The sequence below is a fragment of the Actinokineospora sp. NPDC051303 genome, assembly GCF_055586285.1.
In genome coordinates this window covers 95,933-143,989 of record NZ_JBVJIN010000015.1, presented here as the reverse complement: position 1 = coordinate 143,989, position 48,057 = coordinate 95,933, and the positions used below count along the sequence as shown (strand labels likewise).

Annotated in this window: 44 protein-coding genes and 1 pseudogene; 13 read left to right on the top strand and 32 right to left on the bottom strand. The window is 70.6% G+C overall.

Annotated elements, in window-relative coordinates:
- Nucleotides 1-335: 335 nt before the first annotated feature.
- The 3 genes from ACZ6SD_RS14570 to ACZ6SD_RS14560 all read right to left on the bottom strand — a co-directional run bounded on the left by ACZ6SD_RS14570 (nucleotide 336) and on the right by ACZ6SD_RS14560 (nucleotide 2,238).
- Complete coding sequence (locus tag ACZ6SD_RS14570; RefSeq protein ID WP_465317428.1) at nucleotides 336-1,511, bottom strand: saccharopine dehydrogenase family protein; 1,176 nt, start codon at nucleotides 1,509-1,511, stop codon at nucleotides 336-338.
- A 153-nt stretch (nucleotides 1,512-1,664) separates the two neighbouring features.
- On the bottom strand, nucleotides 1,665-2,006 hold the full coding sequence (locus ACZ6SD_RS14565) for a hypothetical protein (RefSeq protein WP_465317427.1): 342 nt from the start codon (nucleotides 2,004-2,006) through the stop codon (nucleotides 1,665-1,667).
- Between the two features lies 1 nt (nucleotide 2,007).
- Complete coding sequence (locus ACZ6SD_RS14560; RefSeq protein WP_465317426.1) at nucleotides 2,008-2,238, bottom strand: SCO4848 family membrane protein; 231 nt, start codon at nucleotides 2,236-2,238, stop codon at nucleotides 2,008-2,010.
- Nucleotides 2,239-2,328: 90 nt separating this feature from the next.
- Here ACZ6SD_RS14560 and ACZ6SD_RS14555 point away from each other — a divergent pair, with 90 nt between their 5' ends.
- Nucleotides 2,329-3,642 (top strand): D-alanyl-D-alanine carboxypeptidase family protein, encoded by a 1,314-nt coding sequence (locus tag ACZ6SD_RS14555; RefSeq protein WP_465317425.1) that lies wholly within the window; start codon nucleotides 2,329-2,331, stop codon nucleotides 3,640-3,642.
- Between the two features lie 4 nt (nucleotides 3,643-3,646).
- On the opposite strand, the gene yhjD is transcribed toward ACZ6SD_RS14555, so the two are convergent.
- Complete coding sequence (yhjD, locus tag ACZ6SD_RS14550) at nucleotides 3,647-4,663, bottom strand: inner membrane protein YhjD (RefSeq protein ID WP_465317424.1); 1,017 nt, start codon at nucleotides 4,661-4,663, stop codon at nucleotides 3,647-3,649.
- Between the two features lie 191 nt (nucleotides 4,664-4,854).
- Nucleotides 4,855-5,877: a tryptophan--tRNA ligase gene (gene trpS, locus ACZ6SD_RS14545; RefSeq protein WP_465317423.1), complete on the bottom strand. Its 1,023-nt coding sequence runs from the start codon at nucleotides 5,875-5,877 to the stop codon at nucleotides 4,855-4,857.
- Between the two features lie 177 nt (nucleotides 5,878-6,054).
- Here trpS and ACZ6SD_RS14540 point away from each other — a divergent pair, with 177 nt between their 5' ends.
- The gene (locus ACZ6SD_RS14540; RefSeq protein WP_465317422.1) at nucleotides 6,055-7,551 is read left to right on the top strand and encodes a S8 family peptidase; all 1,497 of its coding nucleotides are present in this window, start codon (nucleotides 6,055-6,057) and stop codon (nucleotides 7,549-7,551) included.
- On the opposite strand, the gene ACZ6SD_RS14535 is transcribed toward ACZ6SD_RS14540, so the two are convergent.
- The 6 genes from ACZ6SD_RS14535 to ACZ6SD_RS14510 form a co-directional block, all read right to left on the bottom strand.
- Nucleotides 7,548-7,844 (bottom strand): hypothetical protein, encoded by a 297-nt coding sequence (locus tag ACZ6SD_RS14535; RefSeq protein ID WP_465317421.1) that lies wholly within the window; start codon nucleotides 7,842-7,844, stop codon nucleotides 7,548-7,550. The genes ACZ6SD_RS14540 and ACZ6SD_RS14535 overlap by 4 nt on opposite strands.
- A gap of 270 nt (nucleotides 7,845-8,114) precedes the next feature.
- Nucleotides 8,115-8,942 (bottom strand): exodeoxyribonuclease III, encoded by an 828-nt coding sequence (locus ACZ6SD_RS14530; protein WP_465317420.1) that lies wholly within the window; start codon nucleotides 8,940-8,942, stop codon nucleotides 8,115-8,117.
- Between the two features lie 307 nt (nucleotides 8,943-9,249).
- Nucleotides 9,250-9,564 (bottom strand): SH3 domain-containing protein, encoded by a 315-nt coding sequence (locus tag ACZ6SD_RS14525; protein WP_465317419.1) that lies wholly within the window; start codon nucleotides 9,562-9,564, stop codon nucleotides 9,250-9,252.
- 174 nt (nucleotides 9,565-9,738) lie between these two features.
- On the bottom strand, nucleotides 9,739-10,959 hold the full coding sequence (locus ACZ6SD_RS14520; RefSeq protein WP_465317418.1) for an NADP-dependent isocitrate dehydrogenase: 1,221 nt from the start codon (nucleotides 10,957-10,959) through the stop codon (nucleotides 9,739-9,741).
- Between the two features lie 128 nt (nucleotides 10,960-11,087).
- The gene (locus tag ACZ6SD_RS14515; protein ID WP_465317417.1) at nucleotides 11,088-12,230 is read right to left on the bottom strand and encodes a serine hydrolase domain-containing protein; all 1,143 of its coding nucleotides are present in this window, start codon (nucleotides 12,228-12,230) and stop codon (nucleotides 11,088-11,090) included.
- A 93-nt stretch (nucleotides 12,231-12,323) separates the two neighbouring features.
- Nucleotides 12,324-12,803, bottom strand: coding sequence for a hypothetical protein (locus tag ACZ6SD_RS14510; RefSeq protein ID WP_465317416.1), 480 nt, complete (start codon nucleotides 12,801-12,803; stop codon nucleotides 12,324-12,326).
- 139 nt (nucleotides 12,804-12,942) lie between these two features.
- Here ACZ6SD_RS14510 and ACZ6SD_RS14505 point away from each other — a divergent pair, with 139 nt between their 5' ends.
- The gene (locus tag ACZ6SD_RS14505; protein WP_465317415.1) at nucleotides 12,943-13,347 is read left to right on the top strand and encodes a hypothetical protein; all 405 of its coding nucleotides are present in this window, start codon (nucleotides 12,943-12,945) and stop codon (nucleotides 13,345-13,347) included.
- 6 nt (nucleotides 13,348-13,353) lie between these two features.
- On the opposite strand, the gene ACZ6SD_RS14500 is transcribed toward ACZ6SD_RS14505, so the two are convergent.
- Complete coding sequence (locus ACZ6SD_RS14500) at nucleotides 13,354-13,920, bottom strand: GNAT family N-acetyltransferase (protein ID WP_465317414.1); 567 nt, start codon at nucleotides 13,918-13,920, stop codon at nucleotides 13,354-13,356.
- A 59-nt stretch (nucleotides 13,921-13,979) separates the two neighbouring features.
- On the opposite strand from ACZ6SD_RS14500, the gene ACZ6SD_RS14495 reads away from it, so the two are divergent.
- Nucleotides 13,980-14,798 carry a metal-dependent hydrolase gene (locus tag ACZ6SD_RS14495; protein ID WP_465317413.1) on the top strand — a complete coding sequence of 273 codons (819 nt, stop codon included), beginning with the start codon at nucleotides 13,980-13,982 and terminating at the stop codon, nucleotides 14,796-14,798.
- Here ACZ6SD_RS14495 and ACZ6SD_RS14490 read toward each other — a convergent pair.
- Complete coding sequence (locus ACZ6SD_RS14490; protein WP_465317412.1) at nucleotides 14,786-15,046, bottom strand: Prokaryotic metallothionein; 261 nt, start codon at nucleotides 15,044-15,046, stop codon at nucleotides 14,786-14,788. The genes ACZ6SD_RS14495 and ACZ6SD_RS14490 overlap by 13 nt on opposite strands.
- A gap of 239 nt (nucleotides 15,047-15,285) precedes the next feature.
- On the opposite strand from ACZ6SD_RS14490, the gene ACZ6SD_RS14485 reads away from it, so the two are divergent.
- Nucleotides 15,286-16,146: a hypothetical protein gene (locus ACZ6SD_RS14485; RefSeq protein ID WP_465317411.1), complete on the top strand. Its 861-nt coding sequence runs from the start codon at nucleotides 15,286-15,288 to the stop codon at nucleotides 16,144-16,146.
- A 100-nt stretch (nucleotides 16,147-16,246) separates the two neighbouring features.
- Nucleotides 16,247-16,807 (top strand): HhH-GPD-type base excision DNA repair protein, encoded by a 561-nt coding sequence (locus tag ACZ6SD_RS14480; RefSeq protein WP_465317410.1) that lies wholly within the window; start codon nucleotides 16,247-16,249, stop codon nucleotides 16,805-16,807.
- On the opposite strand, the gene ACZ6SD_RS14475 is transcribed toward ACZ6SD_RS14480, so the two are convergent.
- Nucleotides 16,800-17,435, bottom strand: coding sequence for a spermine/spermidine synthase domain-containing protein (locus ACZ6SD_RS14475; protein WP_465317409.1), 636 nt, complete (start codon nucleotides 17,433-17,435; stop codon nucleotides 16,800-16,802). The genes ACZ6SD_RS14480 and ACZ6SD_RS14475 overlap by 8 nt on opposite strands.
- A gap of 186 nt (nucleotides 17,436-17,621) precedes the next feature.
- On the opposite strand from ACZ6SD_RS14475, the gene ACZ6SD_RS14470 reads away from it, so the two are divergent.
- A complete protein-coding gene (locus ACZ6SD_RS14470) occupies nucleotides 17,622-18,002 on the top strand; it encodes a bacteriophage spanin2 family protein (protein ID WP_465317408.1) in 381 nt (126 codons plus the stop codon).
- Between the two features lie 73 nt (nucleotides 18,003-18,075).
- Here the strand turns inward: ACZ6SD_RS14470 and ACZ6SD_RS14465 are convergent, their stop codons facing one another.
- The 3 genes from ACZ6SD_RS14465 to ACZ6SD_RS14455 form a co-directional block, all read right to left on the bottom strand.
- On the bottom strand, nucleotides 18,076-18,480 hold the full coding sequence (locus ACZ6SD_RS14465) for an SsgA family sporulation/cell division regulator (RefSeq protein WP_465317407.1): 405 nt from the start codon (nucleotides 18,478-18,480) through the stop codon (nucleotides 18,076-18,078).
- Between the two features lie 158 nt (nucleotides 18,481-18,638).
- Nucleotides 18,639-19,454 (bottom strand): inositol monophosphatase family protein, encoded by an 816-nt coding sequence (locus tag ACZ6SD_RS14460; protein WP_465317406.1) that lies wholly within the window; start codon nucleotides 19,452-19,454, stop codon nucleotides 18,639-18,641.
- A 354-nt stretch (nucleotides 19,455-19,808) separates the two neighbouring features.
- Complete coding sequence (locus ACZ6SD_RS14455) at nucleotides 19,809-20,792, bottom strand: malate dehydrogenase (RefSeq protein ID WP_465317405.1); 984 nt, start codon at nucleotides 20,790-20,792, stop codon at nucleotides 19,809-19,811.
- Between the two features lie 243 nt (nucleotides 20,793-21,035).
- Here ACZ6SD_RS14455 and ACZ6SD_RS14450 point away from each other — a divergent pair, with 243 nt between their 5' ends.
- Nucleotides 21,036-21,869 carry a helix-turn-helix domain-containing protein gene (locus tag ACZ6SD_RS14450; RefSeq protein WP_465317404.1) on the top strand — a complete coding sequence of 278 codons (834 nt, stop codon included), beginning with the start codon at nucleotides 21,036-21,038 and terminating at the stop codon, nucleotides 21,867-21,869.
- 15 nt (nucleotides 21,870-21,884) lie between these two features.
- Here the strand turns inward: ACZ6SD_RS14450 and ACZ6SD_RS14445 are convergent, their stop codons facing one another.
- From ACZ6SD_RS14445 to ACZ6SD_RS14430, 4 genes are read right to left on the bottom strand one after another with little or no spacing between them, the layout of a single operon-like run.
- Nucleotides 21,885-22,187 (bottom strand): DUF3017 domain-containing protein, encoded by a 303-nt coding sequence (locus tag ACZ6SD_RS14445; RefSeq protein ID WP_228771714.1) that lies wholly within the window; start codon nucleotides 22,185-22,187, stop codon nucleotides 21,885-21,887.
- A complete protein-coding gene (locus ACZ6SD_RS14440) occupies nucleotides 22,184-23,038 on the bottom strand; it encodes a bifunctional methylenetetrahydrofolate dehydrogenase/methenyltetrahydrofolate cyclohydrolase (RefSeq protein WP_465317403.1) in 855 nt (284 codons plus the stop codon). Before ACZ6SD_RS14440 ends, ACZ6SD_RS14445 begins: the two co-directional genes overlap by 4 nt.
- Nucleotides 23,039-23,043: 5 nt before the next feature.
- A complete protein-coding gene (locus ACZ6SD_RS14435; RefSeq protein WP_465317402.1) occupies nucleotides 23,044-23,985 on the bottom strand; it encodes a DMT family transporter in 942 nt (313 codons plus the stop codon).
- Nucleotide 23,986: 1 nt separating this feature from the next.
- Nucleotides 23,987-24,973, bottom strand: coding sequence for a helix-turn-helix transcriptional regulator (locus ACZ6SD_RS14430; protein ID WP_091451760.1), 987 nt, complete (start codon nucleotides 24,971-24,973; stop codon nucleotides 23,987-23,989).
- Between the two features lie 136 nt (nucleotides 24,974-25,109).
- Here ACZ6SD_RS14430 and ACZ6SD_RS14425 point away from each other — a divergent pair, with 136 nt between their 5' ends.
- Complete coding sequence (locus ACZ6SD_RS14425) at nucleotides 25,110-25,412, top strand: TNT domain-containing protein (RefSeq protein WP_465317401.1); 303 nt, start codon at nucleotides 25,110-25,112, stop codon at nucleotides 25,410-25,412.
- Between the two features lie 26 nt (nucleotides 25,413-25,438).
- Entirely contained in the window at nucleotides 25,439-31,159 is a 5,721-nt protein-coding gene (locus ACZ6SD_RS14420) for a TNT domain-containing protein (protein ID WP_465317400.1), read from the top strand.
- A gap of 1 nt (nucleotide 31,160) precedes the next feature.
- Here the strand turns inward: ACZ6SD_RS14420 and ACZ6SD_RS14415 are convergent, their stop codons facing one another.
- The 3 genes from ACZ6SD_RS14415 to ACZ6SD_RS14405 all read right to left on the bottom strand — a co-directional run bounded on the left by ACZ6SD_RS14415 (nucleotide 31,161) and on the right by ACZ6SD_RS14405 (nucleotide 35,855).
- Nucleotides 31,161-31,760 carry a pentapeptide repeat-containing protein gene (locus ACZ6SD_RS14415; RefSeq protein WP_465317399.1) on the bottom strand — a complete coding sequence of 200 codons (600 nt, stop codon included), beginning with the start codon at nucleotides 31,758-31,760 and terminating at the stop codon, nucleotides 31,161-31,163.
- A gap of 12 nt (nucleotides 31,761-31,772) precedes the next feature.
- Nucleotides 31,773-32,207, bottom strand: coding sequence for a universal stress protein (locus tag ACZ6SD_RS14410; protein ID WP_465317398.1), 435 nt, complete (start codon nucleotides 32,205-32,207; stop codon nucleotides 31,773-31,775).
- 114 nt (nucleotides 32,208-32,321) lie between these two features.
- On the bottom strand, nucleotides 32,322-35,855 hold the full coding sequence (locus ACZ6SD_RS14405; RefSeq protein WP_465317397.1) for an error-prone DNA polymerase: 3,534 nt from the start codon (nucleotides 35,853-35,855) through the stop codon (nucleotides 32,322-32,324).
- A 98-nt stretch (nucleotides 35,856-35,953) separates the two neighbouring features.
- Here ACZ6SD_RS14405 and ACZ6SD_RS14400 point away from each other — a divergent pair.
- Nucleotides 35,954-36,740 (top strand): annotated as a pseudogene (locus ACZ6SD_RS14400) (IS5 family transposase); the annotation flags it as partial.
- Nucleotides 36,741-36,877: 137 nt separating this feature from the next.
- On the opposite strand, the gene ACZ6SD_RS14395 reads toward ACZ6SD_RS14400, so the two are convergent.
- Nucleotides 36,878-38,428 (bottom strand): DNA polymerase Y family protein, encoded by a 1,551-nt coding sequence (locus ACZ6SD_RS14395; protein WP_465317396.1) that lies wholly within the window; start codon nucleotides 38,426-38,428, stop codon nucleotides 36,878-36,880.
- 39 nt (nucleotides 38,429-38,467) lie between these two features.
- Nucleotides 38,468-39,331: a hypothetical protein gene (locus ACZ6SD_RS14390; RefSeq protein ID WP_465317395.1), complete on the bottom strand. Its 864-nt coding sequence runs from the start codon at nucleotides 39,329-39,331 to the stop codon at nucleotides 38,468-38,470.
- Between the two features lie 1,081 nt (nucleotides 39,332-40,412).
- Between ACZ6SD_RS14390 and ACZ6SD_RS14385 the strand changes: the two genes are divergently transcribed.
- The gene (locus ACZ6SD_RS14385) at nucleotides 40,413-41,132 is read left to right on the top strand and encodes a hypothetical protein (RefSeq protein WP_465317394.1); all 720 of its coding nucleotides are present in this window, start codon (nucleotides 40,413-40,415) and stop codon (nucleotides 41,130-41,132) included.
- 1 nt (nucleotide 41,133) lies between these two features.
- Here the strand turns inward: ACZ6SD_RS14385 and ACZ6SD_RS14380 are convergent, their stop codons facing one another.
- Together ACZ6SD_RS14380 and ACZ6SD_RS14375 are read right to left on the bottom strand one after the other, a co-directional pair.
- A complete protein-coding gene (locus ACZ6SD_RS14380; protein WP_465317393.1) occupies nucleotides 41,134-41,928 on the bottom strand; it encodes a class I SAM-dependent methyltransferase in 795 nt (264 codons plus the stop codon).
- Between the two features lie 28 nt (nucleotides 41,929-41,956).
- Nucleotides 41,957-42,853, bottom strand: coding sequence for a helix-turn-helix domain-containing protein (locus ACZ6SD_RS14375; protein WP_465317392.1), 897 nt, complete (start codon nucleotides 42,851-42,853; stop codon nucleotides 41,957-41,959).
- Between the two features lie 196 nt (nucleotides 42,854-43,049).
- Here ACZ6SD_RS14375 and ACZ6SD_RS14370 point away from each other — a divergent pair, with 196 nt between their 5' ends.
- A complete protein-coding gene (locus ACZ6SD_RS14370; protein WP_465317391.1) occupies nucleotides 43,050-43,358 on the top strand; it encodes a hypothetical protein in 309 nt (102 codons plus the stop codon).
- A gap of 51 nt (nucleotides 43,359-43,409) precedes the next feature.
- On the opposite strand, the gene purH is transcribed toward ACZ6SD_RS14370, so the two are convergent.
- From purH to ACZ6SD_RS14350, 4 genes are all read right to left on the bottom strand, one after another.
- Nucleotides 43,410-44,981, bottom strand: coding sequence for a bifunctional phosphoribosylaminoimidazolecarboxamide formyltransferase/IMP cyclohydrolase (gene purH / locus ACZ6SD_RS14365; RefSeq protein WP_465317390.1), 1,572 nt, complete (start codon nucleotides 44,979-44,981; stop codon nucleotides 43,410-43,412).
- A complete protein-coding gene (gene purN, locus ACZ6SD_RS14360; RefSeq protein WP_228771713.1) occupies nucleotides 44,978-45,625 on the bottom strand; it encodes a phosphoribosylglycinamide formyltransferase in 648 nt (215 codons plus the stop codon). Before purN ends, purH begins: the two co-directional genes overlap by 4 nt.
- 46 nt (nucleotides 45,626-45,671) lie before the next feature.
- On the bottom strand, nucleotides 45,672-47,012 hold the full coding sequence (locus ACZ6SD_RS14355; RefSeq protein WP_465317389.1) for a cell division protein PerM: 1,341 nt from the start codon (nucleotides 47,010-47,012) through the stop codon (nucleotides 45,672-45,674).
- Between the two features lie 140 nt (nucleotides 47,013-47,152).
- Nucleotides 47,153-47,827 (bottom strand): DUF5336 domain-containing protein, encoded by a 675-nt coding sequence (locus tag ACZ6SD_RS14350; RefSeq protein WP_465317388.1) that lies wholly within the window; start codon nucleotides 47,825-47,827, stop codon nucleotides 47,153-47,155.
- Between the last annotated feature and the right edge of the window lie 230 nt (nucleotides 47,828-48,057).

The window sequence follows — 48,057 nt, the reverse complement described above, 5'->3', positions numbered from 1 at the left end:
GATCCCTAAACTCGCCGTGGTCGTGGGGCCGAAGGCTCCCCACCCGTCTTTCCCACGACGGGATCTTCCTTCGTAGGGGCCCCAAAGAAACCACTTCACCCCATCGAGCAACCCCACACGAGCCAGCCACCCCGAGAACCAAAAACCTCACCGGCAAACCCACGAGAGCCAGCCACCCACGGACCCCGCTCACCCCAGAGAAAACCCCAACCCGAGCGACGGCAAACCCCACCCTCCCCGGGGGGCCGCCCCGCTCCAGTCTATCGCCGCAGGTCAGCTAAGGGAAGATCGACCGCCGCGCCTGTGGATAACTTGCGATCATGAAGGTGCCTGCGTCAGCCCTCGCGGACGCTGAACTTGATGCCCGCCGCTATCAAACGTTCGGTCAGCGCATCGCCCATAGCTACGGCTGTGGTCACCTGCCCCGAAGTGGGCGGCAGGTTGTCGAAGGCGAGGCACATGGCGGCTTCGCCGAGCATCTTGGAGGTCTCGCCGTACCCGGGATCGCCGCCAGATACTTCGGTCACGACCCGCTTGCCGCCGCCCTCGCCGAGGAACACCACCTTGAACCAGGACTTCTCCCGCCGCGCCGCCGATGGGCCGTCGCCCGGCTTTTTCCGGTTCAGCAGCCAGTTTCGGGCGGGTGGCACCTGGGCCAGGGCCAGCAGGGCGGCCACCCCGCCGACGAGGCCGACCGCCACCGGGAGCCGCTTGACCGCGAGGTAGTGCCCGTAGCTGAACTCCGGTCCGTACCTCGGCAGCGCCCTGGCCGAGCGCAGCACGATCTGGGGGTCGATCGTCGCGGCGGGCAGCGCCCAAGCGCTTACCTTCTTGTCGTGCCGGGGCTTGCCCGCCAGCCCGCGCACTTTCCGGCCCTGGGGTTTGCCCTCGACCCGGCGCCGCTCCTTGGCGACCTGGGCGCCGGAGCGCAGCCGGGAGAAGATGGTCAGCGCCGAGTGGAACGTGCCCCCGGAGAACGTCGCGGACGCGCTGACGAACCCCTCCACCTTCAGCGGCGCCCCCTCGGGCAGGTGCTTCACCGTGAAATACACGCCGAGGTCGTACGGGATCGAGTCGAACCCGCAGCAGTGCACCAGCCGCGCCCCGCTGGCCACCGCCGTCTTGTGGTGGCGCAGGTAAGTCTGGTCGACGAACTCCGGCTCACCGGTCAGGTCCACGTAGTCGGTGCCCGCCTGCGCGCACGCGGCCACCAGCGCGTCCCCGTAGGTGATGTACGGCCCGACCGTCGTCACCACGACCCGGGCCGCCTCCGCCACCGCCTTGAGCGACGCCGGGTCCTCCACGTCGGCGACAAGCAGGTCCATCTCCGCCAGCAGCGGGTCGATGGCGGCCAGCCGCAACCGCACCTCGGCCAGCTTCCGCGCGTTCCGCCCCGCCAGCGCCCACCGCATCCGCGCGGGCGCGTGCCGCGCCAGGTACTCCGCGGTCAGCTCCCCGGTGAACCCGGTGGCCCCGAACAGCACGACGTCATACTTCCGGCCGGTAGGCATGTGGCCACATTACCCATCAGTAACCGCGATCAGCGAGTCGAACCCCGTCGGTTTTCATCCCAAAGGAGGGGTGCCCGAAGAAGGATCATGACCGCCGACTCATGCCTGCGGCGAAGAGTGGAGCCCTTCGCCGCAGGCGGGTCGCGAGCGCGATCAGGTCCAGAACACCGCCAGGCCGATGTTGAGCACGAGCAGCCCTCCGAGGGTGGGGTTGAGCCAGGTTGGGGCGGTCTTCTTGGCCGTGAAGGCGAACGCCAGGCCTGCGATGGCGACCGCGACCAGGAGCTTGATCCCCAGCTTCATGTGGTTGTAGTCGGCGTCGGTGAGCGGGGCGAGGCCCATGAGGGCGATGCCGGTGAGCAGTTGCAGGCCCGCGCCGTGCAGCCAGCCCTTGTTCACCACGGCGCGGTCTCGCTGTTGCAGCAGGAACGCGCCCACCAGCGCGCCCATGCCCAGCAGGTGCAGGAAGACCAGTAGCAGTCGGACGAACTCCACGTCAGCTCCTTCTCCGAGCGATCCAGGCCCGCCAGCCGATGACCCCGATGATGGTGCCGAACAGCAGTGACGCCGCGGTCAGCAGGGCATGGACGATGAAGAACCCGGTGGGGGCGCCGTCGGTCCACGATCGGGGGTCAGCCCAGATATTTCTGAGGAAGGTCGGCCAGATCACCCACGACCAGATGCCGAAGGCGAGCAGGAAAAGCGAGGCGCGGCGGGTGAGCGTCACACGGGCAGTATCCAGCGCGGACGCGACATTGCCACGTGTGGGTGACAGGGCGGATCGTGGCCGGATCGTGACAGGCCTTAATCTGCTGGGGTGCGCTTCGCAGCCCGCAGGTCCGTGCCCGCTCTTTTCGTGTCGCTGTGCGCCCTGATCGTCGCGGCTCTGCTCGCGACGCCTGGCGCCAAGGCAGCCCCGGGGGGGCCTGTGAAGGCCCAGCCGACCGAGGGGCAGAACAGTGCCCAGTGCCAGAACCACGACCGTCCGCCGCCGCCGGTGGACACCTCCGAGGAGCCGAAGCCGGGTGAGGTCAGCCCGCAGCCGCTCCCGGTGCCCGACGAGCCGGTCGGCGGGACCCGGATGGGCGAGTGCGGCCTGGTCCAGCCCGCTGGGGCGGACGCGGTCATGCCCGGGGACGTGACGTCGGCGTCCTGGGTGATCGCCGACATCGACTCCGGTGACGTGCTGGCCGCGAAGGACCCGCACGCCCGGGAGCGGCCCGCGTCGCTGATCAAGACCCTGCTGGCGATTGTCGTGGTGCGCGAGTTGCGCCTGGACGAGGTGGTCGAGGGCACCCAGGAGGACGCCAACCAGGAGGGCACCAAGGTCGGTGTCGGCCCTGGCGGCAGCTACACGGTCCGCCAGCTGCTGTTCGCGCTGGTCATGCGGTCGGGCAACGACGCGGCGCACGCGCTGGCCCGGCAGCTCGGCGGGCTGCCTTCGGCGCTGGAGAAGATGAACACCCTGGCCAAGGAGCTGGGCGCGCTCGACACCCGCGCGGCCACCCCGTCGGGCCTGGACGGGCCGGGCATGAGCACGTCGGCCTACGACCTGAGCCTGATCTTCCGCGCGGCGATGAAGCACAAGGAGTTCGCCGAGGCCATCTCGACCCGGTCGATCGACTTCCCCGGCTACGGCAGCAGGCCCGGCTACAAGGTCACCAACGACAACCGCCTGCTCGGCCGCTACCCGGGCTTCCTCGGCGGCAAGACCGGTTTCACCGACGACGCCCGCCACACCTACCTGGGCGCGGCGAAGAAGGGCCAGCGGCGGATCTCGGTGGTCCTGCTGCGCGGCGAGTCGAACCCGGCCCCGTTGGCCGAGCAGGCGGGCAAGCTGCTCGACTACGGTTTCGCGCTGGCCGACGAGCGCGCCAAGCCGGTCGGCAAGCTGGTCGACCACGCGCCGGAGGCGCAGCCCAAGCAGCAGGACACCGCTTTGGGCAGCGCGGCGGCTTCGGAAGACCAGCAGTCGGGCGAGCATCAGGTGGCCGACGCGCAGCGTTCGGCGTTCGGCACCTACGGCGCGCCGCTGGTGGTCCTGGCGGGCGTCGCGGTCCTGATCTCGTTCGCCCTGTGGATTCGCCGCAAGCGCGCCAAGGCCGCCCGCGCGGCCCGGATGGCGGGCTGAGCGCTCAGGGTTTGCGTCGGGGCCGCAGCGCCCACGCCAGGACGGCCCCGACGCCGACCAGCCCGATCGCCTCGCTGGTCCGCGGTGTTCCCGAGACGGTCACCACCGGACGGATCACCGCGGGCGGCGGCGCGGGCGGGGGCTCTTCGACGATGTTCTCCTTGGCCGTCGCCGTCCACGCGGTGATGAACAGCAGGAACCGCGACACCAGGTTCGCGAACACCAGCAGACCCACGATCGGCCCCACCAGCGCGCCGAGCGGGCCGCCGAGGACGCTGTTGAGGTAGATCGTCCCGATGCCCTTGAGGATCTCGAACCCGATCGCGGCGGCCAGCGCGCCGCGCATGGCGCTGCGGGCGCTGACCCGAGTGCGGGGCAGCCGGGAGATCACCCAGAGGAACACCAGCCAGTTCGCGCCGAGGGACAGCGCGGTCGCGACGAGGAACAGCAGGACCTTGGCCCAGCCGTAGCCGTCGAGGCCGACCAGTCGCAGCAGCAGGTCGGCCAGGCCGCTGCCCGCGGCGCTGAGGCCGAAGGAGACGACCATCGCCGAGCCGAGGCCGAACAGGGCGAGCAGGTCGACCGCGGCGCCGCGCAGGAACGACTGCTGCACCGGTTTCTGGCCCCACTGCGCGGTCAGCGCGTCGCGGAGGTTGCTCATCCAGCCCAGGCCGGTGTAGGCGGCGGAGAGCAGGCCGATGACGCCGACGGCGCCGCGCTGCTCGATCGCGGTGTTCACCAGGTCGGTGAGCAGGCCGCTCAGGTTGCCCGGCGCGGACTCGGTGATGCTCTTCCGGAAGGACTCCAGGGTGTCCGGCTGGCCCGCCAGGACGAAGCCCAGGACGGCGAATCCGATGAGCAGCAACGGAAACAGCGACAGGACGCTGAAGTAGGTGATCGACGCGGCGAAGTGGTTGCCGTACCGCTCGGTGAACGCCTCGTAGGCTCTGATCAGGTGGTCGATTCCCGGCCTGCGCGCGCGTAGTCGGGCTATTTTTGACTCGTTTGGGGTCCCCGTCACGAGTGAAAGCTAAAGGCCGAAGCGACGCTCCGCAACGCGAATCCACTTCGGCTTTTCGGACACCTTCGAGTGACAACGCTTCCGCTGCCGAAAACCCGGGTTAACGTGGGATTCCAGCCCGTTTTCTCCAGTCATTCCGCTGTGGAAGGGATAGCGATGTCACGGCTGTTCCGGCGGCGCAGAGCGCCACCTCAGCGGAGGAAACCGACCTTGTCGTAGACCCGGGACAGGGTGGCCGCGGCGACCTCGCGCGCCCGTTCCGCGCCGCGGCGCAGGATCTTGTCCAGCTCGGCCGGATCGTCCAAAAAGGACTTGACCTGCGCGCGCACCGGCGTGACGAACTCGGCGACGACCTCGGCGAGATCCTTCTTGAGGTCGCCGTATCCCTTGCCGTCGTAGGCGTTCTGCAGGTCCGCGACGCCGCGGTCGGTCAACGCGGAGTAGATGCCGAGCAGGTTGCTCACCCCCGGCTTGTTCTCCGGGTCGAACACGACCTCGCGGCCCGCGTCGGTCACCGCGGAGCGGATCTTCTTGGCCGACACCTTCGGGTCGTCCAGCAGCTCGACGATCCCGCCCGGACTCGACGCCGACTTGCTCATCTTCGCCGACGGGTCCTGCAGATCGTAGATCTTGGCGGTGTCCTTGAGGATGAACGGCTCCGGCGGCAGGAACGTCTTGCCGAACCGGGTGTTGAACCGCTGCGCGAGGTCGCGGGTCAGTTCAAGATGCTGGCGCTGGTCTTCTCCTACCGGCACATACTGCGGTCGGTAGAGCAAGATGTCCGCCGCCTGCAAGACCGGGTAGGTGAACAGGCCGACGGAAACCATGGCCTGCTTGGCCGACTTGTCCTTGAACTGCGTCATCCTGCTGGCCTCGCCGAAGCCGGTGAGGCACTGCATCACCCAGCCCAGCTCCGCGTGCTCGTGCACCTGGCTCTGGGCGAACAGCGTGGCCCGCTCCGGGTCGAGGCCAAGCGCGAGCAGCTGCGCCGCCGAGGCCCGGGTGCGCTTGCGCAGCAGCTTCGGGTCGTGCTCGACGGTGATCGCGTGCAGGTCCGCGAGGAAGTAGAACGCGTCGTGGGTCTCCTGCAGCGCGACCCACTGCCGCACGGCGCCGAGGTAGTTGCCGAGGTGGAACGAGTCGGCGGTGGGCTGGATGCCGGACAGGACGCGCGGCTTGCGCTCCGGCGGGGTGCTGGCTGGCTCGGTCGACACGCGTCGATTGTCCCAGTCGGCCCGGACCGGGCCCTGGTCGGGTGAGCCAGGCAAGCCGCTGCCCCATCCGGCGGATTGCCGAGTGAAGTCCGCGAATGACAGGTTCTGCGCACCAGATCGCCCCAGACGCCTGACCGGCACGCGATCCGGTGACTCAGTCACATCTGGAGGTTTTCCGTGCAGAGACGATCCCGACTCCGCCTGTGCAGCGTCGCGGCGGCGATCGCGACAGCGGCGGGGCTCGCCGCGGCGACCGGCCATCCGGCCGTCGCGGAGCCCGAGGCCGGTGCGGCGCACTTCGTCGTCCTCGGCCCGCCGATCGGCGACGTGAGCAAGCTCGACCAGGCGGTGCGCGCCTCGGGCGGGGCGGTGGTGCAGAGTTGGCCGCAGATCGGCGTCGTGGTCGCCGAGTCGGCCAATCCCGACTTCGCGGCCGTCGTCCGCGGCAAGCCGGGTGTGCAGAGCGCTGGCGCGACCCGGAACCTCGCCGAGCTGGCCGACCCCGCCCTCACACTGTCGGCCGCCGCCCAAGACCAGGACATCGAGGCCACCGAGGCCGTGATCGCGGCCGACGCCCCGCAGCAGCAGATCGCCGGGGGCGACCCGCTCAGCGTCAACCAGTGGAACCTGGCGGCGATCAAGGCCGACCGGGCGCACGCCGTCTCCGGCGGCAGCCCGAACCTGGTCGTCGGCGTGCTCGACTCCGGCATCGAGGCGACCCACCCCGACCTGGCCCCGAACGTCGACGCGGCCCGCTCGGTCGGCTGCGTGAACCGGGGTGTCCCGGACACCTCGCCCGCCGCGTGGGCGCCCACCACCAGCGACCACGGCACGCACGTCGCGGGCATCATCGCCGCGGCGAAGAACGGCGTCGGGATCGTCGGCGTCGCCCCGAAGGTGAAGGTCGCCTCGGTCAAGGTCGTGGACGACGACGGGTTCATCTACCCCGAGTACGCGATCTGCGGGTTCATCTGGGCCGCCGAGCACGGCATCAAGATCACGAACAACTCCTACTTCGTGGACCCGTGGTACCTGTGGTGCAAGACCGACCCGGACCAGCGCGCCGTGGCGACCGCGGTCACCCGCGCGATCGACTACTCGGCCAACCGCGGCGTGGTCAACGTCGCCGCGCTGGGCAACAGCAACTGGGACCTCTCGCACGACATCATCGATGAGGGCAGCCCGAACAACGGCACCCCGGTGACCCGCGAGACCGGCAACGAGTGCGTCAAACTGCCCGCCGAGGTCCGCGGCGTGGTCGGCGTGTCTTCAACCGGGGCGCGCAACCTCAAGTCGTACTTCTCCAACTACGGCGTCACCGAGACCGAGGTGGCCGCCCCCGGCGGCGACCGCATGCAGATCCCGAACACCCCCGACCGCAACGGCCGGGTCCTGTCCACGATCGTCAACGGCGCCTGGGGCTACAAGCAGGGCACGTCAATGGCTTCCCCGCACGCGGCGGGCGTGGTGGCCCTGATCCGCTCGACCCACCCGGACTGGTCGGCGGCGCGGGTGATCTCCGAATTGCAGCGGGACGCCGACCGCCTCCCCTGCCCACCCGGCGTCTACGACCCCGACGGCACCGGCGTGTGGGCGGCGACCTGCGAGGGCGGCATCACCGGCCGCGGCTTCTACGGTGCGGGCCTAGTCGACGCCCTAGACGCGGTCAGCTAGGAACGGGTTTCCTGAAGGCCACCTTCGCCACGCCCCGCGTAGTGGAGGTGGCCTTCCCCGCGCACGGGGACGGTCAGCGGCAACGACACCACAACCGGCTCGTCAAGTTTTTCAGCGGCGGCAGCGGCCGCGGCGATCCGACGGCGGCGCACCAGCCCCAGCACCAGCCCGCCCACACCCACGATGACCGCCCCGATCCCCAGCGGCCCGCCAAAGGGAAACTGCGCGGTGCTCTCCGCCGACGCCGACGACACCGCCGCTGCCGACTCCGACAAGCCCACCAGCAGAGCCATCGAGACACTCACCGGCACCCCCACGCGACCCCCCAGGTCACGCACCGCCTGCGCTTTCACGAACTGACACCGCCTGACACCCGTAGCACCGTCCCTCAACCGGACTAAGCACGCCGACGTGGACCCTGAAAAAGCTACCGAGCGTGTCAACAATCCACACCCAGAACCGCACGATCGGCTAGCTCGTCCCCGAGCGTATCCCCCTGCCGGGTGGCCAATGTCGCGGGGTAGTCGATCAAGCACACACCGCTTGATCACGGGCAGGCGATCTCAGGAAGCCCCTTGGCCCCCACTCGCAGGCCAGTCGTACGTCGCGGTGAACGGCGCGTGATCCGACCAACGGTCGTCGTAGCTGTCAGCCCGTTCCACCACAGCCTTGACCGCGCGAGTCGCCAACCCCGGAGTGGCAACCTGGTAGTCGATCCGCCACCCACTGTCGTTGTCATACGCCTTGCCGCGATAAGACCACCACGTGTACGGCCCAGGCCCTTCCGGATGCAACACCCGCAAGACGTCCCGGTACCCAGCCTCATCGAAGACGCGCCCCATCCACGCCCGCTCCCCCGGGGTAAACCCGGAGTTCTTCCGGTTGGCCTTCCACGCCTTCAGGTCAATCTCCTGGTGCGCGATATTCCAGTCCCCACAGACCACGACCTCACACCCACTAGCCGCCGCCTTGTCCCGCAGTTCGACCAGGTAGGGCAGGAAGGTCGCCATGAACCGCTCCTTCTGCTCCTGCCGCAACGTCCCAACCTCCCCACTGGGCAAGTACAAACTGCCGACGACCACCCCCGGATACCACGCCTCGACATAACGCCCACTGGCCTCAAACTCCGTAACCCCATACCCCACCCGCGTAGCGGACGGCTGAGCCCGGGAGTAGATCGCCACCCCACTACGCCCCTTGAGCACCCGAGAATCGGCATGGACCGTGTGCCACCCAGCAGGCGCGGCCAACTCCACAGGCAGATCATCAGCAGCGGCACGAACCTCCTGCAAACACACGATGTCCGCATCAGTGGCCGCCAACCACTCGACAAAGCCCTTCTTAGCGGCGGCACGCAACCCATTGACATTCACAGTGGAAATGGTCAGCACAACCCAACCCTAGAGCCGCCCCTCACCTCACCCCACAAGGGGACAGCGAACCCACCCTCCTACCACCGGAACCCACGTTCCTGCCGGGCAGCACCAGCGCTGCCAGGTGCTCGATGGGGTGGAGTGGTTTCTTCGGGGGAGAAGGAAGATCGCTAAGCTGGCTCCGCACGTGTGAGGCCGAAGGCATCCCACCCGTCTTTCACACGGCGATCTTCCTTCGTAGGGGCCCCGAAGAAACCACTCCACCCCATCGAGCAACCCCCACGAAGTCCGGGCCCCATCGAGCGAACAGCCCCAAGCCAAGCAGCTACCCGCAAGCCCGCCCAGGCAACGGCTTCAAGAACTCAGCAGCAGCCCACCGGTTCTCCCCAAGCATCCGAAACCCGTTCTGCACGATCACCTCAGCGTCAGCCTCGGCCCCCTGCTTGAACTTGCCCACCACGTCAGCCTTGCCATCCGGCGCTGCCCGGACGTTGAGCACGTCGGCGGTCACCTCGACCCGGCACTTGGACTCGCTGCTGGCGGGTGCCGAGCCGTCGCGTCCGGGCGGCTCGACTCCCATCGAGTAGACGACGACCAAGCCCACCAGGGCCGCGCCCACGAGCATCGTTCGCTTCGGCACCAACACCAGGCACGCTCCCTCAAGCACGAACACCGTCGTGACAACGATTCCCGACTTTAGTGCGTACGCGCCAGGGTCAGATCAAGGAACCACCCACTGGAGCCAACGCCCGTACGCTCGGTGACGAGACAGGGCCTCCGGCACGTGCGCCGGAGGCCCTGGTCAGCGGAGGTCTCAGCCCGCCATCTTCTTCTGCAGGTTCTCGTCGAGGGTGTTCAGGAACTCCTCGGTGGTCTGCCATTCCTGGTCCGGGCCGACGAGCAGGGCCAGGTCCTTGGTCATCCGGCCGCTCTCGACGGTCTCCACGACGACCTGCTCCAGCTTCTCAGCGAACTCGATCACCTCGGGGGTGTTGTCGAGCTTGCCGCGGTGCATGAGGCCGCGGGTCCAGGCGAAGATCGAGGCGATCGGGTTGGTGGAGGTCGGCTTGCCAGCCTGGTGCTGGCGGTAGTGCCGGGTGACGGTGCCGTGCGCGGCCTCGGCCTCGACGGTCTTGCCGTCTGGGGTCATCAGCACCGACGTCATCAGGCCCAGCGAGCCGAAGCCCTGCGCGACGGTGTCGGACTGGACGTCGCCGTCGTAGTTCTTGCAGGCCCAGACGTAGCCGCCCTCCCACTTCATGGCCGCGGCGACCATGTCGTCAATGAGGCGGTGCTCGTAGGTGAGGCCCTTGGCGTCGAACTCGGCCTTGAACTCTTCCTCGAAGACGCGCTGGAAGATGTCCTTGAACGCGCCGTCGTAGGCCTTGAGGATGGTGTTCTTGGTCGACATGTAGACCGGGTAGTTGCGCTGCAGGCCGTAGGAGAACGAGGCCCGGGCGAAGTCCTCGATGGACTTGTTGAAGTTGTACATGCCCATGACGACGCCGCCGTCCTCGGGCATTTCGACCACGGTGTGCTCGATGGGCTCGGCGCCGTCGGTCGGGGTGAAGGTGATGGTCACCTTGCCCGGGCCGGGCACCTTGAAGTTGGTCGACTTGTACTGGTCGCCGTGGGCGTGGCGGCCGATGATGATCGGCTTGGTCCAGCCGGGGACCAGTCGCGGGATGTTGGAGATGATGATCGGCTCGCGGAAGACCACGCCGCCGAGGATGTTGCGGATCGTGCCGTTGGGCGAGATCCACATCTTCTTGAGGCCGAACTCCTCGACGCGCGCCTCGTCCGGGGTGATGGTGGCGCACTTGACCCCGACGCCGTGCTTCTTGATGGCGTTGGCGGCGTCGATGGTCACCTGGTCGTCGGTGGCGTCCCGGTGCTCGATGCCGAGGTCGTAGTACTCCAGGGTGACGTCCAGGTACGGGTGGATCAGCTTGTCCTTGATGAACTGCCAGATGATGCGGGTCATCTCGTCGCCGTCGAGTTCGACGACCGTTCCCTGGACCTTGATCTTGGCCATGAGCCGCGGTGCTCCTCTCGCCTTTTCCTGCCACGCGCGTGTAAACGGTACAAGCGTACTGGTAGCCGGGCGCACGGCGCGCGCATGTGGGCACAGTCACCCGCCGACGATGCTAGGCCCTGTCTCGCTCACCCCACGCCCGCCGCCGCCGCGATGATCCGCCGCGCCGTCGCGGGCTGCTCGTCCCCGCCCATGCGCAGGGTGTTGACCGAGTACACCAGCCGCCGGGACAGGTCGCGCACGGCGCCCATTCCGCTGGCGAAGCCGGGCCGGTCGCCGGTCTTGCCCCAGAACTCGACCCCCGCCACGGTGAACCGGCCGAGCCCGCCGCCGAAGTGCGCGGGGACGTCGTTGGCCGGGTCGTCGTCGCCGTCGTGAGCCGCGACGTCCGGGATGGCGAACAGCTCGGCGGTCTGCGCGGGCGGCAACAGCTCGCCCGACAGCAGCGCGACCAGGAAGCGGTCCAGGTCGGGCGCGGTGGAGACGATCTCGGCCGCGGCCCACTGGAACGTCGGGTTGGCCGAGGTGATGTCGATGTGCCTGGTCCGCCCGTCGACGGTGACCGTCTCGTACGCGCGCGCGTGCGGGCCGTGGATACGCGTGTCGGCGCCCGGCACGACGGTGCCCGACAGCCGCAGCGGCCGGATGATCCCGTCGCGGATCGACTCGCCGTAGGGGCGGCCGGTCACCTGCTCGATCACCATGCCCAGCACGTGGTAGGTGACGTTCCCGTAGAACTGCTTGGTCCCGGGCGCGAAGACCATGGGCTTGCCCCGCACCGCGAGGTCCACCAGCTGTCGCGGCGTCCAGGTGTCGAACCGGTGCGCGAGGAACCAGGCCGGGTCCTTGTGGTCGAAGTCGATGCCGGGCAGGCCAGCGGTGTAGTTGAGCAACTGGCGGATGGTGATGGGCGGGTACTCGGCGGGCAGCAGGTCAGGCAGGTAGGCCTGCACGTCACGGCCCAGGTCGATCCGCCCCTCGGCGGCGAGTTGGAGAACCGCGGTCGCGGTGAACGTCTTGGTGATGCTGCCGATGCGGAACCGCCCGTTGCGCGGCACCGGACTGGCGGTGTGGAGGTTGGCGACCCCGGCGGTCCCCGCCCACTCGCCCGCGCTGCCGCGCACCTGCACGATCGCGGCGGACACGTCGGCGTTGGGCAGGCCGGAGATCGACGCCCGCATCAGCGCGGGGTCGAGCGGCGGTAAGTCGGCGGACGGGGCGGTGACGAGCAGCGCGCTGGTCGCCAGCGCGACGAGTGTGGTGATTCCCATGCCGCCAGCCTCACCGCGCGGGCGCGCCCCGGCATCGGGCGCGTCCCCGAGCCGCCCCCGAGAAATCCCGGAGCCGGTTTACGGGACACCGGCTCAGCCGATGACGGGCCCGGTCGGGCAGGTCGCGTCGAGCCGGGGCGCGAGGAGCGGCACGACGATGGCGAGCGAGGTGGGGTTCTCCTGGCAGACGCCGATGGGGATGGCGGTCAGCTGCGCCGGGTTGCTAACCGCGTTCGGGTCGACCTGACCGAGGTTCTCGACGCCGCCGCTGGCTACCCGGAGAGGGCCCGCCTGCCCGAAGCCGGGCGGGCCGGTGGGCTGGTCGGGGACCTCGGCGATCACGCACCGCGTCCCTTTCGGGGTGTCGTCCGGCTCCAGCGCCTCGGCGGTCACGGTGTTCTTCCCGTCCGGACCGGGCCCCTCCAGGCAGAAGGCGACCCGCATGTCGGGTAGGTCGCGCGGCTCGGCGACGCGGTCGAGCACCACCAGCCTGCTCTGCTCGGCCGCGGCGACCGGAGCGGTCAGCAGCGCCAGACCGGTCACGGCGGCGGTGAGAACGCGGGTGAGGAACATGGGGTTTCCTTTCAGCTCCCGCCTGCCGGGTGGAACAGGCCGTGGTTACGCGTGCCCACGCGGGTCCGGCCCATGCCCGGCGGCCCCTCGGTTCACCTGACCGAGCGACCCACCCTGGCGTCAAGGTACCTTGACACTCATGGACGACCTGGAGATCCACGGCCACCGCGCCACCATCACCGACCTGCGCCCGGCCTGCGACTGCGGCTGGACCGCCGACCGCGGCTTCCCCACCCGCGACGAGGCGGTCGAGCACTGGATGCGCACGCACGCGCTGGCCGCGCTGGAGGCGGAGCCGCCGTCGTGGCTGCTGGTGAAGTCCGACATCCTGCGTGAGCAGGTCGAGGAACTGATCAGGACCCGCCCCGAGGTGGCGTTGAAGCTGCTGGCCGAGGTCGAGTCCTGGCAGCGCCCGCTTACCGAGCGAGCGGTAGCCGCGGCCCGCGCGACCGGCGCGTCCTGGTCCGACGTCGGATCCGCGCTCGGGGTCAGCAGGCAGGCCGCGCACGAGCGGTTCCGCGCGCTGGACCAGCCCCTGCGCTAGGCCCGGTCAGCTCTCGGTCAGGTCGCGCCACTCGTGGACGAGCATCGCGTAGACGGCCTCGTCGGTCCAGGCGCCCTTGACGAACTCGTTCTCCCGGAACCGCCCCTCGAACCGCATGCCCAGCCGTTCGAGCAGCCGCCCGGACGGCCGGTTCGCCGCGTCGAGCCGCGCGAAGACGCGGTGCAGCCCCAGGTCCTCGAAGGCCAGCCGCAGTAGCTGGACGGCGGCTTCCCCGGCGTAGCCCTTGCCGTGGTGGTCGGGGTGCAGGACGAAGCCGATCTCGCCGCCGCTGTGCTCGACGCTGCGCCAGGCCAGCATCACCCCGCCGATCAGCGCGCCGGTGTCGAGCAGGGTGACCGCGAGCCGCAGCGCGTCCCCCTCGTTCTCCAGGGTGGTCGTCGCCATCCGCCGGTCGAGGTCGGCGGCGACCTCCGCGCGGGTGCGCGGCTCCCAGGCCAGGTACTTGCAGACGTCCGCCCGGGACTCGATCGCGAACAGCGCGTCGAGGTCGTCGGCCGCGTACGGGCGCAGGGCCAGTCGGCGGGTCTTGATCGGATACGTGGGACGCAGCACCCGTCCGATCCTAAGGTGAGCACCGGCCAACCGGCTTTCGATCATTCAGGGGGCAGCACGTGTCAACCGGACCGACCCACGCGATGAGCGGCCTGACGGCCTGGGCGACGGTCACCGCCTTGGCCTCCGGCAGCGCCATCGGCAACCTGTCGGCGAAGGGCTGGCTGGTCGGGGCGGTCATGTGCACCGGGGCGGCGCTGCTGCCCGACCTGGACCACCCGGAGTCCACGGTGTCGAGCACGTTCGGCCCAGTCACCCAGGCGGGGTCGAAGCTCATCAACGCCATCAGTCACGGCACCTACCGGCTGACCCGCACCAAAAAGGACTCCAACCGCGACGGCGGCCACCGCGGCCTCACCCACACCCTGGTCTTCGCCATCGCGGCGGCGGTGGTCACGACCGCGATCATCCAGACCAGCCAGTCGTGGGCGCTGCCGGTCCTCATGTTCTTCTTCAGCGGCCTGGCGGTGCGCGGCATCATGCACAAGTGGTGCCCCCGCAACGACGCCCTGTGGATCACCGGCACCGCGCTGCTGCTCACCTACGCGTGCCTCAAGTGGACCGACCAGACCTCAGCCGACGCCGCCGCCTGCGGTGTCGCCGTCGGCATCGGCTGCATAGCCCACTACCTGGGCGACGCCATCACCGAACAGGGCTGCCCCATCCTGTGGCCGGTCCCGATCGCCTGGAAGACCTGGTACCCGGTGGCCCCACCCAAACTCCTGCGCATGCGAACCGGCGGCAAGGTCGAGATGGCCGTCATCGGCCCCATCCTCACCGCCGTCGCCCTCTGGATGTCCGCCATAGCCCTGCACCGAACCGGCGTACTCCCCTTCCTCGACGGCGTCCCCCTCACCCCCTGGACTCAAGCAGGATGAGCCCCCACCGCGTCCCGAATCTGATCCCCCAGATGCGCCGCCCCTTCCCGCGCGCAGTGCGCGCAACAGAAGAACCGCCCCTCCACCTCCACCCCATGCCCCAAAATCCGACACCGACAGTGCTCACACACCGGCGCCAACTTCGTGGCCGCGCACTCGAAGCTGTCAAAGGTGTGCACCTGCCCACTCACGGTGCGCACCTCGAACGCCATCCAGTAGTCATTGCCGCAGGTGTCACAAGTCGCCACCGGCCACTCCTCTCACTCGCTCGCTCCGAGGTGCAGCCTGCGCCCAACCCCACCCCCCGGCAACCCGGAACCGCCCCCACCACTCACCCGTGGTCGAACTCGCCAGCCCGAGCGGACAACGCGGAAGACTGGCGTCACCACCTGTTCAGAGCATCACCGGCAAGCACGTGAACCACTCTGAGCATCGGGAAACAAAACTATAGGTCCATCGGGGTGAAGTCGGATGCCTCCAAGCGCGCATGTTCGACTCGCACCAGCCCACATCGCCACTCGAACAGGTATGGCGGGACTACAATGACAACCAGCGGCTACCACAGCGGGGGGTCATGGCGCTTGAACTACCTCGTCGACGGACGGCGAGAATCGTCATTCTATCCATTATTTTCACCGTCACGGTGGGCTGCACCTCCCCGGACGAGCAAGTCGAGTTCAAACCCAACATCCTACCGGTGAAGTTCACCGTCTCCGCGTCGGGAATTGACATCGTCGGCGACAAAGGAATTGTCACCCCACTGGGCGTATTCTCGATTGGCGCAAAATACGCACTACCGGATATCGACAAGGACAGCATCTACGTCACAATTCGCATCCGCCAGGGCAGCCAGGCCGGGTTCGACCACACATACCGGGTGACCAGCGGCCGAGGCGAGTTCAGCGCGGTTGTCAATGGGCAGACGCACATCCAGGTCACCGACCGCAGGGTGCTGCTCGACGTCACGGAAGGAACCGTACAGGACATCCAGTTCAAGCAAGCCGCCCCAGTGCCTGGCGGTCCCGCGGTCGCAGGCCTCAGCGAAACGGGGAAGAAGTGGCAGAGCCACTGGGACGGCCTCTTCTATTCACCCTTCGCCATGTTCACCTGGGCGTATGACGACTCCACCATCTCCAAGTGGCACGGACTAGGCTTCGCCTGGTTCCTGATAAGACTGGTATTGGCGCTTTTTCTCTTGATAGGCGATGTCCTACTCACTTTGTTCTTCTCGTTCGCAGGCGTGATTTACGTCATCTTCAATGATACCGCCAGGAACCTCGTCTACGGATTAGGGGCGCTGGCGGTTATCGGAATCACGCTTCTCACCGCGGCCATTTTCCGGCCCTGATTCTCCATCTTCCGGTCCCGAACACCGCTTCGCTCACGTCGAACTGGTCATACCTGGCGTGACTCGGCCCTGCTCGGGCTGGCGTGTCACCATGGGCCGCATGACGACCAGGCTCTGCATCGCTCAGGATCCGGACGCGGACGCGTTGCTGGAGAGTGATCCGTTGGCGCTGCTGCTCGGCATGTTGCTTGACCAGCAGATTCCCATGGAAGTGGCATTCAAGGGGCCGAAGAAGCTCCACGACCGCCTCGGCAAGCTCGATGTCCGGGAGATCGCTGACTACGACCCCGAGGCGTTCGCCGATCTGGCGGCGACGCCGCCTGCTATCCACCGGTACGGCAGGTCGATGGCCAAGCGGGTGCAGGCGCTGTGTCAGCACATTGTCGAGGTCTACGACGGGGACACCGCCGCGATCTGGGACAGCCCCAGTGGCCCGGAGGTGCTCAAGCGGCTCAAGGCGCTGCCCGGGTTCGGGGAGCAGAAGGCGAAAATTTTCCTGGCTCTGCTCGGCAAGCAGCGCGGGGTGACGCCGGAGGGGTGGCGGGCGGCGGCCGGGGACTACGGGCTCGACGGGGCTCGGCGGTCGGTGGCCGATGTGGTGGACGCGGTGTCTCTCGGTGAGGTGCGGGCGTTCAAGAAGGCGGCCAAGGCGGCTAAGTAGCCAGGTACACGACGTCTGGTTCGCCGCGGGGGACGGGGATTTCCTGGGCTTCGACGTGCCGGAAGGTCGACCGGAGGCGGGACAGGAACGAGGGGCTGGGGTTGGCGCTCCAGACGGACAGGACGCCGCCGGGGGTGAGGCGGCGGGCGAGCAGGGCCAGGCCGTCCGCCGAGTAGAGGAACGCGTTGTCGGGTGAGAGGGTCCAGTCGGGGCCGTTGTCGATGTCCAGGCAGAGGGCGTCGAAGTGGGTGTCGGTGGCGGTCAGCCAGGCGACCAGGTCGGCTTGGACGCAGTGGGTGCGGGGGTCGGCGAGGGCGCCCGCGTTGCCCAGGGGGCCGCGGTTCCAGCGGATGACAGCTGGTTCGCGTTCCACCACGACGACCTCGCTCACCCGCGGCGACGACAGGGCCTCGCGCAGGGAGAAGCCGACGCCTAGGCCGCCAATCAGCAGTCGGCCGCCGGGCATGCGGGACGCGGCGGCGCGGACCAGGAGGCGTTCGGATCGCCCGGCGCGGGTGTCCATGAGGAACATGCCGTCGGCGATGATCTCGTAGTGGCTGGCCGCGCGGCGCAGGACCAGTTCTCCGCAGGCGCCGTCAGCTCGATCAATGGTCTTCGGAGCTCGCATCCCGACCAGGGTAGTCACGGGCGGGGCGGCCCGGCGGGGTTTCCGCGCCCGCCTCGCTCGTGCGGGTTCCGCCGGTCCGGGGCAGGCCAGGCCGCCGCCGCGCGTCCGTCTCCGGGTAGTGGTCCGGCTGGTCCGGCAAAACGGATAATCTGACACCCTCACCACTCCTCACCCCTTGGGGGCACGATGCGATCTCGGCTGGCGATCGTCCTGGCCGCGACGGCCTTGCTCGGCGGCCTCACCGCCTGCGACTCCGTCCGGGAGGCGACCAACGCGGCGAGCAACGCGACCGACAAGGCGAACGTCTGCCTGGAGGCGCTCAAGCTCGCCAACTTCAACCCGAGCACGCAGAACGTGGAGCAGACCGCGGAGGAGGCCAAGCGCACCGCGGACGAGCTGACCGCCCTGGCGGAGAAGACCACCGACGTGACGCTGCAGGACGCGATCAACGGCATGGCCGCGAAGGTGAACGAGTTGAGCGTGCCCAACCTCGACCCGACCGGCGTCACGTCGTGGGCCAAGGAGAAGGTCGACGCGGTCAACGCGCTCTCGCAGGCCTGTCTCTAAACGTCCGGTAAGCACGACGACGGCCGCCTGCCCAGTCCGGACAGGCGGCCGCGTTCTGTGCCCGCGCGGGGCGTCAGACGTTGGTGATCTCCTCGATGAGGGCGTCGATGTCGAAGTAGTCGCCCTCGCTGCCCAGGGGCACCATGGCGACGGTGGTCGCCAGGAAGTTCTGGATCGCCTCGTAGTTCATCTCCAGCAGGGCGTGGCCATCGGGCGACTCGATCTCCAGGTAGAGCGCGGCGCGCCCGTTGGCGAGATCGGGCAGCAGCCGCACGTCGCCTTCGCCCGCGGGGCCGGACAGCCCCGCGACCAGCAGGTCCCGACCGAAGACCCACTCGACCCAGCGGTCCCGGTCGGTCTGGAAGGCCGCGGCGACCGTGTAGGGCTCGCTGGCGCGGTAGGTCCAGCGGGACTGCACCGGAGTGCTGCCGCCGTACAGCGAGATGAGCTGCTCGGAGTGCTCGGCGTCGATGTTCATCTCGTGGGCCTCCTATCCCGGAGTTCGCTCGTGGTGTTCGCGAACCGTCAGACATGAGAACGCGTTTCCTGCCGGTCCGTGATGCCATCTCGGCCAATGTTCACGCTATCGGGGGATAAAGCACTCGAATGGGCCACACGTTCGGGCACCCGGCGAGGTCAACCCAGGATTGTCGCGGCCAGATCGTCGGCCAGCCGCGGAGTCGCGGCGGCGATGCCGGACCACCGTCGGGTCAGATCGGGGTCGAACTCCAGCGGACGGCCGCGAGCATCGATGACCGCGCCGCCCGCGGCCGGAACGGTGACCAGGGCGGCAGCCAGGTCCACGATGCGCAACGTGTCCGAGCCGGGATCGGCGAAGGCGTCGATGGAGCCCTCGGCGACCAGGACCGCCTCCAGGCACGTCGTGCCGAAGACCCGCAGCCGCCCCGCCCGCTCGACAACCCTGAGCCACGCTTCGCGCGCGGAGGGTTTCGGGCGCAACAGGTTCACCGTAGCGCCGTCCACTGTGGTGCGCCCGGTGGTGCGGTACGGCGTCGGATGGCCCGCGCGCGCCCACCACGACCGGCCGGTGTCGAGCCAGACCGTCACGGCCTCACTGGCTATCGCGTCGCGGGCAAGCACACCGGCGAAACAGGACAGCGGCACGCCTGACGCGGCGTTGGTTGATCCGTCTAACGGGTCGACGATAAGCGTGGTCTCTGAGCCGTTGTCTATGAAGCCTGCCTCTTCGGACAAGAGGTTGACTCGGTGCCGGTGCGCGGCCTCGGCTATCGCGTCCTCGACTAGTGCGTCCACCCGCATGGTCGGGGTGCCGTCCGCGCCCATCGCGATCTCTTCGGCTAGCTGCGGGCGGGTGAGCAGTCTGCGGGCGTCGCGGTAAGCGGTGCAGGCGGCGTGCGCGGCGGCGGCTAGCGCTGGGTGCACGGCTGGGGGGAGCTCGGGCTCAGGGATCGGCCACGGGATGAACGTCACGGCTGCACGGTATCTGTGGTTGCTGAGGTTCCGTGTTGTCTGCTCGATGGGGCGGAGTGGTTTCTTCGGGGCCCCTACGAAGGAAGATCGCCGTGTGAAAGACGGGTGGGAAGCCTACGGCCTCACACGCGCGGAGCCAGCTTAGCGATCTTCCTTCTCCCCCGAAGAAACCACTCCGCCCCATCGAGCACTTGGCAGCGTTGGTGCTGCCTGGCAGGTGCGTGGGTTGCTGTGGCCGTCGGGTGGTTCGCTGCTTTTGCTCCACCTGTTGGGCGCCTGGCGGGGCGGGCTGCGAAATGCCGAAGGCCACCTCCGGGGCTGGGGTCCTGGGGGTGGCCTTCGGTACTGGGTGTCTTAGATCAGGCCGAGAGCCTTGACCGCGTCGCGCTCCTCGATCAGTTCGGCGACGGAGGCGTCGATGCGGGTGCGGGAGAACTCGTTGATTTCCAGGCCCTGGACGATCTGGTACTCGCCGCCCTCGCAGGTGACCGGGAAGGACGAGATGATGCCCTCGGGGACGCCGTAGGAGCCGTCGGAGGGGATGGCCATCGAGGTCCAGTCGCCCGCGGGGGTGCCCAGCACCCAGTCGTGGATGTGGTCGATGGCGGCGTTGGCGGCGGAGGCAGCCGAAGAGGCGCCGCGGGCCTCGATGATCGCCGCGCCGCGCTTGGCGACGGTCGGGATGAAGGTGTCGGCCAGCCAGGCCTCGTCGTTGATGAGGTCGGCGGCGGTCTTGCCGTTGACGTCGGTGTGGAAGACGTCCGGGTACTGGGTGGCCGAGTGGTTGCCCCAGATGGTGAGCTTCTTGATGTCCGCGACGGTCACGCCGAGCTTGGCCGCGAGCTGCGAGATCGCCCGGTTGTGGTCGAGGCGGGTCATCGCGGTGAAGCGGGCCGCCGGGACGTCGGGGGCGTGCTGCTGGGCGATGAGGGCGTTGGTGTTCGCCGGGTTGCCGACCACCAGGACGCGGATGTCGTCGGCCGCGCCCGCGTTGATCGCCTCGCCCTGCGGCTTGAAGATGCCGCCGTTGGCCTCCAGCAGGTCGCCGCGCTCCATGCCCTTGGTGCGGGGCCGGGCGCCGACGAGCAGCGCGACGTTGGCTCCGTCGAAGGCCTTCTTGGCGTCGTCGGTCACATCGATGCCGCTCAGCAGCGGGAACGCGCAGTCGTCGAGTTCCATGGCGGTGCCCTCGGCGGCCTTGACGGCCTGCGGGATCTCCAGCAGCCGCAGGCGGACCTGGGTGTCGGGGCCCAGCAGCGCGCCGGAGGCGATGCGGAAGAGCAGGGCGTAACCGATTTGACCGGCTGCTCCGGTGACGGTGACGTTGACGGGTGCCACTTGGCAGATCCTCCCGAGACAGACGGATGAGTCGGCGGAGCGATCGCGTGGCAGTTCTGCCCTGTCAGCAGCGTCGCCCGGCACCGGGCAGGCTACCAAGCGCGGGCCCCCGCGACCCCGGGCGGTGATCAGGGTCTCGACTCCTTCGGGTGGTTCTCCGCCGACAGGCCCCTGAGCTGCCATGATCGCGCGACGCGCACCGCGATCATGGCGCCCAACTGGCCATCGGGCGCGAGGGGAGCCATGACGCTGCACGCACCGGACACCACTGTCCGGCTCGAACTGCTCGGCGAGGAGCTGCGCAGGCACCGGGAGAGCGCGGGGCTGAGCCTGGCCGACGTGACCGCGAAGGTCGGGATCAGCACCTCGAAGCTGAGCCGGATGGAGAACGGCCGAAAACCGCAGAAGGTGGCCGATGTCGTCACTCTCCTAGCCCTCTACGGCGTCACCGGCCACCTCCGCGACGACCTGCTGGCGCTGGCCCGCAGCGCCGCGGAGCCCGCGGTGTGGCCGGACGACACCCCGGCGGGCCGGTTCGCCGCGCTGCGCGTACTGGAGTCGAAGGCAGACATGCTGGTCGATTATCAGGCGACTCTTGTGCCTGTCCTGCTCCAGACAGTCCCGTACGCCCAGGCTGTCGCCCGCGAGGTAGACATGCTTGACGACCAGTTGATAGAGGAGCAGACCACCGAGCGAATCCGCCGCCAGGCGGTCTTGCGCGCCCCTACGCCGCCGCGCTACTTCGCCATCCTGAACGAGGCCGCGCTGCGGACGACGATCGGCGGCCGGGAGGTGATGCGCGGGCAGTTGCGCTACCTGGTCGAGGCGGGCCGCAAGAAGAACGTGACGATCCGCGTGGTGCCGAGGCTGACGCACGGGCACCCCGGGTTGAACGGGTCGTTCCAGCGGATGCAGTTCCGCGGCCGCGGCGCGGTGGTGCTGCTGGAGAACCGCGCGTCGAGCCTCTTCGTTGAGGACCCGACCGCGGTCAAGCTGTACGACCGGGTCGTGGTGGAACTGCTGAGCGTGGCCTTGGACGAGGACGCTTCCGCCGCGCTGATCGAGGCGATGACGTGACCGGGCGCGCCTGCCTCACCGGTTGAGCGGGCCGCCTTCGATGGTCAGCGCCACCGCGATCACCAGCACGCCGAACGCGCCATAGAGCAGCACGTCCACCGCGCGGCTGCGGATCGCGATCAGGCCTGCCTGCTCGTCGCGCAGCAGCACCCGCAGCCCGGCCGCCAGCAGCAGGGCCAGCCCGATCCAGACCGTGCCCTCCCGCCAGTAGTACTGCACGACGCGCACTAGGCCGACCACGACGACGGTCATGACCAGGCCGAACGGCAGGTGCACCAGGGCCGGGTGCTTGCCGCCGCGCTGCGGGTTGACGCTCACGCCCGCAGGCTCCGCTCCGCCGCCTCGACCGTGTTGCGCAGGAGCATGGCGATGGTCATCGGGCCGATGCCGCCGGGCATGGGGGCCAGGTAGCCCGCCACTTCCCGCACGTCCGGGTGGACGTCGCCGACGAGGCCCGCGTCCGTGCGGGTGACGCCGACGTCGAGGACAGCAGCGCCCGGCTTGATCATGTCGGCGGTGATGAGGCCAGCGTTGCCCGCCGCGGCCACCACGATGTCGGCCCGGCGGACCTCGGCGGCGAGGTCCTTGGTCCCGGTGTGGCACAGGGTGACCGTGGCGTTCTCGCTGCGGCGGGTCAGCAGCAGGCCCAGGGGCCGCCCGACCGTCACGCCGCGCCCGACGACGGCAACGTGCGCGCCCGCGATCGGGACCTCGTAGCGGCGCAGCAGCTCCACGATCCCGACCGGGGTGCACGGCAGCGGGCCGGAGTCGCCGAGCACGAGCTTGCCGAGGCTCACCGGGTGCAGGCCGTCGGAGTCCTTCGCCGGGTTGACGCGCTCCAGGGCGCGGCCCGGGTCGAGGTGGCCGGGCAGCGGGAGCTGGATCAGGTAGCCGGTGCAGTCCCGGTTGTCGTTCAGCTCATCGATGACCGCGTGCAGCTCGGCCTGGGTGGTCTCGGCGGGCAGGTCGCGCCGGATCGAGTTCAGGCCGATCTTCTGGCAGAAGTTGTGCTTGCTGCGAACGTAGGCCTGCGAGCCGGGGTCGTCGCCGACCAGCACCGTGCCGAGCCCGGGAACGACCCCGCGCTCGGCGAGCGCGGCGACTCTGGTGCGCAGCTCGTCGAGGATGGCGTCGCGGGTGGCCTTGCCGTCAAGAATCGTCGCGGTCACGGGTCTCATCCTCTCACTCGCGCGGACTCACCTCCGCCGGGCACCGCCGCGACCCCGGCCGCGACCAGGGTCATGGCGACGCCGATCAGCGTGGTCGGCGCGACGCCGCCGCCGTGCGCTGGCGCGAGGAAGTCCAGGAGAACCGACCCAACCACCTGTCCGGCGATGACGCACAGGCTGACCATGAGCACGCCCGCGAACCGGACGGCGAAAACCGTCGTGCAGACCACGATCACCCCCAGCGCTCCTCCTGAATACAGGAAAAGATCCGGCGGCGGCAAGGGAATCCCGCGTGCGGCGACGTCAATCGCGCCGACTAAGAGCAGGACGACAGCGCCGACCGCGAAGTTGACTAACGTCGCGAAGACAACACTGTCTGTGGCCGCTCTTACCAGTCCGTTGGCAGCTTGGGCCCACGCGACTGTCGCGCCCGTGACAGCCGGAAGCAGCGCCAGCCACAGCAGCGACGGCGTGCCGAACTCGTCGGACACCGCCACGCCTACCGCGACGACGGCAAGCGCCGCCCCCAGCGCGCGGCTGGGCGTGACCGGCCGCGCGTCCCCCGGCCCGAACCCGACCCGGTCGATCAGCAGCCCGGACACGACCTGCCCGCCGACCCCGGCCACGGTGAACATCGCGACGCCGAGCACCGGCACGGTCAGCCCCTGCGCCGTGACGAACAGCGCCCCGGCCACCCCGCCGAGGCACTCCCACGGCCGCAGCCGCCGGGCCCGGACCGCAGTCCCGAACCTCCCCGCCGCCGCCCGCCACGCCGGGACGACCGCGACGGCGGCGCCCACGATGGCCAGCCCGACCAGGAACGAGACCAGCGCCGCGAGGATCCCGTCGCCGAGCCGCTGCCCGAGCTGCCCGTTGACCCGGGCCTGCATCGCCAGCGACACCCCGCCCAGCAGCGACAGCCCCGCGCCCAGCGCCCGCGCGGGCACGTCAGATCCAGCGGTGCCGGACGGCGTGCACGGCGAGCTGGAACCGGGAGGTGGCGCCCGCGTGGTCCATCAGCCGTTGCAGGTGCCGGAACACCGTGCGCCTGCTGACGCCGAGCTGGCGGGCGATGGAGTCGTCGTTGGCGCCCGCCGCGAGCAGGCCGAGCAGCCGCTGCTCTATCGGCTGCACGGGAGACGGGGCGCGGGCGCCCGCGTGCAAGGGGACCGCGAGCCGCCAAGAAGCCTCGAAGAGTCCGGTAAGCGCGGACAAGAGGCTGCTGGGGCGCACGACTAACAGTGAACGGTTAACGTCAGCTTCTGCGACCGGTAGCGACACGGTGGCGAATTGCTGATCGACAATCGTCAGCTTTACCGGGACCTCGGGAAGCACCCGGGCCTGCTCGCCCGCCGCCACGCACGGCTGGATGTTCTGCGCGTAGCGGCCCGGGTCCTCGATGGACGCTCGGGCGTAGACGACCTTGTAGGTCACCTCGCCGCGCGCGAGCTGCTCAAGCTCGGCGTTGTTGACGTGCCCCTCGGTGAAGTACGGCGGGGAGTCCAGGCGGCGGATCTCCTTGCGCGCGCTCAGCTCCATCTGCTGGATGCGCTGCGCGATGGCGGTGCCGGTGACGACCTCGATCAGGTCGTCGGTGCGCTGCGGGGAGATCGCGCGGCGGAAGGTGTCGTAGGCGTTCAGCGTGGCGACCCTGGCCTGCTCCAACTCCGACTCGCGGCGGCGGCTGAGGATCTGCAGGCCGGACGCGGGCGGGACGGGTGTGATGGTCTTGCCGTCCGGGCCGCCGGTGCCGACCAGGCCCGCGTCGACCAGCGTGCGGACGGCCGCGCGCACGATGTCGACCGGCTCGGCCGAGCCGACCGCGATTTCCTCCACTGTGGACGGTCCGGTGCGCAGCAGGTACAGGTAGCTGCGGATCTCGTCGTCCGGCAGTCCGAGACGGGTCAAGTGCGGGGCGAGGTCGCCGTCGGACATCGTTCTCCTCCCGTGAGCGCATGGAAGGCTGGCACAGATGTGACGCTGACACAAACATCGCGCCCACTGCCACTGTGAGGAACGGCCCCGGCGGGCGACGCCGACCACGGTCGCCGCGCGTGACGACCGCCCGCGCGTGACTCGCCCGAGAACACTCTTTCGCGCAAGGTCGCTTCGCCCCGGCGGACGGTCCCGCCCTTACCATGTGTACCGGGTGGCGCGGCCGCTCCCGACCCTGCGCGGAACGGCCGTCCCCTGGTTCGACCCGCCCGGCGGCGGGACCGGGTACGCGCTGGCCAACCCGGTCGCGACCGCCTCGCCGGAGACCCGCCGCGGGAGATTCCCGCGGCCACCGCGACCGCCGCACCACCGACCGGATGATAACGGTCTGTCATTATCGCTGGCAGACGACCACCGCTCGATCCACCGTATGCCGTAGGCATCCCGGCAGGAGAAGATGTCACCGTGGCACAACCGACGCAGCTGAACCCGACCGAACAGGACGCCCTGGTCAAGCAGATCGGGCTGGCGTTGCTCCGGGCCGCACCGGCGGAGTGGGCCTCGGTGAGCGTCGAGTACAGAGCGCTCGGGCGGTACCGAGAAACCGCGGGCCGGGTCACGTTCCGAGACGAGACCGTGGCGGATTTCCCCGTCTCACCGGACATCGCGATGCTGTTCTCCCGGCTGCGCGCCGGGATGTACCGGGAAGGCCGCGGCACCTGGTACAACGCGCGGTACCAACTGGACCACCCGTCGGCGTACAACCTGGAGTACGACCGCGACGAGCCGAGGTGGATCACCCCGCCGCCGCCGCCCGCCTACGCCGACGATCTGCGCACCTTCCCCCGCGACGAGGAGAACGTGCCGGACTGGCTGATCCGGCGCCTCGCCTCGCTCAAGCCGCCGTTCCGCATGGCCCGGATCTTCGACGGCCAGGGCCCCGGGGGCCGCCCCGCGGTCAACCGCCCCCCGCTGGACGAGTCCGAGCGCGACGAGCTGCAGCACTACCTCGACAGCGCCCCGGTCGTCCTGCCCGGTCGCGGCTTCGACACCGACCACCTGGACGAGGAAGGCCGCCTCGCCGTCCCCGTCGCCTTCCACACCGACGGCGCCTGGGTCTGGCCAGCCGCGGTCAACTACTACCTGCGCGTCCACGGCGTGCCCCCCGAGCCGGACCTGGTGGACCACATCCGCCGCACCGACTTCACCGTCCCCGACGTGGACGACAACACCCGCGCCGCCGCCGCGGCCTTCGTCAGCCGCGGCCCCGCGCGCCCACCCCGCCCCAGCGGCGTTCCCACCGCGGATGGTCTCGGCGGTGCCCCCGCCGCAAGCGGCCCCAGCGGCATCCCCACCACAGACGGCACCCCTGCCGCAAGCGGCTTCGGCGGCGGACCCACCACAGACGGCACCCCTGCCGCGAGCGCCTTCGGCCGTGCTCCCGCCGCGGAGGGCCCCGGCGGCGGACCCACCGCAAGCGGGCCCGGCGGCATCCCCACCACAGACGGCCTCACCAGCGCCCCTGCCGCAAGCGGCTTCGGCGGCGGACCCACCACGGACGGCGGCCCTGCCGCGAGCGGCTTCGGCCGTGCCCCCGCCGCAGACGGTCTCGGCGGCGGACCCAGCGGCATCCCCACCACAGACCCGCTCACCAGCGCCTCCTCCGCAAGCGGCTTCGGCCGTGTCCCCACCGCAGAGGGTCCCGGCGGCGGACCCACCGCGAACGGCCCCGGCGGCATCCCCACCACAGACGCGCTCACCAGCGCCTCCGCCGCGGGCGGACGCGGCGGCGTGCCCGCCGCACACGGCCTCAGCGGAGCCTCCACCACTGACGAACCCAGCGGTGCCCCCGCGGCGAGCGGTCCCGGCCACGCCCCCACCGCAGAGGGACGTCCCGGCGCCCACACCGCAGACGAATACAGCGGTGTCCCCGCCGTAAGCGGATTCAGCGGCGTCCCCACTGCGGGCGAACCCAGCGGTGCCCCCGCCGTGGGCGGTCCCAGCCACATCCCCGCCACGGGCGGCATGGGCGGCTCGCGGCACCCGGTCGAGGAAGGCTCGGACTCCGCCGAGTCCGCCCCGACGCCGCCCACCGGGACGAACTTCGCCCAGCCGTCCCACGCGGAACCCCCACGCGAGTTCACCGGGGACCGCTGGTCCCCCAGCGGCGGCGCCGAGTCCGGCAAGCCGGGCCCCTTTGGCACCAGCTTTGACGCCTTCGCCCCCGCCGAGGTGAACCTCGGCCACGAACCCGTCCGCCGAGAGCCCACCGCGTTCGACACTCCGCCGCCCTGGTCCCGCACTCCCGCGGCCGAGCCCGCCGAATCCGCGTGGGCCTTCACCGAGACCCCAGCCCAGGACCCGGCGCCGGACACCCGCCAAACCGGCCGCCGCCGAGCCCCCGAGCCCGCCGCGCCCGGCGACCAGTGGGTCCCCTCCTGGGCGTCGGCCGCCCAGCCCACCGAGGCCCACCCCGGCACCGCGGCCGAGACGGACCTCTTCCAACCGTCCGCGCCGGAGAACAACCAGCCCCCGGCTGATCCCCACACCCCCGACCAGCCCGAACCCCACTTCGCCGACCTGATCGACGCCCCCCGCTTCGACCAGTCGACGCCCACTCCCCACCCCGACGCGCCCACCGACACCCGGCACCCGGAAGGTCCCTTCGCCGACCACCCCGAGTCCACGGACGCCACCCACCCGGACGACCCGTTCGTCTCCCACACCGCGAGCCATCCCGAGGCCGCGGACACCCCCCGGTCTCCCGAAGCCCCGCACGCGAACGACCACGCCGACACCGGCCCCAGCTACGCCGAGCAGCCAGGCGAACCGGCCTTCACGGACCACGCCACTGGTCACCCAGCCGAGCCCACGAACGATCAACAGACCTTCGCCGACCAGGTTGACCCCGCGTTCGCCTACTCCCCGCACTCAGACGATCCGGCAGCCGCCGACCACCAGCCTTCGGCCGCCCCTCGCGTGAGCGCGCACCAGGACGTCACCGACCAGCCTGACCCCGCCTTCGCCTACTCCCCGCACTCAGACGAACCGGCCGCCGACCACCAGCCCGCAGACGCCCCTCGCGTAAGCGCGCACCACGACATCACCGACCAGCCTGACCCCGCCTTCGCCCACTCCCCGCGGGCAGGCGAACCCCAGCCGGACTTCGCGGACGAGGACGCCCCGCACCAGCAGGCCGAGCCCACCTTCGGCGAAGCCCACTTCACCCCCGCCCAGGCGAACCGGTTCACCCCGGAACCGCCCCCCGCCGATTTCCTCGCGGACGAACCCCAGGCGGCCACCCCCCAGCCCTCCTTCACCGACCCGGCCGAACCCGCCGACGACGCCCGCCACGTTGAGCAGCCCTACGAGTCCCAGGTCACCGACCAGCCCCAGTTCACGGCCGGGTCGCACACAGACCAGGCCGGGCAACCGTTCCCCACCCGATCCCACGCCGTGGTGGAGCCCCAGCCCACGGCGGAGACCGGCCCCCAGTTCGCCCCCCGGGCAGAAGCCCAGTTCGCCGATCACCCGGAGGCAGGCTTCACCGAGCCGCCCCCCGCCGACGAACCCCAGCCCCACCCGGCCGACGAACCGCGATTCGCCCCCGAACCCCACGCAGGCGGCGACCCCCAGTTCACCGACCACCCCAGCGACGAGCCGAGCCTCACCACCCACCCCCACCTCACCGACGAACCACAGTTCGCCGACCACTCCAGTGACGAGGGGTTCACCACCCAACCCCACGCCACCAAGGAACCGCAGTTCGCCGACCACCCCGGTGACGAGGGGTTCACCACCCAACCCCACCTCGCCGACGAACCACGGTCGTCCGCCCACCCCACGACCGAACCGGGGTTCACCGGTCAGCCCCACTCCACCGACCAGCAGTCGGTCACCCAGCCTCACCTCACGGACGAGCAAGGGTTCACCAGCTCGCCCCACGCCGCCGAGCACCCACAGGCGAACACCCAACGTCACCCCGCCGACGAATCACACCTCAGCGACGACTCGCGCTTCACTGACGACCCGCGCTTCACCGACCAGCCTGACCGCACCGACGACCCGCGCTTCGCCCCTCACCCGGAGGCGGGCGAACCGCATTTCGCCGCTCACACCGAGGTCGGTCGCACCGACTCAGGCGGATCGCACTCCGCCGACCAGGCCGACGCGCGGTTCACCACCCACCCACCCGCGGGTGATCAGGTCACCGCCCAGGCGGACGCGCCCCAGTCCGGCACCCGATTCGCCGACCAGCCCCACCCAGTGGGCGGCCAGTTCGCCGACACCGGGTTCGCCGAGCACGACACCGCCGATGCCGAGTCCACCGGGTCGCGGTTCACCGACCAGCCGCACTCGGCAGACGAACAGTTCACAGACCAGGCGGACCCCCAGTTCACCGATGACCGCGGGCTCACAGACCAGTCCGCGGCGCACGGCTCGGCAGACGACCAACCCGGCCACGCGGACGGAGCGGACTACGTCGACCACCCTGGGTCGGCTGAGGAATCCCTTGCCCAGCAAGAGGACCACGCGCAGTTCGCCGAGCCGCGGTTCGACCAGGCTGATCTCGTCGCCGCTCAGCGGTCCACCAGTCAGGTCGCGGCGGACGAACCACAGGCCGAGCAGGTCGCCGACCACACGGCAGTCGACGCGCACCCAGCGGACGAGCCGCAGCCCGCGGGCCCCGACGCCCCGGCGGCGGACCAGTTCGCGGACGCGCGGTCCACCGGTGATCAGCAGTTCGCCGATTTCGGCGACCAGGCCCAGGACCGCCATGCGGCAGAGGCAACCTCGGCCCCTGGCCTCACCGACCAGACCGGGCAAGCACAACCACACCTCGCCGCCGGTCACGCCCAGGCAGCCGACGAGGCCGAAACCGCTGCCACCGCTGAGGAATCGCCTGAGCCGCGGCCTGCCGACGAGACCCGGCTCGCGGACGAGGCCCAGTCCAACGACCAGGCCGAGTTGGCGCACCAGCGGCACGTCACCGAGCAGGCGAGTGCGCAGTCGGGATGGCAGTCGGGCGCAGCCGAACGCGACACGATTCCCGTGCGGCGCAACGGTTCTGAGGTTCCGACAGCACCAGGCGTCCCGGTTGGCGACGCCGACATCCGAGACCAGCAGTCCACACCAGACGGTCACGTGTCCGAAAAGGACAAGCGCGCCGACCGGCAGCCGCCCGGAAGCTGGTCCGCCGAGGTGCCGCCCGCCGCGTTGCCCCAGCAGGATTCGCCCGCGGCGACCGTCGAGCGGGTGCGGACCCGGCTGACCGAACTGGGGATCGGCGAGTCCCGGTACCGGATCGGGACGCCGGGGGCCGCGGCGTGGACCATGGAGCAGACCGGCGAGGGCTGGCGGGTCGGCTGGTTCGACCAGGGCTTCGTGGCGCCCGCGGTGTTCGCGGACGTGGCCGACGCCGCGGCGTTCCTGGTCGGGAAGGTCCTGTTGGACTCGGGGGCGCGCGGCGTCCCGGTCGACCCGGGGCCCGCGACCGTGCAGGCGTCGCTGGCCGACCTCGAAGACGACGACGATGACGAGTACGACTACCGGGCGCGCAGGCAGGTTCGGCCCACCCCGGGCGAAGACCTGTTCCGGCCGTCCCGGCCCGAGAAGGAGGACCTGTTCACCCCGGCCGAGGCGAAGCCGTTCGCGTTCGGCGGGCGGGGCGCCGCGCCGGAGCCCGCGCCCGCCGCGCCCGCGCCCGCCGCGGTGTTCGATGACGAGGACGACGACGAGGGCTTCGTCCCCCGCAGGCCAGAACCGCGGCCAGCCCCGCGCGCCGAGGCCCGCAGGCCCGAGCCGTCGCTAACCCCGCGCAGGCCCCAGGACTGGCCGATCCAGCCACGACCGGGTGAGCCGCCGCTGACCCTGTTCCGCGGCAAGCGACTGGTGGAACTGGCCCCAGGCACCGAGATCGACCGCTACGGCGAGCCCGGCGGCAACCTGACCTACGCCGCGGGCACCCCGTTCGAGCGACGCTCACTGGTCCCGGACTGGGTGAATCGGCCCTACCGCGCCTACCGGGTGGTCAAGCCGACCGAGGCGCTGACCGGGGTCGCGATTCCGTGGTTCGAGCAGCCCGGCGGCGGCACCGCCTACCTGTTGTCCCGCTCGATCGTGGAGTTGCTCGACACGGGCGTCCTCGTGGAGGTCAACGACCGGGAAGCGCCCACGCGGCCCTGACTCAGTCGATCACCAGGCCGTGCGCGGCGGCGAATGACACGGCCGTGTCGAGGTCGACGCGCGCGCCGCGCAGCGTGGCCTGGACGAGGCCGTCCGCGTCGATGCGCGCCCCGCGTAGGTCGGCGCCGAGCAGGTTGGCGCCGCGGAGGCGGGCGCCGGACAGGTCCGCCTCCCGCAGGTCGGCTTCCCGCAGGTCGGCGTCGGTGAGGTTCGCCTCGCGGAACCGCAGCCCGGACAGCGTCGCCTTGCGCAGCGCGGCGCCGGACAGGCCGACCAGGGTCAGGTCGGTGTCCCGCACCGTCCACGGGCGCAGCCTGCAATCGATGAACGTGGACCCGATCAGGCTGCAACCGGTGAACTCGCTCTCGGTGAGCGTGGTCCGGTCGAACGAGCAGGAGCGGAACGCCGTCGAGGTGTGCTTCGACTCGCCGAGGTCGGCGCGGGCGAACTCGCACCGGGTGAAGGTGCAGCCGCTGGTCACCAGGCCGCGCATGTCCGCTTCGGTGAAGTCGCAGTCGGTGAAATGCCGCTGCTCCCAGTGCTGGCCGTGCAGGTCGGTGTCGCTGTAGTCGGTGTCGCTGTAGTCCGTGCCGGTCTCCACCCGCCCAGACTGTCACGGCACCACGACAACCGGCCGCCGGGCGTCGGCGATCAGCGACTTGGGCACCGAGCCAACCCGGCCGCCGCCGTGGCGGGACCGGCCCACGACGACGCAGTCGGCCTCGAACCGCTCGGCGACCGACTCCAACCCGCGCGCCGCGTCGCCCCGCACGTGCACGACGTCCCACGCGACACCGACCGGGTCGAGGTAGCGGGCAGCGTCACCGCGTATCTCCTCGACGTACGCCCCGGCGGCCTCGGCGGCGCCTTCCATGCCGACACCGGTCCAACTTGCCGGGGTGGACAACGGTTCCACGTAGACGAGCAGCAATGTGGCGTGCTCGCGCCGAGCGAGTCCCGCCGCCCACGCGGACGCGTTCTTCGACGGCAGACTGCCGTCCATGCCCACGACGATAAGAGCGAGCCCGTCCTTTTCCTTCCCCGCCACGGGTCGATCGTAGGCCGGATGGGGTGCCGGAAAACGCTCAAAAGTGAGTATCGCCAAGGGATTGGCCAAACAACGTTGGCGGGCATCAGCTCACCGTGACCGTTGTGGTCGCGGTCAGCGGAAGTCGCGGGACTTGGCCGGGATGCGGAGGTCCAGGTGCTGCAAGTGGTCGGCGTAGAGGCTCACCACGCCTTCCGTGCTCTCGACAATGCCCCGGACCAGCAGGGCGGCGCTGCCGCGCGCGATCCGGCGGTAGCGGGCCCAGAGGCCGGGTGAGCAGACGACGTTGACCATGCCGGTCTCGTCCTCGATGTTGAGGAAGGTGACGCCGCCCGCGGTCTGCGGCCGTTGGCGGTGGGTCACCGCGCCGCCGAGCAGGACCCGGGTTCCGCTTTTCACTTTGGACAATTCGGCCGCCGGGACCGCGCCGAGCCGGGTGAGGCGGTCGCGGATGAACTGCGTGGGGAAACTGTCCGGCGACAGGCCGGTGGCCCAGACGTCGGCCACGGCGACCTCGATCTCGTCCATGCCGGGAAGCTCGGGGGCCCGAACGCCGACAGCGGTCCCCGGCAGCCGGTCGGCGCTCTCCCCCGCGACAGCGCCCGCCGCCCACAGCGCCGCCCGGCGCCGCAGCCCGAAGCAGCCGAAGGCCCCCGCGGTGGCCAGGGCCTCGATCTGGGTCCGGGTGAGGGAAACCCGCCGCGCCAGGTCGGCCATGTCCCGGAAAGGCTCGTCCCCCCGAACCGCGACGATGCGCTTGGCCAACTCGTCGCCAATGGTCCGGACCGAGCCAAGCCCCATACGCACAGCCACCGAAGCGCCCCGAGCACCGCGGTCGCCAGTGCCCGCCGATTCCCCGGGCGACTCGCCCCGACTGTCCCGGCGGTGGTCTTCGAGACATTCGGGATTCTCCGGGCGAGGCTCGGCTGGACCGGATTCAGGCCGCTGAGACGGGGCCGGACGCAGTGCGGCCCAGCGGGATTCCGCCGGACGCGGTACGGCCGAGCGGGATTCCGGTGGTCGGGATTCCTGCGTGTGTGGTGGGGCTGGGTGGGGTTCGAGGGTGGGGTGGGCGAGGCTGGCGTTGATGTCAGGGCCGAGGACTGTCACGCCGTGCCTGCGGGCGTCGGCCACCAGGGACTGAGGGGAGTAGAAGCCCATGGGCTGGGCGCGGAGCAGGGCGGCGCAGAAGGCGGCCGGGTAGTACAGCTTGAACCAGGAGCTGACGAAAACCAGGTGGGCGAAGCTCAGGGCGTGGCTTTCCGGGAAGCCGAAGTTGGCGAAGGCCATGAGTTTCTCGTAGATGCGGCCCGCCAGCGCCTCGTCCACGCCATGGCTGGCGGCGCCCTGGTAGAAGCGTTCCCGGAGGCGTTCCATGCGGTGGCTGGAGCGTTTGGCGCCCATGGCGCGGCGGAGTTCGTCGGCCTCGGCGGGGGTGAAGTCGGCGATGTCGACGGCGACCTGCATAAGTTGCTCCTGGAACAGGGGCACGCCCAGGGTTTTACGGAGGGCGTTTTCCATGCGGGGGTGGTCGTAGGCGACCTTCTCGGTCTTGTTCTTGCGACGGATGTAGGGGTGGACGGAGCCGCCCTGAATGGGGCCGGGGCGGATGAGGGCGACCTCGACAACCAGGTCGTAGAACTCCCGGGGTTTCAGGCGGGGCAGGGTGGCCATCTGGGCTCGGCTCTCCACCTGGAACACGCCGACCGAGTCGGCGCGGCAGAGCATGTCGTAGACCTTCGGGTCCGACAGGTCGAGTTCGGCCAGGTCGACCTTCTCGCCGTGGTGCTCTTCGACAAGGTCGACCATGTAGTGCAGGGCGGAGAGCATGCCCAAGCCCAACAGGTCGAACTTGACCAGGCCGACGGCGGCGCAATCGTCCTTGTCCCACTGCAGGACCGTGCGGTTGGGCATGCGGGCGGGCTCGACCGGGCAGACCTCGCTGACCGGGCGGTCGCAGATGACCATGCCGCCGGAGTGGATGCCCAGGTGGCGCGGGAAACCCTCCAACTGCCCGGCCAGTTCGAGCACGGCGGGCGGCACGTCGAGGTGGTTGTCGCCGACCGTGCTGCTCAGCGGACCCCACCGGTCGATCTGCTTGCTCCACGCGTCCTGCTGGCCCGGGGAGTACCCCAGCGCCTTGGCCATGTCGCGCACGGTGGACTTGGCGCGGTAGGTGATCACGTTCGCCACCTGCGCCGCGTGGCGCCTGCCGTGCTTGTCGTAGACGTACTGGATGGCCTCCTCACGGCGGTCGGACTCGATGTCGAGGTCGATGTCGGGCGGGCCGTCGCGGGCCGGGGCGAGGAACCGCTCGAACAGCAGCTCCCACCGGACCGCGTCGACATTGGTGATGCCGAGCGCGAAGCAGACCGCCGAGTTGGCCGCGGAGCCGCGGCCCTGGCAGAGGATGCCGTTGGCCTGGCAGAACCGCACGATGTCCCAGACCACCAGGAAGTAGCCGGGGAACCCCAACTCCTCGATCACCCGCAACTCGTGGACGATCTGCGCGAAGGCCCGAGGGGACTCCGCGGCCGAGCCGTACTTGACCGCCGCGCCGCGGTAGACCAACTCCCGAAGGTAGGAGATCTCCGTGTGCCCCTCCGGCACGCCGAAGGGCGGCAACTCGGGAGCCACCAAGCTCAGGTCGAAGGACAGCCGCACCCCGAGCACCGCGGCTCGCTGCACCGCCCCCGGGTACCGCGCGAACCGGGCGGCCATCTCCCTGCCGGTGCGCAGGTGAGCGGTCGCCGACGGCGGCAGCCACCCGGCCAGGTCGTCAAGGCCGCGCCGCGCCCGCACCGCGGCCATCGCCGCCGCCAGCCGCCCACGCGCGGGGTGCGCGTAGTGGACGGCGTTGGTCGCGACCGTGGGCAAGCCCAACTCCGCGGCCATCCCGGCCAGCAGGTCGTTGCGGGCCGAGTCCTCGGGCAGGCCGTGGTCGACCAACTCGACGAACACCCGGTCCGGCCCGTACGCGACGACCAGCAGGCGCAACTGCTCGAAGGCCGCGGCAGGCCCCCCTTCGGCGAGTGCGCGGCGGACCGCGCCCTTGCGGCACCCGGTAAGCACGACGCAGTGCTCACGGGTTTCCTCGACCACCTCCACCAGGTTGTACTCCGGTTTGCCCTTCTCCCCGCCACGCAGGTGGGCGGAAGTCAGAACACGACACAGCCTGCGATACCCCTCCTCCCCTTCAGCGAGCAGCAGCAGGTGCTCCCCCTCCGGATCCGCGACGCCGTTCTGCGGCGCCGTCAACCCCAGGCTCAACTCGGTCCCGAACACCGTGCGGATGCCCAACTCCCGCGCCGCCTCGGCGAACCGGACCACCCCGTACATGCCGTCGTGGTCGGTGATCGCGATGGCGTCCAACCCCAGCAGCGCCGCCGCCTCCACCAGTTCCTCGGGGTGGCTGGCGCCGTCGAGGAAGCTGAAGTTGGAGTGGCAGTGCAGCTCGGCGTAAGGCACCCGCGAGTCGCCGTCGGCGTGGTCGGTGGCCCCCCGCGCGCCCACCCCGGCGGGCGGCAGGTAGCGCTCCCGGCGGCGGGTCCAGGCGGGGCTGTCGCCGCCGTCGCCGATCTCGGGCGCCCGGCCGGAGAGGATGCGCTCCAGCTCCGACCACCGCACCGGCGGGTTGTTCCACCCCATCAGCGCTCAGAGTTCCTAACGGAATGATCAGGTTGGGTGTTGGGGTGGTTGTGGGCGTGGATCATGGTGGGGTGAGGAGGGGTCAGTCGCCGCCGTGGGTGGTGTCGGATGAGTTGTGGGCGCGGGTGGAGCCGTTGTTGCCGGTGGTGGCGCGGCGGTCTCGTTGTCCGGGGCGTAGGCGGTTGCCGGATCGGCTGGTGTTGCAGGGGATCTTGTTCGTGTTGCATACCGGGATCCAGTGGGAGTTTTTGCCCCGGGAGTTGGGGTTCGGGTCGGGGATGACCTGTTGGCGGCGGTTGGCGGAGTGGAACGAGGCCGGGGTGTGGGCCCGTCTGCACGAGGTGCTGCTGGCCGAACTGCACGCTTCGGGCAGGTTGGATTGGGATCGGGCGGTGATCGATTCCTCGCATGTGCGGGCGGCGCGGCGCGGCCCACAAGCGGGCCGTGCCCGGTCGATCGGGGTCGGGCGGGCTCCAAGCACCACGTGATGACCGGCGGCCATGGGTCCCGTTGGCGGTGGTGTTGACCGGCGGCGACCGCGACGACCTCACCCAGGGGGAGCCGTTGTTCAACGCGGTGCCCCCGGTCCGGGACCGCCCCGGGCGGCCCCGCCGCCTCAAGGCGTTGTTCGGGGACCGGGCCTACGGCTACGACTCGGTCCGCGAGCGTGTGCAGGCCAGGGGCATCACCGACCACCTCGCGCCCCGCAACCACCTGCACGGCTCCGGCCTGGGCACCGTGCGGTGGGTCGTGGAGCGCACCATCGCCTGGTACCACGGCATGAAACGCCTCCGCATCCGCTGGGAACGCCGAGACGACATCCACCAAGCCTTCCTCGCCCTCGCCCTCGCCACCTGCACCATCACCTGGCGACACATAACACGCCCCCTGTTAGGAACTCTCAGGAAACGCGCCCGGCGGAAACCAGTTCTCCGGCGAGTGCCTCGGCTGCGGGATGAGCTCGGCTAACTCGACCATGTCGAGCCAGTCGACCGCCATGGGCTGCTCGTCGTCATGGATCATCAGTCGTATATCCCTTCCACGGACCACTTCTCGTTCTCACGCACCAGCAGCAGCGCGTCCTGACTGTCCTCTTCGGACTTCTCGGCGAGCAGCACCTGCAGCCGCGCCCGCCTGCGCCCGGCGCCCAGCTCCCACCAGCGCTCGTCGGCTGGCCACGGACCGGCCCAGGCGAGGACTCGGCGGTTCCGCCCACCGCCGACCGCGACCACGTCCGGCCTGCCGGTGAGCACGAACCGGCCGGTGACCCCGACCTCAAGGCCGTCGCGGTCGACCACCGACACGGGCAGCGGCCGCGTCGGAACCGTCGCGGGAGAGGGCGCCGGTAATCGCCCCGGCCAAGGCTGGTCGACGGGCGCCGCGGGCACGCGCTCGTCACCCCAGGGGACAAGGCGGACCTGGTCAGCGGGACCCCGGCCGCCGTCGATCACCGGGGTGAGCACCCCCTCCGGGCCGAGCAGCCCCTGCACGTGGACCATCGCGCGGGCGGCGCGTTCGGCCTGCTCGTCGTGGCTGCCCTGCCAGAGCCCCAGTTGCAGGGCGCGACCGTCGACGGTTTCCTCCGGTTCGAGCCGCAGGACCGTGATGCCCGCGGACGGACGCCGGGCGCCACGCAGCCAGCCGTCGAGTTGCCAGCGGACCCGGTCGGCGATTCCCGTGGGGGTCAGCGGCTCGGCGCAGCGCCACACCCGGCTCAATTCCTCGCCGTTGGCCGTGCTCGCGTGGATGCTGAGGCGGGTGCAGGCCAAGCCGTGCGCGGCGAGGCCGGAGTGCAGCCGCTCACCGAGACCGCGCGCGACGAAGGCCGCCGCGTCGACCCGTTCGATGGGCGGGTCGGGGTTGTGGGTGACCGAGAGATCGACCGGTGGGCGTCTGCGCGCGGGCGGGCGCTGCTCCAAGCCGCGGGCGAGGCGGTGGGCGCGGCCCGCGGCGGCGCCGAAGCGGGAGACGACGTCGCCGGGATCGAGCGCGGCGAAGGCCCCGAGGGTGCGGATGCCCAGTCTGCGCAGGAGATCGACCAGTTCGGGATGCTCGCGGAACTCCCGGATGCTCAGCGGGGCAAGGAACTCGGCGCTGGCCCCGGGGGCGACGATCACACCGCGGTGAGCCGCGCGGGTGGCGGCGAACAAGCCGTCGGCGACGCCCACCTGGGACTCGGCGCCGGTGTGGGCGGCGACCTGGTCGATGAGCCGCTCGGCGGCGGCGGCCTCCGAGCCGAAGTAGGCGGCGGGGCCGCGGACGGGGACGGCGACCAACCCCGGGCAGACCACCTCGACCCCGACCGCGGCCTCCTCCACCGCCGCCGCGACCGGCTCGAACAATCGGGCGTCGCGATCTGGGTCGTCGGGGAAGACAGTGATGTCGGGACAGCGGCCCTGGGCCTCGCGGCGGCGCAGGTCGAGATGGACGCCCTCGGCCCGCGCGGAGGCGTTGACCGCGACCACCCGGTTCGCCGAGACGACGGCGGCGGGTGCGGCAACGCCGCGCCCCGCGGCGGCGCAGGCGGCGACGACCGGCCAATCGGGACACCACAGGACGAGTAGACGGGACACGACTTTCTCCGCAGGTCAGGGTCGGTGGATGAGGGTTTTTCAACTGCCTGTCTCGAACATATGTTCGATCGCGGGAGTCGTCAAGCACGGGGTGGGGAGACCGCCCTGAAGAGTGAATGAGGCGTGCCGGGGACGGGCGGCGGCGCCGCGACCTCGGGCCTGGACGTCGACTTGGCGGGCGGTGAGGTTGCCGTGCCCGGCGCCGAGGCCGGACCAGCGACCACGGACGCAGGCCAGTTCGAGGTCGGCGCCCGGCCAGGAGCCGAACGGGATGAGGACCGCGCCGCGACTGCGGGCCCTGGCCGACAACCGGCGGGCGTGCGCGGCGCCGATCCCGGGGGTGGCCACAGCGACCACGTCGAAGCCGTCGAGCAGCGCGGCGACAACCCCGGCGGCGTCGGCGCCGGGCCGGGGCACCAGGGCCAACCGGTCGACGGCGACGCCGAGTTCCGCTGCGGCGAGGACACCGAGATCGGGGAGGCCGACGACGGCGGACCAGGAACCACGCGCGCTGGACTCGGCAAGGAGAGCGAGCAGAAGGGCGGAGGAACCACGGACGGCGACGGTGCCGCCCCGGCGGAGGCCGCCCCAGGGGAACAGAGCGGCCAGGTCGGGGCGGACAGGGAGGACACGGGGGGCCGCGGGTGGGTGAGAGCGCGTTTCGGCTTCCAGAGCCGCCTGGAGGTTGGCGGCTTGGCGGTTGTCGAGCCGCTTTCTGGGTGGGCCGAGCAGGACTGGGGGATCGAGGCGGGTGGAGACGACGGGCGGGGAGGGCGCGGCCGGGTCGGCAGACGCAGAGGGGGAGGTGGGCGCGGGAAGGGAGGTGGACGCGGAAGAGAGAGCGGACGCGGAAGGAAAGGCGGACGCAGAAGGGAAAGCGGGCGTGGAAGGGAAAGCGGGCATGACAGGGAAGGCAGACGCGGAAGGGAAAGCGGGCACGGAAGGAGAGGTGGGCGCAGAAGGGAAGACGGACGTGGGAGGAGAAGCGGACAGGAAGGGGAAGTCCGACATGGCAGAGAAGGTAGGCACAGGAGAGGAAGCGGTTACAGCAGAAGCGACAGGCACAGCAGAGATGGCGGAGACAGCGCACATGGGAGAGGCGACGGACTCGGGAGAGGCGACGGACTCGGGAGAGGCGACGGGGACCGTGGGAACGGGTGACGCAGGCGAAGTGGTCCCAGCGGAGGTGGCGGCCGTCATGGTCGGAGGGGAAGCGGCGGGGACCACGGAAGCGGCGAGAGCCTGGGGAACAGCGCGGGCTGGCGGATTGGCGGGCTGGGAGGCAGCGAAGAGTCGCGGCCTCGCGAGCACAGAGGACAGGACGAAGACCACCGGAGCCAGCGATGCAGGAAGACAAGAGGCAACAACGTGGGCGGCGCCCGAAGTAGGCACAGTGGGCGCAGTGGCACCGGAAGCGGCGACATCCAGAGCACCGACGCCGAAAGCGCTGGTGGCGAAAGGGGTGGCGAGGTGTCGGAGAGCAAGCGCGGGACGGCACCTCGGCACCGGCGCCGGTCTGGGTGACCCAGAAGCGGCGAAGCGCGGCCGGAAACGAGATCCAAAGCGAAGCTGCGGATAAGCGCGTTGCCCTGCCCGTAGCGCGCTCGGGTTCTGTTCGTGGTTGGGCGGCGCGTGACCGCCAGGAGCGGGGTGGGCGGGGCATTGGGGCGCGACAAAGGAGGCCGCCGGTTTGTCCTCTTGGGACGGTGAGCGGTCGCCGGCTGCTCCCAGGTACTTCCCCGCGCCGAAAGCAGCCAGCGACCGCACCGCGCACCTCCCTTGGTTGCCTCGCGTACCGCTCAATACGCGGAACAGCCGTGGGGAGACGGCGGCTGGGACGAGCGGCCTCGACTCCGGTCGCCCCACTCGAACATGTGTTCGATAGCCCAAGTGTACCCACCGCCGATGCCCTGTCAACCTGTTTCGGGTCCACAGCGGACTGGCATACTCTCCGGCGATCGCATCTCCTGGGGGGCTACACCGAATGACTCACATGCCGGGGCACCACTATCCGCACGCCTACCCGCAGGCTTACCCGCCGCCGGGTCCGCCCAAGAAGAGCAAGGCTCCCCTGATCGTGGGGATCGTGGTGGGTGTTCTGCTGCTCGGTGGGGCGGCGACGGGGGTGTTCCTCTACCTCGCCGCGCACGCCGACGGGGGCAGCCCGCCTTCCGGGGACACGTTGGCGCAGGAGTGCGACCGGGTCAGCGAGGCCACGCGGGTCAAGATGCGGACCACCAACCCGCACCGGGTGCCGGGGGCCGATGGTGGGTCGAGCCGGAAGTACACCTGGTGCAAGTGGGGGCAGACGGAGGGTGTGGACGGTGAGGGGTTGCGTGACCTGAGCGTCCACATGATCGAGTTCATCGAGGCCGACAGCGACGATCAATCTCCGGAAGAGCAGGCGGCCGCGGAGTTCCAGGGGGATCTCAAGAGCCGTCGGACGATCGCGGAGAACGGGGTCGGGGCCGACAAGACCGTGGTGCACAAGATCGAGGACATCGGCGACGAGGCCGTCCTCGTGGAGGAGTTCACCGACTCGGCGTTCTACTCGGTGGACCTGATCTTCCGCAAGGACCGGCACGTCATCACGGTGGGCTACCAGGGCTGGGACGTGGGGCTGTTCAGCAGTGTGGCGCCCGACGCCCGGGAGTTCGCGGGGCTGGTGGACGCCGCGGCCCGGGAGGTCGCGGCGGCGCTCTGAGCTAGACCGCGGTGCCGACGCCGACGAGGGTGGTGGCGTCCATGGCGGTCACGCCGCGGTCGAGCAGTTCCTGGGTGAAGCGAACGCGGGTGCGTTCGACGGCCGCCTGGTCGAGGCCGGTCAGGAAGCCGCGCATCGCGGAGCCGAGCACCAGGGCCCAGGCCACGTCCGGGTCCAGGGCAAGGGTGTGCGGCGCGGTCTCCACCCGCGCGTCGCGCAGGCCGAGGTCGGTCAGCCAGGCTGTGAGCAGCTCCGGGGTGTTGACGCGTTCGCTCGCGCCGCGCCGGGCGGACACCGCGGGCATCTCGGCGCGCTCCGGTGACACGGCGTTGTGCAGGATTTCCGGGACCGGCAGGATCGCGTCCTTGTGCCAGACCGTGGCGGCGAAGCGGCCGCCGGGGCGCAGTCGGCTGATCAGCGCGCGGGCGCCCGCGTCCATGTCGGGCAGGAAGAACACGCCGAGAACGCACTGGACCAGGTCGTACGGGCCGCCGGACCAGGTCGTCACGTCGCCGTGGTGGAAGGTGAGCCAGGGCAGGCCCTCGGCGCGGGAGCGGCCGACGGCGAGCAGCTTGTCGGCCAGGTCGACGGCGTCCACGCGGCCGGTAGGGCCTACCGCGCGGGCGGTAGGCAGGGCGGACGCGCCGGTGCCGCAGCAGGCGTCGAAGACGTGCTCTCCCTCGGCGGGCTTGGCGACGGCTACCGCGCTCGCGCTTACCGGGCCCCACAGTCCGTCGGTAAGCGCGTCGAAGTGGGTGGTTCCCGCGTCGAAGAGCGCGCCCAAGGGGTTCGTCATGGCGCCAAGTTAACCGATCAGAGGGCCGTCACGTGTGTCGCGCTAACCACGTCTGGTTCGCGCGACCGTGGCAGGGATAGAGGTAGGGCTTCTCGCCCATCCGGTACTGCTCTCGGGGCACGTCGACGCACATACCGGACCGGGTCTTGAGCGCGCCGTTCCGCCAGTCCCAGAGTTGCCGGGGGTTGGCGGGGTCGCACGGGGTGATCGACAGCGGCATCCCGAGGTCGGCGCCGAGCGCGGTGAGGCACTGGGTGGTGCGCGGGTTGCGCAGCAGGTAGGCGTTCTGGTCGGCGATCCGCCAGAACTGCCAGCGTTGGCTCCACGCATAGGTGTCGCCGTCCGGTTTGCGCTCCCAGATGACGACCTCGTAAGAGTGCGCGTAGAAGTCGAGCGCGTAAGACGGGTTGCCTTGCGAGAAGAGGAAGCACTCGAAGTGCTGTTGCCCGTCGACTGTCTCGCAGGCGGTAAGCGCGCCGGGCGGCGCGCCCCAGGCGGCCACCGGCTGCGGAGCCGCCGCGAGGGGTTCCTCATCCCGGCTCGACCACAGCACGACCGCCGAGGCCGCGACGATCACCACGGCGGCGGCGACGGTGAGCAGCCGGGTTTTACGGCGCGCCGGAGCGGGTTCCGTTGGGCTTTCCGGCGCGCCGCCGAGGATTCGCGCGTGGGCGGCCCGCAGCCGTTCGATGTCGGCCGCGGGGCGCCGCAGAGCGGTCAGGATCGCCAGCAGTTCACGGTCGGTCGGCGGCTCCCGCTTGGCGTTCTCGATCTCCGAGACCCGCTCCCGGCGGATCTTGAGGTGGTGCCGGGCGGCGCGGCCGCTGACGTTGTCCTGGGACAGTCCCTGGCCCTTGCGCAGCGCCCGCAGATACCCGCCCAACTCGCCCAGGGTGGTGATCCTGGGCTCCTCCTCGGCGTCCACGCGCTCCCCGCTCCCTTGTCGCTCCCCTGTCTTTCGGAGGGTAGCGAAACCGACACGGACAGCATCTTGAGCGCGAAATCCCTGGTCAGCGCTGTCGCGACAAACGCGCCGACAGTTGCGACACCCCGACCGGCCACCGTGAAACGGACCCGGCGAGGTCGACAGCCGGGCTCCACACCGAACAGAAGGGTCTTCCATGCGCACGATGAACTTCGCCTCGGCGCTCGCCGCGGTTCTGATCAGCTCCGCCGGTCTTCTCTCCGGCACGTCTACCGCCAACGCGGAAAGCACAACCGCCGCGTTCGACTGCTCGCTGGTATGGCACGACAGCGCCACCGCCGGTATCCGGTGCAACGGTAGTTCGTTTGTCGGCGCGGCGGTATGCAACAACGGCCAGATCGCACAGGGCGCGAAAGCCGCTTCTGGCACAACCTCTTACGCGTACTGCTCGTCGGTCTACTCGTCCCTCAAGATCCCCGTCCAGTGGGACGCGTTCCCCGCGTGAGCGAGCGCGACGGCGCCCTTCCGGCCGGAAGGGCGCCGTCGTCGCCGCGGCCTAGTGCGCGAAGTGGCGGGTGCCGGTGAGGTAGACCGGGACGCCCGCCGCTTCCGCCGCGGCGATGACCTCGGCGTCCCGCACGGACCCGCCGGGCTGGACGACCGCGCGGACGCCCGCCTTGAGCAGGACCTCCAGGCCGTCCGGGAACGGGAAGAAGGCGTCGGACGCGGCGACGGAGCCGTTGGCCCGGTCGCCCGCGCGCGACACCGCCAGGCGGGCGGCGTCGACCCGGTTGACCTGGCCCATGCCCGCGCCCACGGTCGCGCCGTCGCGGGCGAGCAGGATCGCGTTGGACTTCACCGCGCGGCAGGCCCGCCAGGCGAACGCCAGGTCGGCGAGGGTGGCCTCGTCCACGGCGGTCCCGGTCGCCAGGGTCCACTTGGCCGGGTCGTCGCCCTCGGCCTCGATGGTGTCGACGGTCTGCATGAGCAGGCCCCCGGACACCGGGCGAAGCTCGGCTCCGCCCCGGCGCGGGGGCTCGGCGACGAGGATGCGCACGTTCTTCTTCCTGGTCAGCACCTCGACCGCGCCGTCGGCATAGGCCGGGGCGACGATGACCTCGGTGAAGATCTCCGCGACCTGCTCGGCCATGGCCACGCTGACCTCGCGGTTCGCCGCGATCACGCCGCCGAAGGCGCTCAGCGGGTCGGACGCGTGCGCGTTGCGGTGCGCCTCGGCGATGTCCACCTCGGACACCGCGATGCCGCACGGGTTGGCGTGCTTGATGATCGCCACGCAGGGCGCGGCGTGGTCGTGCGCGGCGCGCCAGGCGGCGTCGGCGTCGACGTAGTTGTTGTACGACATCTCCTTGCCGTGCAGCTGCGTCGCGGTGGCCAGGCCAGACGAGCCGTCGCCCTGGACGTACAGCGCGGCGCGCTGGTGCGGGTTCTCGCCGTAGCGCAGCACGTCGCGGCGCTGCCAGGTCGCGCCGACCCAGCCGGGGAAGCCGGAGCCCTCGTCGTCGGGGGCCAGCACGTTGCCGATCCAGGACGCCACCGCCACGTCGTAAGACGCGGTGTGCCGATACGCGGCGGCGGCAAGAGCCTGCCGGTCAGCGAGGGTGAAACCGCCCGCGGCGATCTCGGCCAAGACCCACTCGTAGCGCGCGGGGTCGACCACGACGGCGACGTTGGCGTGGTTCTTCGCCGCCGCGCGCACCATGGCCGGGCCGCCGATGTCGATCTGCTCGACGCACTCGTCCGGCGACGCGCCGGAGGCGACGGTCTTCACGAACGGGTACAGGTTGACCACGAGCAGGTCGAACGGGGTGATGTCGAGCTGGTCGAGCTGCGCGACGTGCGCCGGGTCGCGCAGGTCGGCGAGCAGACCGGCGTGCACGCGCGGGTGCAGCGTCTTGACCCGGCCGCCGAACGACTCGGGGAAGCCGGTGACCTCCTCGACCGGGGTGACCGGCACACCGGCGTCGGCGAGGGTCTTCGCGGTGCCGCCGGTGGAGACGATCTCCACCCCGGCGGCGTGCAGGCCGGTCGCCAGCTCCAGGAGTCCGGCCTTGTCCGACACGCCGATCAGCGCGCGGCGGATGGGCCGCCGCTGGGCAGATTCCGTCACGGGATGCTCACCTTTCGTCCGTCCACGGTGTAGCCCTCGCGGGCCATCCTGGTGACCACGTCGACCAGGAGCCGCCGCTCCACCGCTTTGATTCGTTCGTGCAGGCCCGCCTCGTCGTCGCCGGGAGCCACCTCGACGGGCTCCTGGGCGATGATCGGGCCGGTGTCGACGCCGCCGTCGACCAGGTGAACCGTGCTGCCGGTCACGCGGACGCCGTAGGCGAGGGCTTCGCGGACCGCGTGCGCGCCGGGGAACGACGGCAGCAGCGCGGGATGGGTGTTGATCACCCGGCCGCCGAAGCGGTCGAGGAAGGCCGGGCCGAGGATCTTCATGAACCCGGCCGAGACCACCAGGTCGGGGGTGTAGGCCGCGACCGCGTCGGTGAGCGCCTTGTCCCACGCCGCGCGGTCGGGGTGGTCGCCGACGCGGACCGCGAACGCGGGCAGGTTGGCACGTTCGGCGCGGGCGAGGCCCTCGATGCCGGTGCGGTCGGCGCCGACGGCCACGATCGCGGCCGGGAAAGCCGGGCGGGCGGCCTCGTCGAGGAGGGCTTGCAGCAGGGTGCCCGACCCGGACACCAGGACGACGATCCTGGCAGGCGTGGCGGGCGGGTACTGGGCGCTCAGCGTGGACTCCTGCGGCAACCGGAACGGGATAGGCCCAGCGTAAGGCGTGCCGAGTTGATCTTGCTCAGCGCCCCGATCCCGGTCCGCGCTCGGGCTCGTCCGGGTTCTCGGCGTCGGATGGGTCATCTTGTGGATCAAGGTCGGCCGGGTCGCCGCCGAGGTCGAGGTCGTCCCCGTCAAGATCCTCCGGGTCAATGCTGTCCGCGGCATACCCGTGCGAGTCGAAGCTGTCCGGGTTAAAGCTGTCCGGCTCCGTAGCCTCGTGCTCTCTCGGACCGGTAAGCCACGCCACGATTCCGCCCGGCACGGCCACCCACACCGCCAGCGCCACCGACAGCCACGCCGCCCGCAGATCGAGCGGGTCGAACGGACCGCCGCCGAGCGGGCCGCCCGCGCTCCCGCCCAGGACCGCGAACACCAGCGCGACCACCACCGAGGCCACCGCCACGGCCCGCAGCCGCGACCGCGGCGAGTCGTCCACCGCGCGCAGCACCCAGCCGACCAGCGCGCCCACGCCCGCGGGCAGGACGAGCAACAGCAGCCACCACAGCGCGTGGTCGGCGGGCAGCGCCCCCAGCAGGGGCAGCGCGGGGACCGATCCGCCGGTGAAGCCCAGCGGCCCGATGGACAATCCGCCCAGGCCGAATCCAGGGCCTGCCGCGAACCCGGTAGCCGCGATGACCGCGTTCGGCAGATAACCCGCGGACAGTAAGAGCAGACCGACAGCGCTACCGGTGTCGTCCACTGCGAACAAGTCGCGGATAGTGCCGAACGAGGTAATCAGCGCCAAGGTCAGCACACCCGCGCCGACCGCGAGCAACGCCACGACCGCCAGCAACCCCGCCCGCAGCCCGCGCAACGCGAGCCGGTCGACCCGCAGCGCCACCCACTCGGTCGCGCCAGAGCGCGGTAGCACGCCGACAGAAGCGGCAAGACCCCCTAACAGCGCCGGGTAGTACAGACCGGCCAACGGGTCGACCTGGATCGCGCCGCCCGAGCACAGCAGCGCGAGCCCCAGCCCGACCACCGCGTGCGCGCCGACCACGGCGGCGACCACCCGGCCCGCTTCCCGGGGACCGTTGACGTCGAGTCGGTCGGCTCCACTCGCCGCCGTGCGCCAGACCAGCAGCAGAACCAGGACCGTCGGCAGCATCGGCAGCGCGCCGAGAGCGCGGCCACCGATCCCGACCGGCACCTGGTACGCGGCGAGCCAGCCGGGCATGGCGGCGGCGAGGACCCCGCCGGTGGAGAAGTGCGCGTCGGCGGCGACAGCGGTGATCAACGCCAGCAGGGCGGCCACCGCCGCGTAGACGACGAGCAGGGGGCCGATCGCGACTACCGCGAGCACTTTGGCCCACAGTGACCGGGGGAAAGTCCGGCCGACCTCCGTTCGGGCAGCGCGCATGCCACCCACTCTGACATTCGGTTAGCGCTGACCGGGCGCGGCACGCCGCCACCCGCCCGATCCGGTGAAGCGACCACAATGGACAAAAACCGAGGGGGGCGGCACCCGGTGCCGCCCCCCTCGGGGAAAAAATCGTTCGCTCAGCCCTGCGGCTGCTGCGGGTACCCGCCCGGCGGGGTCCCCGGCGGCTGCTGGCCGAACTGGCCCTGCTGCGGGGCGAAGGTGGTCTGCTGGCCCGACTGCGGCGGCGGCTGGGGCTGCCCGTACTGCTGCTGCTGCTGCGGGAACTGGCTGGACGGCGGGTTGTACCCACCGGGCTGGCCGAAGTGCCCGTGCTGCTGCGCGCCCGGCTGCGGCGGCTTGACGACGCCCGCCTCGAACAGGAACGCGGCGACCGCGGCGATGGCCTGCAGAATGCCGAAGATCAGCACCATGATCCCGCCAGCCTTCAACTCGCTGTCGGTGGCGAAGACGCTGAACAGGAACGCCAGCGTCACGCCGAGCGTCACCGCGGCCGAGGAAAGGCCGACCTTCTTGTCACCGGGCAGGATCGCGGGCAGGGCGAGCAGGCCGCCGATGAACAGCAGGCCGGGCACCCAGCCCGTGAACGCCTCGTAGAAGCTGGTCTCGACAGCGAGCGGGGCGAAGCCAAGGAACAGGTTCAGCACGCCGAGGCCCGCGACGACGAGGTGCAGGATCTGCGCCAAGCCGAGCTTGCTGCCACCGCCTGCGGTCGGCGGCGGGCCGAAGCCCTGGGGTGGCTGCTGCGGTCCTGGGCCCGGGTATCCGCCCGGTGCACCGCCTGGGTAGGTCATCGCGTGCTCTCCTCAGCGACAAAAGAACTATCAGAGCCAACGAGAACGCCGGCCCCGCTCGGCCGTGCGACGTCCGCAGGCCTGCGTCGGTTCCCCCCGATCGGGAAAACGACCGTGGGGGGGGGGGGGGGGGGCGGGGGGGGCGGGGGGGGGGTCTCCCCCCCCCCCGTTGTTTTCTCCTTTTTCTCCCCACTCCTCCACGTGCCTCCAACAACCTGCTCCCCCCGGCC

Bases quoted from the DNA above. Each gene is read 5' to 3' on its own strand.
- ACZ6SD_RS14570 (WP_465317428.1), bottom strand. From the start codon at position 1,511: ATGCCTACCGGCCGGAAGTATGACGTCGTGCTGTTCGGGGCCACCGGG.
- ACZ6SD_RS14535 (WP_465317421.1), bottom strand. From the start codon at position 7,844: ATGGCTCTGCTGGTGGGCTTGTCGGAGTCGGCAGCGGCGGTGTCGTCG.
- ACZ6SD_RS14520 (WP_465317418.1), bottom strand. From the start codon at position 10,959: ATGGCCAAGATCAAGGTCCAGGGAACGGTCGTCGAACTCGACGGCGAC.
- ACZ6SD_RS14515 (WP_465317417.1), bottom strand. From the start codon at position 12,230: ATGGGAATCACCACACTCGTCGCGCTGGCGACCAGCGCGCTGCTCGTC.
- ACZ6SD_RS14510 (WP_465317416.1), bottom strand. From the start codon at position 12,803: ATGTTCCTCACCCGCGTTCTCACCGCCGCCGTGACCGGTCTGGCGCTG.
- ACZ6SD_RS14505 (WP_465317415.1), top strand. From the start codon at position 12,943: ATGGACGACCTGGAGATCCACGGCCACCGCGCCACCATCACCGACCTG.
- ACZ6SD_RS14485 (WP_465317411.1), top strand. From the start codon at position 15,286: ATGTTCGACTCGCACCAGCCCACATCGCCACTCGAACAGGTATGGCGG.
- ACZ6SD_RS14480 (WP_465317410.1), top strand. From the start codon at position 16,247: ATGACGACCAGGCTCTGCATCGCTCAGGATCCGGACGCGGACGCGTTG.
- ACZ6SD_RS14475 (WP_465317409.1), bottom strand. From the start codon at position 17,435: ATGCGAGCTCCGAAGACCATTGATCGAGCTGACGGCGCCTGCGGAGAA.
- ACZ6SD_RS14470 (WP_465317408.1), top strand. From the start codon at position 17,622: ATGCGATCTCGGCTGGCGATCGTCCTGGCCGCGACGGCCTTGCTCGGC.
- ACZ6SD_RS14465 (WP_465317407.1), bottom strand. From the start codon at position 18,480: ATGAACATCGACGCCGAGCACTCCGAGCAGCTCATCTCGCTGTACGGC.
- ACZ6SD_RS14450 (WP_465317404.1), top strand. From the start codon at position 21,036: ATGACGCTGCACGCACCGGACACCACTGTCCGGCTCGAACTGCTCGGC.
- ACZ6SD_RS14430 (WP_091451760.1), bottom strand. From the start codon at position 24,973: ATGTCCGACGGCGACCTCGCCCCGCACTTGACCCGTCTCGGACTGCCG.
- ACZ6SD_RS14405 (WP_465317397.1), bottom strand. From the start codon at position 35,855: ATGGGGTGGAACAACCCGCCGGTGCGGTGGTCGGAGCTGGAGCGCATC.
- ACZ6SD_RS14390 (WP_465317395.1), bottom strand. From the start codon at position 39,331: ATGCCCGCTTTCCCTTCCACGCCCGCTTTCCCTTCTGCGTCCGCCTTT.
- ACZ6SD_RS14385 (WP_465317394.1), top strand. From the start codon at position 40,413: ATGACTCACATGCCGGGGCACCACTATCCGCACGCCTACCCGCAGGCT.
- ACZ6SD_RS14380 (WP_465317393.1), bottom strand. From the start codon at position 41,928: ATGACGAACCCCTTGGGCGCGCTCTTCGACGCGGGAACCACCCACTTC.
- ACZ6SD_RS14370 (WP_465317391.1), top strand. From the start codon at position 43,050: ATGCGCACGATGAACTTCGCCTCGGCGCTCGCCGCGGTTCTGATCAGC.
- ACZ6SD_RS14355 (WP_465317389.1), bottom strand. From the start codon at position 47,012: ATGCGCGCTGCCCGAACGGAGGTCGGCCGGACTTTCCCCCGGTCACTG.
- ACZ6SD_RS14350 (WP_465317388.1), bottom strand. From the start codon at position 47,827: ATGACCTACCCAGGCGGTGCACCGGGCGGATACCCGGGCCCAGGACCG.